Origin of the sequence: Binatus sp. (SeqCode) (assembly GCF_050013435.1) — a bacterium.
GTDB lineage: Bacteria > Desulfobacterota > Binatia > Binatales > Binataceae > Binatus.
In genome coordinates this window covers 1-57671 of sequence record NZ_JBEKFG010000004.1, presented here as the reverse complement: position 1 = coordinate 57671, position 57671 = coordinate 1, and the positions used below count along the sequence as shown (strand labels likewise).

Here is a 57671-nt window from a genome sequence, read left to right as displayed (position 1 = left end):
CACCGGATCGTTGGCGCCCAGCGGGTAGACCTCGCGCTCCTGGAGCGCGCGCAGCAGTTTGACCTGCAGCGCGAGCGGCAACTCGCCAATCTCGTCGAGCAGGACGGTGCCCTTGTCGGCGGCCTTGAGCAGGCCCACCTTGTCCGCCCCGGCGCCCGTGAATGCCCCGCGTTTGTAGCCGAACAGTTCGCTCTCGAGCAGGTTCTCGGGCAGCGCGCCGCAATTGATCGGCAGGAAGCGGTTGCTGGCCCGGTCGGAGCTGAAATGAATCGCGCGGGCGACCAGTTCCTTGCCGGTGCCGGACTCACCGGTGATCAACACGCTGGTGTCGGTGCGCGCGACTTTTTCCATGACGCGGAACACGCTTTCGATAGCGTCGCTTTTGCCGATGATGCTCTCGAAGCGATACTTCTCGCGCAGTTCCTGGCGCAGAAAACGGTTCTCCCTGAACAGCGCCTTGCCCTCGAGCGCGTTGCGCATCACCTTCTTCAGGTGATCGTTGGCAAACGGCTTGGTGATGTAATCGTAAGCGCCCTGGTGCAGCGCCTCGACGGCTGACTCGACGCTGGCGTAGGCGGTGACGATTATTCCCATCACCTCGGGGTCGAGTTCGCGCATCTTGCGCAGCAGATCGAGTCCGCTGCCGCCGCTGGTCAGGTTAAGGTCGAGAATCGCGAGATCGATTTTTTCTTTTTCGAAGATGTGCAGCGCGACCGCGGCGGCCGGCGCCTCCGTCACCTCGTAGCCTTCGCTGCGCGCCAGCTGAACGATGATCGAGCGCATCAAGGGTTCGTCCTCGACGATCAGCAGCCGGTACGGTCCGCGCTCCTGTGCGGTCCATGAAGCGTCGTTGTTCATCGCATTTCGATTCTCAAGACGCGGCCATGCTCGCTGCCTGCTCCGCGCGGACCGAATCCTCCGCGGCCGCCAGCGTGATGGTGATGGTGGTGCCGTGGCCGACCTCGCTGTCAACCCGAATGGTGCCCTGGTTGGACAGGATCATGCGCTGGCATAGCGACAGCCCCAGTCCGACGCCGGCGCCCGCGGGCTTGGTGGTGAAGAATGGATCGAACACGCGTTCCAGATATTCGCGCGGGATTCCGATCCCGTTGTCCACCACCTTGATAACCACCCGGCGCGATTTGTCCGCGCCCTGTCCGGCGCGCTGGTTCTCGGTGATCACCTTGATCACGCCGCCCTGGGCAGGGGAGGCGTCGGCGGCGTTGAACAGCAGATTGAGCAGCACCTGCTGAATTTCGTTGTCGTCGGCAAACGCGCGGCGCAGATCGGGATCAAGGATGGGTTCAACCTGGATGCCGCTGAAGCGGGTGTTGTAGCTGATCAGCCGCAGCGTCTCGCCGATCAGCCCGTTGACGTCCACCGGCTTGCGTTGCGCCGTGGTCGGTCGCGCGAAATTCACCAGGTCCTTGAGCGTGCTCGAGATGCGCGTGATCTGGGACAGGATGGTGTGCAGCGTGGTGCGCCGCTGGGGGTCGTTCTCGCCGGTCAGGATCGATTGAACCAGCGATGAAATCGACGCCAACGGGTTGTTCACCTCATGCGCCACGCCCGCCGCGAAGGTGCCCGCCGCCGCCAATCGCTCGGCCTTGATCAGCGAGTCGAGCATGTCGCGCCGTTGCGTCACGTCGCGCAAGATCATCTGGATGAATTCCTTCTTGCCATAGGTGATCAGCGCGATGTTTACGTCGAAGAAGAGCGGCCCGATCGGAAATTCCGAGCTCTGTGCCGATCCCTGGCGCAAAACCGTCTCCAGGCTGTCGATCACCCTTCCCCTTAGCTCCGGCGGTACGAAATCTGTGATCGGATATCCAATAATCTGCATCTTGTCATGGCCGTGGTCATACCAACCTCTGGCGGCTGCTGGCACCTCCGTTTGATGGAGCCGCAGGGCAGCCGCATTCAGCCCGGTCACGATCCAGGTATCCGCTTCGATCTCATACATTGGATCGGGCGCGTGGTCGATCGTGTTGCGGTACTTCTCTTCGGATTCGCGCAGCAACCGTTCGCGCGATTCGATGTAGAACTGCGAGACCATCAGGCGCCGCTCGTCGATTGCCGCGACCACCAGGTCGCGCACCAATTCCATCGCGGGACCGGTCATTGAGGATTTTACGTGATTGAGAATTATTTGCTTGAGCGCGATGTGGATAGTGTTGAACTGAGAGGGTTTGGCCCGCGCCAGCATCCCCTCCTGGCAATGCTTGCGCAGATAAACGTAGGTGCAAATGTCGTCGGGATCGCGCAGATGATCGCCCAGCCGGATCAGCGCATTGATCAAACTGGCTCTGCGCGCCTTTTCATCGTATTCAGCGCGGCTGTCGGTGATGGCGGCGATCGCCTCTACCCACTGGTCGACGATGCCGTCGAAGTGCCGGTCGATCAGGTCCGCCGCCTCGGCGCGTACCTGGATGCACTCGGGCGTGCGGCTCCAAATTGTCGGACCCCATAGGCGCGAGAGCGATTGCTCGATCTCAGCCAGCTGCAGCCTTATCGCCTGCAGTTCTTCGGGGGTGGCCTCAATTGGCGCGTCGGTCGTATCACGGTGTCGTTTGAACTTTGATGGCCTGCAGCATCCACAAGCAAGCAGTAGTTTCATTGCGGTAAAACCCGGTCGGAGGATTCCAACGTTGATGTGTCAACCAAATGACGTATAACATTCGCAAAATAACCAATCTAGCGTGTCGATTACGAGGAATCCTGCCTGATTTTGCAAAGGAGGCACCCTGCCTGATTTTGCACCCTGCGAATCGTTCGCTCCGAGTCCGTGCCCGAGGCGCAAATCGTACAGGGCTCATCCCAATTGGTTGGCGCGAGGTGGGCGTTTGCCGAAAAAGCCGCATAATCGCTGGGGTTTCCCGGTGGCATGGCTTTGGCACTTGGGTCCTTATCGAGAGGGCGCCTACATCAGATGCTTACCAATTCCGGTCCGGTCCAACGCGTCACCCCGCACGGTAAGTTCCTTGCCCGTGCCGGACAGAAGTTCTTTTTCAAGGCGATGCGCCTCGCCGACGTCAGCGCGACACTCGAGTTTGCTCACAAGCTCAAACTAAGAAAGCGACTCGACGACCTCAGAGCCTCGCACACCACCGGCCTGGTGCTGACCGAGGCGAATGCGCAGCCCTGCCTGGACATCGCGGCCCAGTCGGGACTGGTCGCGATGGTCGAGTTGAGAATCACGGCCGACGAGCTGACCAGCCGCCGCGGATGGAAATCCGTGGTCTCGCGGATCGCGCATACAACAAACATTTTCGCCACGCATCCGGCCCTGGCCGGTTACATCCTCAATTGCGAAATCGCCCCGGACGCGCTGCGCGCGGGCGGACTCGAAAACGCGCGGCGGCGCCTGCGCGGCGTGGTAAAGACGATCAAGGGACGCGCGCCTGACGCGATGGTCGGGATAAAGGTGCGGCCGGAAACGCGCGCCCTTTCAATCCTCGAAGAAGATTTTCTTTACGCGGAAATCCCGGCGCTCGAGCCGCTCGAGATTCGCGATTTCGTCGTCGCCTTGCACAACCTCGCGGAGGCGCGGCCGGTGGTGATCGAATTCAGACAGGCATCGCCGGGGCAGGACGAGGCGGTAGCAGTGGCGTTTGGCACGGGTGCGGCTGGCGTGGTTGCTCCTCCCGTTCCTGCTCCGGTTTCTCAAGACTGGCTTGGCGTGCGCATGATGCGCGCGTCGGATGTGATGCCGTTCGTGACGCTCAATGGCACCTGCCCGCCGCGGCCGCCGAAGACGCCGATGGTGTCGGTGGTGATTTGCGCGTACGACGCCGAGCGCACCATGCGCGATTGCCTGGAGTCGCTGCGCCGCCTCGACTACCCCAATTTCGAGGTGGTCATCGTCGATGACGGCTCGCGCGATCGCACCGCTGACATCTCGATGGACTTTCCGGAGTTCCGTCTCATTCGCCAGCCCAACAAGGGCCTCGGCGTCGCGCGCAACGTCGGGATGCATGCGGCGCGCGGCGAAATAATCGCCTACACCGATTCGGACTGCGTCGTCGATCCGCATTGGCTGACGCTGATGGTCCGCTTGATGATCGAAAACAACTTCGACGGATGCGGCGGACCGAACTACGCGCCGCACGAAGACGGCTGGATCGAAGCCAGTTGCGCCGCATCGCCGGGCGCCCCGTGCCACGTGCTGGTCGCCGAGGATCGCGCCGAGCATCTGGCAGGCTGCAACATGCTCTTCTCCAAGGCGGCGCTCGCGAAGATTGGCGGATTCGATCCGCAGTTCACGTCGGCGGGCGACGACGTTGACATTTGCTGGCGATTGCTCGACGCGGGCTTCAAGCTCGGCTTCTCGCCGGCCGCCTTCGTCTGGCACTTCCGGCGCAACACGGTCAAGGCTTACTACGGACAGCAGCGCGGCTATGGACGCGCCGAGGCGATGCTGTATCCGCGCTATCCCGAGCGCTTCAACGTGATGGGCCAAATCGCGTGGCGCGGCACGATTCCCGGCCTCGCGCGCACTATTCCGGGCGGCAGCCGCAAACGCGTGCTCTGGAATGCAACCGCAGGCGCGCAGACGATTTTCGATCCCGCACTTACCCTGGCCAGGGTTCTCCCGCAGACGCTCGAATGGACCGTGCTCTCGGCGATCGCGATTGCCGCGTCGATCGTGCTTGGGGTGTCGATCATTCCCGCGGCTGCGATGCTCGCGCTCGGGCCGATTTGGGCGCTCTACTATGCGTGGCATGCGCCGCTGGAAAAATCTCACCAAAGTTTTACCGCGCGACTTCTGATCGCGTATCTCGCTTACACGGGACCGATGGTGCGAACGATGACGCGCTACAAGACGCGGGCGAAAGCCCTGACCGGACTCGCGGGCGCCGACGGCGTGCGCCAACGCCCAACCATCAACTGGCTCAGGCGTTCGATCCGGCTGGACTATTGGAACGACGAAAGCATCACGCGTGACCGCCTGATGGACCGGATGCTGAAGCTGTTCGCGCGCAGCGGCCATGGCGCCGTCGTCGATGCGGGATGGAACGACTACGACCTCGAAGTGCGCCCCAATCCGTGGACCCGAATCGAACTCAAGACCGCCGACGAAGAGCACGAGGCGGGCAAGGTCACCAACCGCGTACTGGTGCGGATAAAGTCCACTCGAATCACCAAGCTGGCTCTGGCGGCGGGCGTGATCAGCGCGGCCGTCGCCGCGATCGCGGGACTGCCTGAGATCGCGCTTGGCCTGGGGGCGCTCACGATGGCCGGCGCGGTGTGCATAATTGCCGAGATGGTCGAGGCCGGACGCGTCGCGCATCGCGCGACCGAGCAATGCGCCACCGAACTGAATCTCGCGCCGCTCGGCGTGCTGATACGTCAGCCTTCGACTGCGGAAGCGACGGCCTCTGCACGCAAGCCCGCCCGCGCCCAACTAGCCTCGCGCGACCGCATCGCGGAATAGTTTTCTCCAGCCTCCATCCCTCGGCACCACTCCGACAGGAGAGCTGTGCGTAACCGGATGTTGGTGCTGAAGCGATACGCGCTGGCGCGCGAGATCCTTCGCTGCGCTCAGGATGACGGAAAAAAAGCAAGCGGCGCCCGTGTCATTCTGAGCGAAAGCTGCTGTAGCGAAGAATCTCGCCGGAAACTCCGGTGTCCGGCGTTAGTCGTGCCTCGCCCTGACAGGGCGAGGCCGACGCGAGTCATCGAGCGTCGGGAGCGGGTCCAAATTCCAAGTTCCTCTCGCGCCCCATTCCGTCTCACTCCGTCATCCCGACCGCCGCTTGGCTCCGGATTGCCTCGCTCTGCAAGGTTTTGCCGGTTTTGATCCACGATGCGCGGGGCCGCAGACTAATCCGATTATCGGGCCGTGACCTCTCTGGTGGCTCTTCGCGATTTAGCGTCGATGGCTTTGAGCAGGCGGTCCGACTCTACGAAGAGCAGCAGCAGGTCTGCCTGTGTGATCGGTCGCGCGTGCATTGTGCAAATCCGGATCGGGAAGAGACGATAAAATGCCTCCTGGACGCCCTCCTTTCGGAGAAACACTTCTCGAAAAGCACTATTCCAGTTATCGCGTCTGCATATGATTGTTACATAGTCTGTAAAGTCTGCGTAGAAAATCAAATCCTGTATGGGTTCGCCTCGCTCAAGGGCCACCGCTCGTTTACTTTCCCACGCTTTCCGCATCGGACCCGGAACCTGACGCTGTAACCACTGCTCTCCGAACCTGCTGACCATCTGCCGGTGGATGAAAGCTCTAAATCGGCTCTCGAGTTCAAACAACAGATCGTAGGCGAATCCCATCATAGATTCGTGATCCGTGAGAAGCTCTATCGTGACCGCGCCTTCAAGCTTGCGTACCGCCAGCGAGGGCGACCTGGGCCGGATCTCTGCCGCATCAAGAATCAGGTCGAATGCGGGCTGTGGGAAATTTGTGAGTTCGAGGTCAAAGCCTTGTCCCGCGTAGAAATCAACTCTTTCGAGAGCGTCTTCATAGACTGGTTGTGGAATTGTCACGTTCCGCCAGTCACCTAGAGACGATCGTAGGATACCCGTTAACTCAGATTCGAAGGGTTGGAAAGTCTTGAGGGCGTTTCCAATCCCGTTCAGATCAGACAAGGCTTTAAGCGAATTCAACGGAGATTCGATATTGATCCAAGCGACCTGAAAAGACTCCGCCGCCCGAAGGAAATTCATTTTTTCCGCAACGAACCTTGTGGCCTCGTGAGCAGCTTCGAGCATATTTCTAAGCGCGGCCATTTCTTCGATCGCTGGCATACGGAACCGAGCCGCGATTTGCTCAGAAATCAGTGCAAATCGTCCCATATCGCTAGCTATCGATCTATTGATCTGCTGAAAGGCTGTCGCCTGTTCAGCAAAAGATTTCGTAAGGGCAGCGAGAGGGGTTTTCAAAAGCGAACTACCCACTAGATCAGCCGCGCTAAACGACAGACGCGCCGCTTCGGTTGCCTTGGAAAGGAATTCCAGCTGACTTGAGCCTGCAATCCGGGTCATTTCTAGGAACGACTGCTGCTCGTACCAGAATCCCGAATATCGCTCGAACATTTGCGATTTTCTGAACAACTCCTCTTGCATTAATTCGATCGCTGTTTTGGTGCCCATGTCCTCCTCCACTACCTGCGCAGCCTCCGTGGCTATCGAACACTTACTGCACGTACATTCTTTTGAGAGTTATTCATTCTAGTGGTGATCCCAGCCGGAGTCGAACCCGCGTTCCCGACGTGAGAGAACGAAGGAGGCAGGTTCCCACGGAATCAAGCCGACTACCGGACGGCCGGCCGCCTCTCCCATGAAGTAACGGGCGGGGTAAGATCCGGGGTCCCTCGATTACGCAGACTTCGCTCGCGATGACAGAAAACACTACGGCCAACGACGACTATTTTTTCCCCCTTAACCACTTCTAACAGGGCGAAGCCCGGATCCGGGTTCCTTCGCTTCGCTCAGGATGACTCAAAAAAAGTCCTAGCAGGCCGTCAGGCCGCATCTTCTCCTTAACACTGGGTGCAGGGCTCAGCCCTGCTCACCCCTGCCAGTGCGTAGTCGTGAAAAGATGCGCTGCGCAGATTTTCACGACTTCTCACTGCGGGTGCAGGGGCCGCGCGCGACAACGGAGCGCGGCCTTAACATTGGGTGCAGGGGTCACCCCTGCCGGAACCCACGGTGGGTTTCGCTCTCCCTTAGCTTGGTGAGTGCGCGACTCAGTCTTCCAGAATCTTGTGGATCGATTCGAGGTCGCGGCGGACCTCATTGAGCACGCGGCGGGCTTGACCGTCGATTCCGGGAGATCGCGCCGGCGCGCGCTCCGATGACGCCGGGGACGGCTTCGCGATCGGCTTGCCGGTCATCAGCGCGTCGATGCCGAATTCCTTGATGTGCTTGTTGGCGCCTACGATCGTGAAGCCTTCGTCGTGCAGCAGGCGCTTGATGAGGCGCAGCACGTCGAGGTCCTTTTCATTGTAGAAGCGATGCTTGGTGCGGGTGTGCCTGGGTTTCAGAAATGGGAACTGGGTTTCCCAAAAACGCAGCACGTAGGTCTCGACGCCCAGCGCGCGCGCCGCTTCGCCGATCTTCAGCCCGCGCTCGGGGAACAAGGACATCGTGGCGCGCGCATCCGGCTTGGATTTTTGCCGGCGAACTGACGGCTGGCGTGGCATCGGCGTCATACCGCCGGCTTGGCGCCGTTGTTAACCCGCTCCTTCAATACCTGGCTGGGCTTGAAGGAGAGGACGCGGCGGGAGTCGATGGTAATCGGCTCGCCGGTCTGCGGGTTGCGCCCGCGGCGCGCATGTTTTTGATTGACGAGAAAGGTGCCGAAGCCGGAAATTTTCACTTTCTGACCGTGGCGCAATGAATCCCTGATGATCGCAAATACCGCTTCGACCACTTCACAGGCTTCCTTCTTCGAGGAGCCTACCCGCTCGTAGATCAGATCTACAAGATCGGCTTTAGTCATGCCCTGCGGCGTAACGATCCCCACCCGCTCGCGTTAGGCACGCTTAATTACCGCAACTCCGCCCCTAATCGCATCAGCGCCTGCTCGATCAACACGGCGTGAATGCGGTTAACCTCCTCATCGGTCAGCGTGCGATCCTTTGCACGGTAACGACAAGCCAACGCCACGCTCTTTTTCCCGGCGGCCACCGCCGTGCCCTCGTACACGTCGAACACCTCGACGCTTTCCAGCAGCGATGCGCCGCATTCCCAAATGGCTTTGATTACCATATCCGCCGGGAAATTTCGATCCAGCACCAACGCCAAATCGCGCCTGATCGCGGGATATTTTGGCGGCGGCTGGAAAGTTTTGCGCGGCGAGAAACCATAGGCAATGAGCCCACTCAAGTCAAGTTCATAGACCGCGCATGGATCGTCGAGGTCCAGCCGCATCGCCTCCGCGGGGTGCAACTCGCCAATCAAACCGATCGGCGCGTCGTCGAGCATAACGATAGCGCTGCGGCCGGGATGCAGGAATGGCGCATCGGCGCTCTCGAGAGCTTTGAACGCCACCCGCGGCGAAATTCCAATCGCTTCCAGGTACGTCTCGAGGATTCCCTTGATCGAAAAAAATCCCGCCGCGACGCTGTGCTCGCCGATCGCGGAGAGCGCGTAGGCTCCGTAGCTGACGGCGGCGAGATGATGTTGCTCGGTCGCGGCGTCGCCGTCCATGCGGAAGGTCTTGCCCATTTCAAATGCGTGAAAGGCGCGGGCCTCGCGGTTCAAGTTGAACCTGAGCGCGGTGACCAGCCCCGGTATCAGGCTCACCCGCAGTTCGCTGAGTTCCGCGGACAGCGGGTTGGTTACTTTGACGGGCCGGGCGGCGGCCACAATCCCCGAAAAGCGCGCGTTGTCGGCGGGCGCGATGAACGCGATAGTGGCGGCTTCGGTCAGGCCGCATCCCAGCATCACTTCGCGCGTGCCCTTCAAGAACTCGCGCTCGCGATTGACGGGAGCCAGCGCGGTGACGCGTTGCGGCAGCAGGGCCGGGATGTCCTCGAAGCCGCCGAGCCGCGCGACTTCCTCGATCAAGTCGGTCTGCTCGACCAGGTCGGAGCGGAACGACGGCGGCACCACCGCCAGCACACCCTTGGCGCGCGTGCTCACTTGCGCGCCCAGCGATTTGAGCCGGCTCCTGGCCACAGTCGGCGCTATCGCGGCGCCCAGCAACGATTCCATCGCGCCGAGGTCGAGCGCAATCTCGCGCGGCTCGGCTTTGCGCGGCTCGAAGTCGGCTATCGGCGACGCCTCGCGTCCGCGCGCGATCCTGCGGATCAATTCGGCGGCGCGAATCAGCGCGCCGACTTGTCCCGCTCGATCGACGCCGCGTTCGAAGCGGTAACTCGCCTCGCTGCGCAAACCCAGGCGCCGCGCCGTGCGCGCTATGGTCATCGGCTCGAAGTATGCGCTCTCGAGCAAAATAGTCCCGGTCGGATCGCCGACCTCGGAGTTGAGACCGCCCATCACGCCCGCGATTGCCAGCGGCTTGTCGCCGTCGGCGATCAGCAGATCGTTCGGATCGAGCGTGCGCGCGACGTTGTCGAGCGTGACGAACTCGCGCGTGTCGCCGGCGCGGCGCACGATGATCTTTCCGTCTGCGATTTTGCCGAAGTCGAACGCGTGCAAGGGCTGGCCGAGTTCGAGCATCACGTAGTTGGTCGCATCGACGACGTTGTTGAGCGCGCGCATCCCGCATAGTTCCAGCCGGCGCTTGAGCCACGCCGGCGAAGGACCGATCTTGATTCCGGTCATCGCGAGCGCGGCGTAACGAGGGCATAGATCGGGCGCGTCGATCGAAACCGAAACCGTGAAGCGCGCGCCGTCGGGCGAGCCGGCCGAATGCGCCGCGCGCAGCCGTGGTGCGCGCAGCCGGGCGGCGAACAAGGCCGCGACCTCGCGCGCCAGGCCCAGCACCGACAGGCAATCGCCCCGATTCGGCGTGATTTCGACATCGAGCACGGTATCGTCGAGGTGCAAATACGCGGCCACGTCGCCACCCAGCGGCGCATCGGCGCCGAGCGTCAGGATTCCAGCCTGATCCAGCGACAGGCCAAGCTCGCGCTCCGAGCAGAGCATGCCCTCGGAACGCACACCGCGAATGACGGCTGCCTCCAGCGGCGGCTGCTTGCCAAGCTGCGCGCCAACCAGAGCGAGCGGCGCCATCATGCCCGCCTTCACGTTGGGCGCGCCGCACACGACTTTGAATTGGCCTTTGGTGCCCGCGTCCACGTCGCAAAGATTCAGCCGGTCCGCGTTGGGATGCTTTTCGACGTTGAGCACCCTGGCGGCGAACACGCCCGCGAATCCGGGCGTGAGTTTTTCGACATTCTCGACCACCAGCCCCGCGTAACTGAGGCGCCGCGAGATTTCCTCGACCGGCGCGTCCACGCTGACGAAGTCGCGCATCCAACTGAGCGGAAGCTTCATCGCACACCTCCGCTCAGCGCCGGGAACTGGCTCAAAAAGCGCAGGTCGTTCTCGAAAAACAGACGCATGTCGTCAACCCCGAGCTTGAGCAGACCCGTGCGCTCGACGCCCATGCCGAAGGCGAAGCCCTGGTACTCGTCGGGATCGTACTGCACCGCGCGCATCACGTTGGGGTGGATCATTCCGCAGCCGAGCACTTCGGTCCATCCCGAATGCTTGCAGACCGGGCATCCGGCGCCGTCGCACAGGATGCAATGCATGTCGAGTTCGGCGCTCGGCTCGGTGAATGGAAAATAACTGGCGCGAAAGCGCACCGCCGTCGTGCCGAAGAACGCGCGCGCGAATTCGGTCAGCACGCCCTTGAGTTGCGCCATCGTGATGCGCCCGCGTTTATCGACCATGAAGCCCTCGATCTGCGTGAACATCGGCGAGGCGCGCACCGACAGGTCGTCGCGCCGATAGCATCGCCCGGGACAAACCACCGCCAGCGGCGGCCGCCGTTTCTCCATCACGCGGATCTGGCCGTTGGAGGTATGCGTTCGCAGCAGCATCCCGCCCTCGAGGTAGAAGGTGTCTTGCATGTCGCGCGCGGGATGATGCGGGGTGAAGTTGAGCGCCGCGAAGTTGTGGAAGTCGTCCTCGATATCCTGGGTCATCGCGACTTCGAAGCCCATCGACTCGAAAATTTGCAGCATTTTTTCGAGAATGTCGGTGATCGGATGGAGATGGCCGCGCGCGATGCGCATCCCGGGCAGCGTCACGTCGAGGCGTTTTTCATTGAGCGATTTGCTCAGCGCCGCGGCTTTGAGTTTCTCGCTCAGAGCCTCGATGCGCGCTTCGACTTCGCCCTTGATCTGATTGATGAGCTGGCCGATGGCGGGACGCTCCGCATTGGGGACTTCGCGCATCCCGCGCATGATTTCCGTAAGCTCGCCCGAGCGGCCGAGCACGCGCACCCGGACCGCGTCGATCTGCGCCTCGCCGGCGTCGTCGCCGAGTTCCGCCATCGCACGGCGCCTGATTTCCTCGAGTTGTTCTCTCATCGTGCTCTTCCCCGGCCGTCCAGCTCAGTCTCGCCATTCATCCGTGGTGCCATATTGCACCCACTGAAAAACCAAAAACAAAAAACCACGTGGGCGAACGACCCACATGGTTTCCTGGTGCGCGGCCCCTGGAACGGCGCGGCTCTATGCTGCTTGCAAGCCGAGCGCGCTCTTGGCGGTGCGCACCAGCTCGGTAAACAATCCGTCGCGCTCCTGCGCCAGCTTCGCGAGCATCTTGCGATCGACCTCGACGCCCGCTTTCTTGAGCCCGTTCATCAGGCTGCTGTACGAGATTCCGCTTTCGCGCGCCAGCGCATTGATACGCGCAATCCATAGCGTGCGGTAATCGCGCTTTTTCTGCTTGCGATCGCGATAGGCGTAGGTGAGGCCCTTCTCGAGGGTCGAGCGAGCCTGCCGGTAAAGTTTGCGCCCGCCGACGAAGCCGGAGGCGAGCTTGAGTTGACGCTTATGACGGCGGCGCGTCTTGGGTCCGCCTTTGGCGCGAGGCATCGGAGTGGTGAAATCCTTCCTTGGTAGATATCGGGTAAGTTAATTCTTAGTTGGCCGCGCTCAACCGTACGGCATCATTATCTTAATTTTTTCGGCGTCGGCCTTGCCCAGGATACCGGTCCTGCGCAGCCGCGCTTTCTGTTTCGGATTTTTGGCCGAGAACATATGGCGGGCATACGCGTGTTTGAACTTGACCTTGCCGCTCTTGGTCACGGAAAAGCGCTTGGCCGCGGTACGGCTGGTTCTGATTTTCGGCATACGATGGTCGCTTTGCTTCTTTCCTGAACTTTTTTCTATCGCGGCGTCAGCAGCACGGACATGTTGCGTCCTTCCATCCGGGGCGTGCCTTCCGCCTGCGCGATTTCCGTAACCTGCGCGATGATTCTCTCGATCAGCGCCCGTCCGAGTTCCGGATGGGTAATCGCGCGGCCGCGGAACGAAACGGTGAGCTTAACACGATGACCTTCACCGATAAAGCGCTTGATGTGATTAACTTTGAAGTCCACATCATGCTGCCCGGTCGCCGACCCCATCTTCACTTCCTTGATCATGCTGATGGTGTGCTTCTTGGAGTCGTGCGTCTTTTTCTTCTGCGAGTACCGGTACTTGTCGAAGTCGGTGACCCGGCACACCGGCGGCGTCGCTGTCGATGAGACCTCGACCAGGTCCAGGCCGCGGCTCTCCGCCACTTTGATCGCCTCGCGCAGCGGCAGGATTCCGACCTGGCTGCCGTCGGCGTCGATTACACGGACTTCTTGAGCGCGAATCAGGTTATTGACGCGAATCGCGGGCTCCCTTGAGGGCGGGGTTCTGAAATCTCTTCGGATATGACACCTCCTCCGGCTTGGTGGCCGGATGAACTTCCTAAGCCGGGATCGGCTCCTTCTTCAATAGCTCGACCAGCGCCGCCAGCGGCATCGCATTGCTCTTCTCGCCGCGCAGCAGCCGCACCGACACCGATCGATCGGCGGCCTCGCGCTCGCCGACCACAATCATATACGGCACCTTGGCCAGTTCGGCCTCGCGAACCTTGAAACCGAGCTTCTCGTTGCGGATGTCGCTGTGGGCGCGCAGTCCCTCGCGCCTGAGCAGCCCGGTGACTTCCTTGGCGTAGTCCTCGACCTTTTCGCTAAGCGACAGCACCCGCACCTGCTCCGGCGCGAGCCACAACGGCAGCACGCCGCCGGTATGCTCGATCAGCACGCCGATAAAGCGTTCGAGCGAGCCCAGGATCGCGCGATGAATCATCACCGGACGCTCTTCGGCGCCGGCGCGGTTGGTGTAGGTCAGGTCGAAGCGCTCGGGCATGTTGGGATCGAGCTGTATCGTCGCCACCTGCCACTTACGCTTGAGCGCGTCGGAAACGTAAATCTCGATCTTGGGGCCGTAGAAGGCGCCCTCCTTCGGATTTATCTCGTACGCGATTTCGTTGCGCTTCATCGCGTTGCCGAGCTTGGCCTCGCTCATCTGCCATTGCTCCGCGGTGCCGAGATGATGCTCGGGCATCGTCGCCAGCTTGAACTCGACGCGCTCGAAACCCAGCGCGGCGTAAACCTCGCGAACCATCTGCAGATTCAGCCCGATTTCGTCCTCGATCTGATCTTCCCGGCAGAAGATGTGCGCGTCGTCCTGCGACATCGCGCGCACCCGCATCAGGCCGTGCAGCGTGCCCGAGCGTTCGGCGCGATGCAGCCGGCTGAACTCCGCGATGCGCAGCGGAAGATCGCGGTACGAGCGCTTCTCGGCGCGGTACACGAAGGTATGGCCGGGGCAATTCATGGGCTTGAGCCCGTAGCCGTGATGCCATCCTTCGGGGCCGGTGTCGATAGTGTTCGTCGCGCTGTCGGGATCCGGCGAGAGAAACATATTCTCGCGGAAATTTTCCCAATGCCCCGACGTATTGAAAAGCTCATTCTTGAAAATCAGCGGCGTGACCACCTCGTCGTAGCCGTAGCGCCGGTACAGGCGGCGCATGTAGTCGACGAGCGCGTTGAAGATGATGACGCCCTTGGGCAGGTAGAACGGCGAGCCCGGCGAGATCGGATCGAAAATGTACAGGCCCATCTCGCGGCCCAGCTTGCGATGGTCGCGATGGCGGGCGAGCTCGACGAGTTTCAGATGCTCCTCGAGCGCCTCCTTGCTGGCGAACGCGGTGCCGTAGATGCGCGAGAGCATCGCGTTGTGCTCGTCGCCGCGCCAGTACGCGCCCGCCACGCTGGTGAGCTTGAACGCCTTGAGATAGCGGGTCGAGGGGACGTGCGGTCCGCGGCACAGATCCAACCAGTCGCCCTGGCTGTAGATCGATACGTGATCGTCGGGGATGCCCTGGATTATCTCGACCTTGTATTTCTCGCCCATCGCCGAGAACTTGCGGATCGCGTCCTCGCGCGACACTTCACTTCGCTGAATCTTGTGGTCGGCCTTCACCAACTCGCGCATTCTGGCTTCGATCTTCGGCAGATCCTCGACCGTGAACGGCGCGGCGGGCGCGAAGTCGTAGAAAAAGCCGTCCTCGATAACCGGGCCGATCGTCACCTGCGTCCCGGGATACAGCGATTGCACCGCCATCGCCATCAGATGCGCCGTAGAATGACGGATTGTCTCGAGACCCTCGGGCGAGTCCGCAATCACCGGCTCGACCGACGCGTCGTGCTCGAGCTTGTGCGTGAGATCGACCACCTTGCCGTCGATGCGCGCGGCCACCAGCTCGCGGCTTGGAATCCCGTCCAGTACGTCGCGAACGATAGTGCCAACCGGCACGACGCGGGATTCGCCGCCGACGGTTACGGTTACTTTGGAACTCATCAAGCGAAGATTCTAATCATTGCGGGAAACTGGCGGGGCGAAATTCGCGCGCGCGGCTGTGGGCACGGACCTGGTAGGCACGGGCGGGATTGAACCGCCGACCTCTTCCGTGTCAAGGAAGCGCTCTCCCACTGAGCTACGTGCCTTCACGGGCGAGGCGTGTTGAGTAGATACATCAAGCAAACGCTGACGGTAACCGATCTTGCGCTCGCGGGCAACCGAAAAACCGCGCGTCCCGATTCACCGTCCCGCGGCAGGCGACGATAGCGGCGGCATCTGCTAGCATTTCGCGCCGAGTATCGCATCCCGACGGATCGACGCCACGGCCACGAGAATGGAACGCGAACGCATAGTGCAGCTTTTCTTCTTCGGCTTTCTGGCCGTGATGGCCTACGAGCTGTACGAACTGCTGTTGCCGTTCCTGACCCCGCTGGTGTGGGGAATCCTGCTCGCATTCATGGCGCATCCCGCGCTGATCGAAGTCGAAAAGTACGTCAAGCGCCGATCGCTGTCGACGGCGATCATCAGCATTATCGTCGGGCTTGGCGTCATTCTGCCGGCAATCTGGGCCTCGGGCCGCCTCGTGGTCGAGGCGCAGACGCTTTACACGCAGGCCACGGAATTGGTCAATAGCGGGGGCGTGACGAAGCTGCACGACTGGGCGGTCCACACCGATCTCGGTGCATGGGTCTCCAAAAAAATGGGCGAACGCGGTTACAAGCTCGACGAGGAGCTGCCCAAGCTCACGCTGCAAGCGGCGCAGATGACCAGCAATTTCGTCGCCAGGAATGCGACCCAGGCCGCGAAAAACATCCTCTCGTTCATCATCGACTTCGGTATCGCGCTGCTCGCGTTCTTCTACATGCTGCGCGACGGCGACTATTACTACCGCGGCCTGCGCGACCTGACCCCGCTGCATGAAGACGACAAGAAAGCGATTTTCGACACCCTGCGCACCACGCTTTCGTCGGTGATGCGCGGGCTGATGCTGTCGGCGGTGCTGCAGGGCGTGACGATCGGCGTGGGCATGCTGATCTTCGGCGTGCCGTACTGGCTGTTCCTTGCGATCGCCTCGGCTGCCGCGGGACTGATGCCCATCGGCGGCACCGCGTTGGTATGGATTCCCGCCACACTCTACCTGGGCCTTGCCTCGGGATGGTCGGCGGCGGTCGGCCTGGTCATCTGGTGTTCGATCGCGCTCGCGGTGATCGACAATTTCATCAAGCCGCTGGCGATGAAGCACGGCACCGGCCTGCCCACTATCGCGCTGTTTCTCGGGATTCTCGGCGGACTCGAAGCGTACGGTCCGCTCGGCCTGTTCCTGGGCCCCGCGATCATGTCGGTGTTTGCGTCGCTGCTGCGCGTCTATAGAAAGGAATACTCGGGCAACCGCAAGGAAGCCGCCTGAGCGCCCGGCCCGCACCCAGCTCGTCCGGAGAAAAAATCAGTGAAATACGCAATCGTGACTGGAGGAGCGCGCGGACTCGGACTCGGGATCGTCAACGCGCTGCTTGAAGAAAAGGTGGTCGAGCAGGTCGCCGTCATCGATCGCGATCTGGCGCCGCCCCCCGCCGCGATCGCCGCCCAGGTTCAGGGCTTTGCCGCCGACGTCACTGACGAGAAGCAGGTGAATCGCGCGGTCGAGGAGATTGCCTCCCGCTTCGGCGCTCATCCTGACGTGCTATGCAACAACGCCGGCGGCGGTGATCGGGCATGGTTCGAGAGTGGCAATCAACCCGGGTGGGACAGCGTCGAGACCTGGCGCCGCTATGTCGATCTCAACCTGAACTCGGTCTATTTAGTCTCGCGTGAGGTTGCGCCGCGGATGACCAGTGGCGCCGCGATCTGCAACACCTCATCGGTTGCCGGCCTGCAAGCGTCTCCGATGCTAGCCGCATACGCCGCGGCCAAGGCTGGCGTGATCTCGTACACTAAAACCCTCGCACTCCAGCTTGGTCCGGCCGGAATTCGCGTCAATGCGGTCGCGCCGGGGCTCATCTACACCAAGGTATGGCAGGATTTGGGCGCAGTGCTCGGCGGCGGCGATGCGAACGCGCGCATGGTCTTCGACTCTGTTGTGCGCCAGCTCGTTCCGCTCGGCCGCGAACAGACCGCCGAGGATATCGGCCGCACGGTGGCGTGGCTCTGCTCCGACAAGGCGCTTAACGTGACCGGCCAGGTGATCGCCGTCGATGGCGGAATCCTGCTGGGGCAATCGCGCCTGGGCGAGGGCTAGCTCGCTGCCGGTTTCCTCTCTCTGTTAGGAGAGCTGTGCATAACCGGATGCTGGTGCTGAAGCGATACGCGCTGGCGCGCGAGATCCTTCGCTGCGCTCAGGATGACGGAAAAAAAGCAAGCGGCGCCCGTGTCATTCTAGAGCGAAGCGAAGAATCCCGGATCTTCTTCTTTGCCGTCGCCACGGCGAGGGGCCGCGCCCGCCAACGGCGGGCGGCCTTAATACTGGGTGCAGGGCTCAGCCCTGCCTGCGCAGATTTTCGCGTCTTCTTAACACCGGGTGCAGGGGTCACCCCCGCCGCCCACCGCGCAGGTGATTCTTCCTTCATGCCGCGCCCGCCAACGGCGGGCGGCCTTAGCACTCGACAGCCGGGCGGACAGCACAGACGCATCGCCGTCCGCGACGATTGGTCAGTCGCTCGCGATGCGCCTTCACTTCCTTTCCCGTTCGCCGCCGGAGCCGCCACCGCCCTCATGGTGCGATTCCTCATGATGCTCCGGATGAGGGGCATTTTCAGTGTGCCCGCGAGCGGCTTCATTAGGATGCTCGCCGCCCGGACGGGCGCCCCGCTCGGCGCCTCCCTCGTGTTCGGCACCGCGCATGTTGCCCGGGTGTTCGGAACCGCGCCGGACCTCGACGCCGTGTTCCTCGCCCCGCGCGCCGCCCGGGTGTTCGGTACCGCGCTGGACCTCGACGCCGTGTTCCTGGCCCCGCGCGCCGCCCCGGCCTGCTCCGGCGCTTAGCTGAGAACGACGCTCTGGATGCTCGTTTAAATAATTGTTGAAGCGGCCGTTCTCACGATTCCAGAATTCCCGGTCAGGATGGGCCCAGTCGCGCGGATGGTCGCGCCAATAATTCGACGTGAACCATCCGGGATGCGCGCCGTAATCGGCGCGCAGCCACCCGCCATATGGCTCACCCCATTCAGGATGGTTCGCATACATCCAATCGGGATGGTACCGATGCCACCACCAGTAGTCGTGATAGACGCCTTCGTAAGGAGCGCCCCAGGTCCAAAGCGGATACGATCCCCAGAACGGCGCCCAGAACCAGTCCGGATGATATTGGTGGTCGTACTGCCACCAATCGCGCCGCTCCACTACCCATTCAGGATGATACGCATACATCCACTGGGGATTATTGGTATGCCACCATCCCGGGTCGCGCCAAACGTGGCCGTCGTCGTAGGCGCCGAAGCGAGGCTGAGCCATCGCCGGCGCGGCCATCAGCGTGCAAGCTACGGCACACAACAATAGCCAACCCGCAACTTTCGATTTCATGCGCCAGCCTCCTTCCGATTGCCGTTTCTGATGCGCCCGCTTTCGCAATTTAAGCGAGACCGGACGTCGGTGCACTTGGCCAAATCTATAGTGAACTGCGTTGGCATTTGCAAAAGCCCCTCCGCGTCTCCTCTTTGTGTCATCCTGAGCGAAGCCGAAGGATCTCGCGCGCGCCAGCGCGTGTCTGGCCGACGTCGGACGCCGGATCCGGGTTCCTTCGCTTCGCTCAGAATGACTCAAAAAAAGTCCCAACAGACCGTGCAGGGCTGAGCCCTGCCACCGCGCAGGTGATTCTTCCTTCATGCCGCGCCCGGCCCCTGCTAAAATGTGCGGCCGGAGAGTCGCCCATGAGCGACATAGAACAAAAGGCGCTCTACATCGTTCGCCGTCTCATCGATTCCGGCTTTCGCGCCGTTTTCGCCGGCGGATGTGTGCGCGATCGAATTCTTGGCGTCGAGCCCAAGGATTACGACATTGCCACCGACGCGCGTCCCAATGTTGTGCAGAAACTGTTCGACCGCACCGTGGCGGTCGGGGCGAAGTTCGGCGTGATCGGAGTTGTGCTCGACGACCTCAAGCCGATCGAAGTCGCGACCTTTCGCGCCGATGCCGAATATACTGACGGACGCCGGCCCTCCTCGGTGCGCTTCGGCGCGATCGAGGAAGACGCAATCCGCCGCGACTTCACCATTGGCGGGATGTTTTACGATCCGATCGCCGATCGCCTGATCGATTTGGTCGGCGGAATGCGCGATTTGCGCGCCGGAATCATCCGCGCGATCGGAAATCCTTACGACCGCTTCGACGAGGATCATTTGCGCATCCTGCGCGCCGCCCGCTTCGCCGCGCGCCTGAACTTCAGCATCGATCCCGCGACCTGGGCCGCGATGAAACGCGCCGCGCCGACGATTATTGGAATTGCGGCCGAACGAATCGGCGAAGAAATCGTCATGATGATGACCGAGGGCGCCGCCGCGCGCGCGATGGACCTGATGATGGACAGCGGTCTGATGCAATTGATCCTGCCCGAAGTCGTCCCGATGCGCGGATGCGCGCAGCCCGAAAATTTCCATCCCGAGGGCGACGTGTACACCCACACGCGAATCGGCGTCGCGATGCTTGCCTCCGGATGCACCGAGACCGTCGCCTTCGGCATCCTGCTGCACGACATCGCCAAGCCGCAATCCCGTGCGGTCGCCGGCGACAAGGTCACGTTCTACGGGCACACCGAGGATGGCGCCGTCGTGGCGGCGAATATCATGGCGCGGCTCAAGCGCTCGCGCGCCGTGCAGGAGCGGGTCGCGTACCTGGTGAAGAATCATCTCAAGCTCTGCATGGCGCCGCGGATGCGCCCGGCGACGCTCAAGCGAATGCTCGCGGAAGACGGGTTTGACGAATTGATGGAAGTCGCGTTCATGGACGCGATGGCGTCGAGCTCCTGCCTGGGCTACTGGCATTTTTGCCGCCACGCCATGACGACGATGACCCCGGCCGAGATTCGTCCGCCGCGTTTAATCGGCGGCGAGGACCTCAAGCAGCTGGGATTCACCCCGGGGCCGCGCTTCAAGGAAATTTTGAAGGACGTCGAGGACCATCAACTCGACGGCGCGCTCGAAACCCGCGAAGCCGCGCTCGAATATGTGCGCGTCCATTACGGCGCAACCGCCGCCTAGGTGCTCCGCGCCAATGCCATAACCAGGCGCTTCGGCCGTACCCTCGCGCTCGACGCCGTCGATTTCGAAGCGCTCCCCGGCGAGATTCACGCGCTGGTCGGCGAAAACGGCGCCGGCAAGACTACCTTGATGAATGTCCTGGCCGGCTCGCTCGCCGCCGACCATGGCGAAGCCGTCCTCGATGGACGGCGGCTGCAGTCCGGCTCGCCGCGCGCGGCGCTGGCCGCCGGAATTGCGGCGGTGCATCAGAGCCCGATGCTGTTCGAGCGGATGACCTGGGAGGAAAATCTCGCTTTGGGCGGCTTCGACACCGGCGCCGGCGCGCTCGACCTCGACGCAGTCGCGGCGCGTGCGCGCTCGCTCGCCGCGAAACTCGGATTCGAAATGCCGCCGGCGGGCGCCACCGTCGAGAATCGTTCGGTTGCCGAGCGCGTTCGGCTCGAAGTGCTGCGCGCGCTCAGCTTCAATCCGCGGGTCCTGATTCTCGACGAACCGACCAGCGTGCTCGCACCTTCGGAACTGGCCGCATTCCTGGACTTGCTGCGCAGCCTGCGCGCCGACGGCCGAATCGTCGTGATGATTACCCACAAGCTTGCCGAAGCAATTGCCGTCGCCGATCGAATCACCGTGCTGCGCCGCGGCCGCGTGGTCGCCCGCACCACTCCGGCCGATACCAGCGAGGCGCAACTGGCCGGCCTTATGATTGGCGAAATCGTGACTCAGCCCGCTGCGTCCGCGGCGCCGCCGCCTTCGGGCGCTCCCGTGCTCCTAATCGAAAATCTGACCCTCGACGATCGTACCGGACGGCGGATTCTCGACCGGCTTTCGTTTCGCGTCGCCGCCGGCGAGATCGTGGGAATTGCCGGCGTTGACGGCAACGGCCAGACCGAGCTCGTCGAGGTGCTCGCGGGCGTGCGCCGTCCGAGCAGTGGTAAAGTCACGCTGCACGGCGGCTCGTCGGGCGCGATGGCGGTGATACCGCAAAATCGCGACCTCGACGGACTCATCCTCGACATGCGGCTGTGGGAAAACCTGATTCTCGCGCGTCCGCTCCGGGAGCAGGTTACTTCGCATGGATGGTTGAACGTTTCGCGCGCGATCGATCTATGCCGCCAGCTCATCGATCGTTTTCGGATTCGCGCGCCCGGTCCCGAAACGCTCGCCGGCGCGCTCTCGGGCGGCAACCGCCAGCGCCTGGAAGTGGCGCGCGCGATCGCGTCGCGGCCGCGGGTAATCGTCGCGCACAATATCTGCCGCGGCCTCGACCTCGCCGCGACCGCCGACGTCCATCGCGCGATTCTCGACTTCGCATCCGCCCCCAGTGGGGGCGCTGCGGTTCTGATTTCGAGCGACCTCGACGAGTTGCTCGCGATATGCGGGCGGCTGTTGATTATCAGCCGCGGAAAAATCCGCGAGACCAGCCCTGGCCAGCGCGATCCCGAGCGGCTGGGCCTGCTGATGGCCGGGGCGCGCGACTGATGCTGTCCTCGATTGCGAAACCATTCGCGGCGCTGGCGCTCGCCGCCGCGCTCATCTCGATCGTCCTCGCCGCGCTCGGCGCGTCTCCCATCGGCGTGTTCGCGGCGCTTGGCGAAGGCGCGTTCGGCAGCTGGTACGCGTGCGCGGATACCATTGTGAAATCCACACCGCTGGTCTTCACCGGGCTTGCGGTTTCGCTCGCTTTCTCGGGCGCGCTATGGAATATCGGCGCCGACGGACAGCTTACGATCGGCGCGATCGCGGCCGGCGCGATCGGTCCGCATCTCGGCAATTTTCCGCATGCGATCGCAATTGCGATCATTCTCGCCGCCGGCGCGCTTGGCGGCGCGGTTTGGGGCGCCGTGGCGGGATGGCTGCGCGCGCGGCGCGACGTAAACGAAGTTATCAGCACGATCATGCTCAACTTCGTCGCCGTGCAGGCGCTCAGTTGGGTCGTGCATGGTCCGCTGATGGAACCGTCGCGCGCGTATCCGACCAGCTCGCCAATCGCACGCGCCGCGCAGCTCGAGTTCTACTTCGCGCCGAGCCGCATCAACCTGGGCATGATCCTCGCAGTCGCGCTCGCCGCGGCGTGCTACCTGCTTTTGTTCCGTACCGGAGCCGGATTCGAGCTGCGCGCGATGGGCCGCAACCGTCGCGCCGCGACATTCTTCGCCATCCGAATCCCGGCGCTCACGTTGTGGGTGATGGCACTGTCGGGCGCTCTGGCCGGGCTGGGCGGCGCGGTGCAGATCTCCGCGATTTCGCATCGATTGTACGAGAAGCTCTCGCCCGGATGGGGTTTCGAGGCGATCGCGGTCGCATTGGTGGCGCGCCTCAATCCACTCGGCATCATTCCCGCCGCGATCCTGTTCGGCGCGCTCGACAACGGCTCGCAGGCGATGCAGCGGACCCAGGGTGTCTCGCCGGAGCTGGTGCAGGTTATCCAGGGCCTCGTCATCTTGATCATCCTCGCCTTCGACACCCCGGCCTGGAGCGGACTGCGCGAGAATATTTTCGGCGCGCCTCATGATGCGGCCGCGGCGGCGCCGCTTGCGGAGATGCCGGATGCTTGAAGCGTTCCTCACCTCGGCGATCACCATGGCGACGCCCATCCTGCTGGCCGCGCTGGGCGAGCTGCTCGTCGAGGAAAGTGGCGTCATCAATATCGGCATCGAAGGCGCGATGCTGGCGGGCGCGTTCGTCGCGCTGGCGATCGCATATTTCAGCGGCAGTACCGCGCTGGGTCTGGCGGGCGCGATCGCGGCGGGCGTCGCGATCAATGCGATCTTTGCGACGCTGGTGGTGAATCTCGCCGTCAACCAGGTCGTGACTGGAACCGCGGTCAGCATCCTCGCGCTGGGATTGACCGGCGTCTTCTATCGCAAGCTGTTCGGCGTGACCGGCAAGGCGTTCATGGTGGCGCCGATTGCGAAAATCCCGCTCGGTGCGCTGGCGCGAATCCCGCTCCTCGGTCCGGTGCTCTTCGATCACAACGGACTGGTCTACTTCACCTTCATTCTCGTGCCGACGCTCTGGTACGTGATCGCGCGCACGCGCTATGGCCTGCGACTTCGCGCTTGCGGTGAGCGCCCCGAAGCGGCGGACGCGCTCGGACTCGGCGTAATCGCCATCCGGTGGCAGGCGCTGATCGTGTCTGGCGCGCTGACCGGCCTGGCTGGCGCGTTTCTGACGCTCGCATACGCCAACACGTTCGTCGAAAATATCTCGGCCGGCCGCGGCTTCGTCGCGCTGTCCGTGGTCATCGTCGGGCGATGGAATTCGTGGGGCCTGGCGGCTGCGTCGGTGCTGTTCGGCGCCGCGATGGCGTTGCAATTCGGATTGCAGGCGCTCGGCACCGTCGTTCCCTACCAACTGTTTCTCGCGCTCCCGTATGCGCTGACGCTGGTGGTACTGGCAGGCTTTGGCGGACAGGCGGCCGCGCCGAGCGCGCTGGGGGAGCCGTACCGCCGACCATAAACTCAATTGAATGTGAAACCCACCGTGGGTTTCACACTTCCTTGGGCAGGGGTGATCCCTGCACCCGATACTAAGAAAAGATGCGGGACTTCGTCCGTGTTAGGAAGGGGTAAGGGGGTAAGAGAGATGTGCTCGATCTCAGGAGCGAGGGTGGAAGGGGTGAACTCGCAGATTTCTCAACTGCGCGCGATGATGTTAGGTTAGTTCGCGATGCCCACGCCTCTACTCGCACTTAGAGATGCGTCATTCCCGATGGCGGATTGCGCGGTTTGCGGCAAGCCGGTGCTGACCTACGTCGCGCTCGATGACGATGGCGCCGAACGCCGCGTCTGTGTGCATTGCGATACCGCCGTCGCCGACCATCTCAAGTGGGTCTCGCCCGGCGAACTCGAGCAGGCGGGTTATTATTTCGGCGCGCCGCCCGCCGACGGCGGCGAGAAGGGCGGCTGCAGCACGGGCTGCGGCAGTTGCGCCGTCAAGAAGCATTGAGCGCGCCGCTCTGGCGCAGCGCTTCATAAACCACGATCGACACCGCGTTGGAGAGATTGAGGCTGCGGACGCCCGCCTCGAAGATTGGAATCCGGTACGCACGGTCAATTCTTTCAAGCACGAAATCGCGGCCCAGGCCCGCCGTCTCGCAGCCGAAGAAAAGAAAATCGCCGCGCGCATAGTGCGCATCGAGATACGTCGCGCCGGCGTGAGTCGAGAAAAATTTCGTCTTCGATTCCGGCAAATCGCCATGCGTCGCGGCAAACTGCTCCCATCCTTCATACGTGCGCAAATCCACCAGCGGCCAGTAATCGAGGCCCGCGCGCTTGAGATAGCGATCCTCGAGCGAGAATCCGAGCGGGCCCACCAGGTGCAGCCGGGCCCTGATCGCAGCGGCCAGACGCGCGATCGATCCCGTGTTCTGCGGGATCTCGGGGCGAACCAAAACGATGTGTAGATTCGGCTCGGCCAGGTGCATCAGTCGCCCGGCGCTGGCGCGCTATTGAGGGGATACCGATAGCCCCTGAGATTGACGTAGAAACGTCCGGCGTCGTCGGATTCGAAGCGGTCACTGAGATGGTAGTAGGCGGAGCGAAGGAAGCGGGCGCGCGCATCGCCGCCCTTGACGCGCGCGTAGAGAACGTGGCCGGCGCCGATCTCCAGCGCGGTGGGATCGAGCGGCTCGCAGCTTTCGTCGTTCAGCACGATCACGAATCCGCCCAGCTCGTCGTCTTCGAGCGCCTTGACTACGTAGGGCGTGTCCTCGACCGTGATCGGCGCGCGTTCTTCAGCGACTTGCAGATAGTAACTGCCGTCGGGATTGCGCTTGATGCTCCGGCTGAAGAGCAGCGAGATACGCGGGTTGTCGATCCGCTCGTCGTCGCTGTACCAGTTGCCGTCGCGCCGAAACGAGATCTTCCCCGATTCGGCGGTATAGAATCCCGCTCGCGGCATCGTAACCTACTTCTCCAGTCCTTCAATCTTCACTTTTCACGACTGTCGAGGATGATCGTCACCGGGCCGTCATTGATGATTTCCACTTCCATCGTCGCACCGAACTCACCGTTCTCAACCTTAACACCGCGCATCCGCGCGAGCGAGAGAAAGTGCTCGTAGAGGCGGCGCGCTTCGTCGGGCGCGGCTGCTCCAGTGAACGACGGCCGGCGGCCTGAATTCGTGTCGGCGAGCAACGTGAATTGCGACACGACCAGGATTGCGCCACCGGCTTGGCCCAACGAGCGGTTCATCTTGCCGGCGTCGTCGGCGAATACGCGCATGCCGGCGATTCTATCTACCAGATGCGCCGCGTCGGCCTCGCTGTCGCCGCCGGCGACTCCCAGCAGCACGACGAATCCACGCGCAATTTTGCCCAGGATGCGCCCGTTGGCGCGCACCTCCGCGCGGCTGACGCGTTGAACAACTGCCCGCATACTGGCGTCATATAATAGTGATCGCTGCAAGGCGAAAGCCTTTGTGGTCTGGGCCGGCGGTCGCGTACTATAATTCGAGCCACAATGATTCCTGTCTTGTTCCACCTGGGCCCGCTGACCGTTTACAGCTTCGGGCTGATGATGGCGCTTGGATTCCTGGCGGCCGACTTCGTTATCCGCCTCGAATGCATCCGCCGCGGCCTCGATCCCGAATATTCCTCCTCGATCGTGATCACCGGAGCCGTGGCGGGGCTGGTCGGTTCGCGCATCTACGCGATCCTCGACGATCTGCCCACCTACCTGGCCGATCCCAAGTCGATGATCTTCTCGGGCTCGGGATTCGTGTTTTACGGCGGCTTGATCGGTGGAATCCTCGGCGCTTACTTCGTGTCGCGGTGGTATCGAATCGGATTCGCCGTAACGATGGACATGTGCGCGCTTGCTATGGCCGTCGGGCAGGCAATCGGGCGAATCGGATGCCAGCTTGCGGGCGACGGCGACTGGGGGCTGCCGTCCACGATGCCGTGGGCGATGGCTTATCCGCGCGCGATCGTCGGCTGGAACTCCGAGACCGTGCTGAAACTGGACGAGCATTACCGTCTCGTTTCCGGCTTCTTCCCCGGCGTCCGCGTGCATCCCGCACCGGTTTACGAAACGATTCTGTATCTCGGCGTGTTCGCGATATTGTGGTCGATGCGCAAAACGTATCATCCGGTTGGCCGGCTGATGTATTGGTACCTGCTGTTGGCGGGCGCCGCCCGCTTTCTCGTCGAGTTCGTGCGAATCAATCCGCGGGTCTTCCATGGTCTCAGTGAGGCGCAGCTGATTGCGTTCGCGATGATGGTCCTCGGCGGCGTCGCGCTGATTCTCACCAGGGAAAAAGACCAGGCGGAAGGCGGCCAGCAGCCCGGCGAAAAAAACCAGCCTCCTGCCATGAACGCGGCGCGGGCCTGAGCGCGATGGAGATCAAGGACAAAGTCCTCTACGTCGTCGCCGCCATCGTCGTGATGACCGGCATTACGCTCGTCGCGCTGAGCGGGCATCGCGGCGCACGCATCGATTCGATTTCGCCCGAAACGGCCGAGCAGTCCAGGACGACGGTGGCGGCCGGCAGTCGAGCGGCCGATTTCAAGCTCGAGACGCTCGACGGAACAACTGTCTCGCTCGAATCGCTGCGCGGCAAAGTCGTATTTCTCAACGTATGGGCGACGTGGTGCGGACCGTGCCGGGAAGAAATGCCCTCGATGCAGACGCTGTACGACGATTTCAAGGGCAACAAGGACTTCGTGATGCTCGCGGCCAGCCAGGACACCGGAGGGCGCGACGTGGTGGCGTCCTATGTCAAGAAGAACGGGTACCATTTCACAATACTGCTCGACCCCGAAAATAAGATCAGCGAGACGTACGAGGTGAGCGGGGTGCCCGAGACTTTCATAATCGATCGCAAGGGCCAGATTGTCGCGCACCATATGGGCGGATTCGACTGGTCGCGGCCGGATGTCAAGGACGCCTTGCAGCAACTCCTCGACTCAAAGCAGGGGTAAAGATGCTATTATATCGGTAACGAGGGGGGTGCCGCGGGCGTATGCATTAGAGCAGCGCATCTGCTTAAATTAAATGTACAAACTCACAATCACGAGTCCCGAGCGACACTAATTAAATGTCCATGATCAAAAGACATCGATGGTCCATCACGCTGGCGGTTTCCCTGGTTGCCTGTTTCCTTGTGCTGCAGGAGGTCGCCGTGCGCCGAGCCCAGGCGCTCTCCAACGACACCTACCAGGAGCTCGACACGTTCGCGAGCGTGCTCGCAATCGTGCAGAAAAACTACGTCGAACCGGTATCGACCAAAAAACTGATCGACGGCGCAATCAGCGGGATGCTGGCGTCGCTCGACCCGCATAGCGCCTACCTGACGCCCGACCTGTACCGCGATCTCGAAGTCGAGACGCGCGGCAGCTTCGGCGGACTCGGAATCGAAATAACCATCAAGAACGGCGCGCTCACCGTAGTTGCGCCGATCGAGGACACGCCGGCGTATCGCGCCGGACTCAAGGCCGGCGACCAGATCATCAAGATCGACGACGACTTCACCAAGGACATGTCGCTGACCGAGGCGGTCAAGCGGATGCGCGGGCCCAAGGGCAGCAAGATCAAGCTGACGCTGCATCGCAACAACGTGCCCGAGCTGTTCACGGTGACGCTCGCGCGCGACGTCATCAAGATTCAGTCGGTCAAGTCGAAGATGCTTGACGGCGGCTACGGATACATCCGCGTCACCACCTTCCAGGAGAACACGGGCGAGGGCGTCGAAAAAGCAATTGACGAGTTCGAAGCGAAGGAGCACGGCAAGCTCAAAGGAATCGTGTTCGACCTGCGCGACAATCCGGGCGGATTGCTGAACCAGGCGGTAAAGGTTTCGGACGATTTTCTCGACGGCGGCCTGATCGTTTACACGCAGGGGCGCGAGGAAAATCAGCAGCAGAAATACTTCTCGCACAAGAAGAAGGATTTCGCCGACTATCCGATGGTGGTGCTGGTCAACGGCGGCAGCGCCAGCGCCAGCGAGATCGTCGCCGGCGCTTTGCAGGATCAGAAGCGCGCCGTCATTCTCGGCACCCAGACCTTCGGCAAGGGCTCGGTGCAGACGATTCTGCCGCTCGACGACCATTCCGCGCTGCGGCTGACCACGGCGCGCTACTACACTCCCACCGGCCGCTCCATTCAGGCAGTGGGAATTACACCCGACGTCGATGTCGAGCTGCCCAAGGAAACGATCGCATCGCTAACCCAGCAGGGCGCCGAGTTCGACGAAAACCCGGAAATCCACGAGTCTGATCTGCCCCATCATTTCCAGAACGGGCAGAAGAAAAACGACAAGAATCCGGCCAATGGCGGGAGCGCGGCTCCTGCCCCCGGGAGCGAAAAGGGCGACAAGGGACCAGGCGCGAAGGGCGCCAAGGCCAAAGAGGAAAAGGACGTGCAACTCGATCGCGCGGTCGACATCCTCAAGCATTGGAACACGTTCAAGCTCCAGCTTGCCAAGGGCGAGTCGCAGCCGGCGGTATCCACGGCAGAGGGCGACACCGCCAAATCCAAGGGCGACTAGCCCGACGGCAAAAAAATTGATCGCAACGCGCCGGGCATCTTGATGTCCGGCGCGTTTTTTTTCACGCGGGCATCGGTTTGATGGTAGCCTCAATGGTCTGGGCGATCGCGCGTGGGACACCGACATCGATTCCTCATCACTGGTACCGGCGCTGGCGTGGGCAAGATCACTGTCGGATGCGCGCTGGGATTCGCATTGCGAGCGCGTGGGATGCGCGTGGGCGTAATGAAGCCGGTAGAAACCGGATGCGCGGAAATTGACGGCGCGCTGGCGCCCAGGGATGCGGATGCGTTGGCGCTGGCAGTTGGTTCCGTTGCGCCGCTCGAGTTGATTTGCCCGTATCGCTATCGCTCGACGCTTGCACCCGCCGATGCGGCCGCCATCGATCGACTGCCGCCACCCGACCTTGAGAATATCGCGCGATGCTTTGGCGAGATCGGCGCGGATAACGACGTCGTGCTCGTCGAAAGCGCGGGCGCAATCACTGCGCCGATTACCTGCGACAGCGATTTCGCCGATCTGGCCGCGATGCTCGGCCTCGAAGTTATCGTGGTGGCAGGCAACCGCTCCGGATGCGTGGACGCCACGATGCTCACGATTCAGCGCTGCGAGAGCCGGGGACTCAAAGTCGCAGGCTGCATCCTTTGCGATTGCGATCCCGCCGCCTCATCAGAGACCGAGGCCAACGAGGCGTCGCTGATGCGAATCGCCAAGGCTCCCTATCTGGGCCGGATGCGCCATCGCGAGCCCCTGGCGCGGGCAATCGTAGAAAAGCTCATCTAATGCGCCAGGTAGGTGCCTGCCGATTGGTTCTGATAAGCTAAACGGCAATGAACGGGCAGCTCGATCTTTCGATCCGCAGCCGCCGCTCGGGCCCGATCAGCGTATCGGACCTGGTGCGGATGGTGCGCGACGCGCTTGACGCCAATCTCGGCGAGCGCTGGGTGGTCGGCGAGATCTCGAACGCGCGGCTGGCCCCGTCCAATCATTTTTACTTCACGCTCAAGGACTCCCGCAGCGCGATCAACGTCGTGATGTTCAAGTCGGCGTTCAACCGGATGCGGTTCAAAGCCGCCGACGGGATGGAAGTGATTGTTCGCGGACGGGTGCAAATCTTCGAACAGCGCGGCGCGTTGCAGCTTTATGCCGAGGAAATGGAGCCGCGCGGCGTCGGCGCGTTGCAGGTCGCCTTCGAGCAGTTGAAGCGGCGCCTCGAGGCCGAAGGACTGTTCGATCGGGCGCGCAAACGCGCGATGCCGTACCTGCCGCACGGGATCGGAATCGTGACGGCGCGCGGCGGCGCGGGACTGCGCGACATGTTGCGCATCCTGTTCGATCGATTCCCGAACCTGCAGGTGATTTTCAGGCCCGCCAAGGTGCAGGGCGACGGCGCCGCCCAGGAGATCGCCGATGCGATCGCCGATCTCAATCGCGACGGCCGCGCCGAGGTGCTGATCGTTGGACGCGGCGGCGGCTCGCTCGAAGATTTGTGGGCGTTCAACGAAGAGATCGTCGCGCGGGCGATTTTCCAGTCGGCGATCCCGGTAATTTCCGCCGTAGGCCACGAAGTGGACTATACGATCGCCGATTTCGTCGCCGACCTGCGCGCGCCCACTCCCACTGCGGCCGCGCAGATGGTGGTGCCCAGCCAGCCAGAGTTGACCGAGCGGGTCGCATCGCTGGGCGCGTCGCTCGCCGGCGTGATGCAACGCGAACTGTCGGGCCGGCGCGAATCGATCGACGATCTGGCGGCGCGGATACGTCATCCCGGCGTCGCTATCGCCGGGGCGCGCGAACGCGTTGCCGGGATCGAGGGCGAACTGTCGGACGCGGTGTCTTCGCGAATCGCGGAGCGCCGGCGCACCGTCCGCGAATTGCGGCTGCGGCTTCGCAGTCCCGATGCGATGGTGCGCGAGATGCGCCTTGCGGCTTCCCGGCTCGGCAACAGTCTGGTTCATGGCACTGTGTCGGCGCTCGAAGGCCGGCGGCGCCAGCTCGGCGCGATGGCGGGCAGGCTCGACGCTTTGTCGCCGCTGAAAGTTCTCGACCGCGGCTACGCCGTGGTGATCAATAAGGCCAATTCACGCGCGGTGCTCGACGCGGCCACGGTAAAGCTGGACGATGAGCTCGATATCAGGCTGGCCAGGGGACGGCTGAGCGCGCGCGCGACCGGCCGGACAATTTAGAGTTTGGTTGCTGAACGATGGTCGCAAAAACGAAAAAATTCGAGGACGAGCTCAAGGATCTTGAAACGATCGTCAACCAGGTCGATTCGGGTGAGCTTACGCTCGAAGAATCTATCGGAGCCTTCGAACGCGGCGTCATGCTGGTGAAGGCGCTCAATGGGAAACTCGACGAAGTCGAGCGCAAGGTCGAACTGCTAACGCGGAGCGCCGGCGGCGAACTGCGCACGGCGCCCTTTGAAGCATCGTCTGAGGACGAGCACCACGCCGGCGCAAAGGACGACGACGAAACACCCTTCTAGCAATGGTCCCGGCGCCAAGCCCAAGCCCAAGCCGCGGCGCGCTGCGGCGCCGCTGGTCCGCTTCAGGCTCGACGCCGAAATGGCCCGCCGCGGTCTGGCCGACAGCCGCGAACTCGCCCAGCGCCTGATAATGGCCGGGCGCGTGCGCGTCAACTCGCGGCCCGCCTACAAAGCCGACCTCAAGGTCGATTCTGAAACTCCCATCGCGCTCATGGCCGGTGCGCCGCAGTTCGCCTCGCGCGGAGCGTACAAGCTGATCGCCGCGCTCGAGCATTTCGGCATCTCGGTCGATGGCAAGCTCACGATGGACGTGGGCGCATCGACCGGCGGCTTTACCGACGTGCTGCTGCGCCGCGGCGCCAAGGCCGTGATCGCGATGGATGTCGGCTACGGGCAGCTGGCGCTGAAGCTGCGCGAGGATCCACGCGTCACCGTGCTCGATCGCATGAACATCCGGCTCGCTTCGCCCGACGACTTGCCCCACGCGCCCGAGCTGGTGACGATCGACACCAGTTTTATCTCACTGCGGCTGGTGATTCCGGCGGTACTGGTGCTGGTCGCGCCGCGCGCCGAGATCGTCGCGCTGATCAAGCCGCAGTTCGAAGTCGGCAAGGGCAAGGTCGGCAAGGGCGGCATCGTCAGGGACGAAAAACTCCGGCGCGAAGCGGTCGCGGGAATCGTCGGGTTCGCGGAGAGTATCGGCCTCGACGTGGTCGGCACAATCGAATCGCCGATTGAAGGCGCGGCCGGAAATCGCGAATATCTCGCGCTGATGAAATTCCCCGGCCAATCCGGAAAATGACGCGCGCATGGGCGGTCGGGTTGGATATGGGTGGCACCAATATCCGGTGCGCAGCCGTGTCTGCCAGTGGCGGCGATGTGATCCTGATGGAGCACGGGCCTTCGCACGCATCGCGCCACGCCGCAGCCGTCGCTGAAAATATCGCCGCGCAGCTCACTCATCTATTGGACACCGCGCGCCGGCGCGGACTTGGATCGCCGCGAGCGATCGGAGTCGCGGTGCCCGGACCGCTGAACGTGTACTCGGGAACCGTGATGCAGGCGCCGCACGTCGCCGCATGGCGCGCATACCCGCTGCGTCGCAAGCTCGAAGCGCTGATCGGCCGCAACGTCGTCGTCGAGAACGACGCCAACGCGTGGGCGCTCGGCGAATGCTGGCGCGGCGCGGCGCGCGGGCGGCGCGACGTCGTGCTGCTGACGCTCGGCACCGGAGTCGGTGGCGGACTGATCGTCGGCGGCAAACTGGTTCACGGGCGAAGCGGGATGGCGGGCGAATTGGGGCATGTCACGGTCAATCCGGACGGTCCGCGATGCGACTGCGGAGCGAACGGATGCCTTGAGTCATACGCATCGGCGTCGGGGCTGCGCGGCCTGGTCGAACAGCGCCTGGGACTGTCGCCGGGTGCGCCGTTGCCCGCGCAAATCGTCGATTCGGAAGGAAATTTCTCGGTGCGCGGACTGTCGGCCCAGGCTCGCGGCGGCGACAGACTCGCGCTCGAGGCGTTCGCCACGGCCGGCCATTACCTCGGAATTGCGATTGCGTCTTTTCTTGACATATTCAATCCCGAGCTGGTTGTGATCGGGGGTGGCGTCGCCGGCGCGATGCCATACATGCGCAAAGCCATGATGGCGCAGGTGCGCGAGCGGGCCTTCACGGCGATCGTATCGCAGGCGAAGATCGTGCGTGCGGCACTGGGTCCGCGAGGCGGTGTGGGGGGGGCTGCCTACGCGGCGCTGCATCCAGCGACGCGATCGTAGCATGTTTGGCGCATCCTAGACCCTTGGCGGGATCTGATGGATACTGGAATGGGTTGGCAGGCAAAGGATCCATCATGAGCGCGCGACGGTTCAGTTCGACTTTATCCAGACTGGCCCTCGCGGCGACGTTTGTCGTTGCCGGCGGTGGACTTGCGTTCGCTCAATCCGATTTCAACGAGAGCACGATTCCGCCCTCTGCGCCGCCCTCGCGAGTCGTGAGTCCGCCGAGCGAGGCCGAACCGTCTGAGGCTCGCGACACGCAGCAGCCCGCCGACCAATCGGCGGCAAGCCCCGTCGTCAAGCCGAGTCATCCCGCGAACATCATTCCTTACACGGTTCGCCCGGGCGATTCGGTCGGCGCAATTGCGCAGATGTTCGGGATCACCGCCGATGAACTCGCCCACGCCAACCGGATTCATCCTGACGAGGAACTGCAGGTGGACGAGGTGTTGAAGGTTCCGCATCCTTTCACCACCGAGGTCAATACGCTCAAGTCACAGATCGAGACGTTGAGCGCGCAGCAGCAAACCGCGGAGCAGAAGGCCGATTCGGCGCAGGAGCAGGTCAAATCGCTGCAGGCGCAGGTCCAGGAGCTGACCGGCGACAACCAGGACTTGCAGCTTGGCGCCAAGCTGCTGCCGTGGTGGCGTGCAACCGCCATCAGCCTGGGATTCTTTGCGCTGTTCATGCTCGGCGCGACGCTGCTGACGCTGTTCGAATGGTGGCGGATGCGGCGCAGGTTCGTGACGCTGGCGGCGATGACCGACGCGCTCAGCCGGCTCGACTACAAGTACAAAGCGATGTTCGCGAAGGCGGAGTTGCGCTTGCAGCAGCTTTACGGCCGGCGCCGCGGCGCAATTACCGAAGGGCAGCCGCGGCCCAAGATGCCCGAGGAAATCGAAATCGAGCGGCTCAACGACGAACTCAAGCAAATTCTCGAGCTGCACCTGCAGCGTCTGGGCGCGCGATTGCCCGGGGCGCGGCGGCGCAAGGGATGGCGCGAGCTGTTCGGCGGGGGCGACGTCGGCTCGACGGTTGAAGCACGCTCGTATCGCCGCTAGTCTCGCGTTCACTAATTGTGGAGTTCGGGTCGACCGGGGGTGTTAGCCCCGATTCCGCAACCACAAGGGAGGGACCGCATGTCAGAGCCCACAACTCATTCGCCGGGAAAACGCTTCGACTACAACCTCTCCCCGCACGTGGAGACGACCGTTTCGCTCCAGGTGCGCGCCAGATCCACCTGCTATCTGCATGAACCAGGGGCGCCTGATCGGGAGTTCCGGCTCGACGCGGACGACGCTGGAATCGTGCGGTTTCATACTCGCCTGCCGCCAGGCGTGCGGCCGATCAAACTGGGGCTCACTTGCATCGACGAAGACGGCGCCGTGGAAGCTCATACGGTGCTTCTCACGTGCGATCCTTCGTCGCCGCCCACCGCGGCGCCCAAGCGGGAGCCGGTCGGGCGGAAGATCCCCGCGCTGACCGGCGCTGACCTGGCCCTCCCCAATTCGGAGTTGATCGCTCGAGGCTATCCGCCGCGGCCCGACCCGACGCGATCTCCGCGACGTCACGCACGATGGCTTCGCGCCGTCTCCCGCGATTTCGTGCTTGCGCCCCCTCGGAAGGTTGTGCGCGAGCGAGGCCCCTCAATCCCGGAGGGCCAAACGCTACGACTGGAAGAGGTCCAGCAAAAGCCGGTCTTTCCGGACGGCGGCCCGGCAAACTTCGGCATCGCAAACTCCGGCATATGGAGCGGCGCCCAGCTGACCAATCCGGCAAAGCAGTTCTACTATATCCAGGCGCAATGGCCCGTGCCGATGGTCTTTTATCAACCCACCGCGCCAAACCGAGCCGAAGCGGCGATGTGGCTGGGCTTGGACGCCAGCGGCAATGATCTTTACCAAGCAGGGACCAATTCCCAATGCTGGTCGAGCTGGACGATCATCGAGGGTCCTAATGATGAAAACACGGGCGACTTCGCCGACGCCGTCGAAGTACCGTTCAGCTTTTCCACCTACTACACGTGGATCGAGAGCCTGCCCTTCGCGGCTTGGTCGCTTCCAAACTTCCCGGTCTCGCCCGAGGACACCATCAGCCTCGATATTTTCGTCGCCGACGAGTACGGCGAGACCCATTTCGCTGCGGGGCCGGGCGATGGCACCTGGGGCGGGCTCGGCAACGGCAACACTTTCGTGTGGTTCGTGTTCGGCAACCAAGCGACCGGACAAATGCAGATGTTCACGCTTCCCGCGGCTGCTGTGACCCTGGGCGGTCTGAGCAGCCAGGGGTTCACCGGCCGCACGGCCGAGTTCATCCTGGAGCGGCCTCAGGCCAATGGCGTCCTGCCCTTGGCGCCGTTCGGGCTCGCCTTGATGTATGACTGCGCCTACGGCGATTCCCAGCAGGGCGACTCGGCGCAATTCCCGCTGACACCAGAATTTCCGCTGGCGCCGCCGAACTTCCCGAACCAGCCAGACAGAAGCGTCCTAACCTATCTGTGGATGGCGGGAACCGACTTGGCCGGCAATCCGCTTTTGCTGACCTACCCGCGCACGGCCGCGAGCCAAGACGGTTTGGTGCTGTTCTGGACCTGGCTCTCATATGGTCTGCATGTCGAAGCGCCGCAGATTCCACTCCCGGGCGTCGACGGATAGAGCCTGATCGATAACCTGGATCACGAGACCGCATCACGCCCAATCCTTCCCCACTTTGGTGCGGGCGGAAGGCCCGGATAGTCGCCGAGTAGGGAGTGCAAACTGCCGGTAGACCGTGCGTCCACGCTATTGATCAGGCGTCGACGCCATTAAAAATAGGATAAATATTTGCGCGAACGAAGACAGGACATTAAATGACTCGAAAAGCTCCCCAACGTTTGCGGTTATCATATCCCAGAGGCTCCAAAGCTTTCCCGGGCTGAATCCCTCGGCGGCAACTCGTGCTAGCGCCCTGCTCTTGCTACGGCAAGTATAATTTTGCCGAATTTTGGATCGCGCTCATAGCCGAGGCCACTCATCGAGTCCGAAAAGTCAGTCGATCATTGATGTTCGGCGAAGGTGCTGACCAAACAGATTACGCGCGCGCACGTCATGCAGCGCATTTTTCGACGCGCGGGAGCGCGACGGCCGCTCGGTTATTCTCACAGGAGAAACCGCGCCTATGCGTCGGGCCGTGTGCCATGTGACGAAATCAAATCGAGCCAAAGGAAATCGACTCGATCGACGTATGCGAGCGCATCAGCGGCGGGGGCGACGGCGGCGCGGCGGTTGAAGCACGTTGGTATCGCCGCCAGTCTCGCGTTCACTAATTGATGAAGGGCGTGATGCCGCGACTCCGAACGAACTTGCGCTAGCTCGATTCGTCCCGATGCGGATGAAGCGGCGTTGAGATGCGACTGGCGTTTCTGGCGCCCAGGATCGTCGAGGCGATCGCCACAGGCCGTCAGCCGCGGCTATTGGCATTCTCCGGTGCATTCGCGCTCGCGCGAATTAGATTTCGCAAGGGGACCGCCGGGACCAGTGCAGGTGTGTTTGATGCCGTTGAAGCACAGATTAGCGAAGAATACCGCCAGGATGATGTAGTAGGGATCGATCGGCGTGCGCAGCCGGTTATTCTCACGATCATTGAAAAGCACAATCGTCGCCGTGACGTACAGCACCGTCAGCCACATAGCCAGCACCACCGGACGCTCCGGCCCGCTGGCTCTCCATAGCCATACGCCGGAGACGAGCCAGATCAGCGGGAACCCGACCGCGAACGCCAACGGCACCGGCACGCGGTCTAGCGGAATTTCGCGGCTGGCGGGTGCCAAGATCAGTCGTTCATAAAACACGCGCCACCAAGGCATGCGATCCGCGATGGTTCCCACATAGCCGTACCACGTCGCGGGTCTGAGCTGAACGCGAAACGCCATCCAAACCTCGCGCAGATAGACCATAGGTCGGTGCCGCAATACCCACCGCGCGCCGATAGCGCGCTCCCGTGCGATGCCGACCCAGTCCAGGTGGTTGTAATTAGAAGCGCCGTTTTCCTTGAAGCGCCGGTCAAGCGCGGGTATGCCGGTGGCCGGGCCAGCCGCGCCGTAGTAATCCTTGGGCGGCTCCAGCTCGCTACCCAGCGAATAGGCAGGTAGCTTGCCAGCCGCCACGAGCCTATCCTGATCCATCAGCGCACTGGTCGTCATGCCCGCCAGGTTAATCCCGAACCAACTGCTAGTCGCGAATGTGCCAAACAGCAAGAAATTCTTGAGGTAGAGCGCCAGGATCGCGCCGCCTGTCCAGCCTATCGCGGGGCGCAGCCGCCTGAACTCCGGCGCGCAGTAATACAGCGCGCCGACCAGCGCGCCGAACCAGACTATCTGGTACGTCGTGTTGAGGAATACCAGCAGCCCGAACGAAACGATACATCCGACGCCCCATGGCTTGCGCTCCGTGACAAAAAAGCGGGCCAGGCAACAGGCGGCCAACGTCAGCAGGAACATAGTTGGCCACGAATTGAACAGCCAGTTCTCATAGACGATCTGTTCGGGACTCAGCATGAAAAGGATGGTCGCGGACAGGGCCAACGGCGTCGGCACGCGCAAGTCCAGCATGACCGACAAGATGCACAGGTTGATACCGAGGCCGAGCACCTTGAAGCAGAGCGCCGGTGCGTAGTCCGGCAAAAACTTCATCCATATGCCAAGCGCCAGATTCATAAGCGGCGGCTGCATATGCAGATACCATAGACTTTGTACGAGATGCTGTTTGAGCAGTATCGGCTCAAGCACCTGCATATCGCCAATGGAGTATCCCCAGAACGTGACGCCCAGCCAGAAGAAAACCAGGCGCGAGATCACATAACAGATGAGGATCAGGACGAGGGCTTTTCGGCGGCTCACGGTTTCTCTTCCTGCAATGGCGCGCGCTCGGCGAGTAACTTGTCGATAATTTCCTCGGCGACCACGCGATAGACTTTTGCCGTATGCATTACATGCGCCTCAAATTTGAGGTCGCATAGCCCGCGAGCCCCGCATGAAATGAGAGATGAGCCTTGACCCGCGACCGTTCTCGAAATGGCGGTCGAGGAATTCATCCGGAATTTCTATCTTCAATCCTGAATCGGATTAGCACCGACAGCGGGCGCTTCGCAAACGCAGAGTTCGAGCCCGGTTTTAAGTCCAAAGAGCTTTCCAGCGCGCCGCGACGGACCAGTTCTGCCTCGCGTTGGCATAAGACACCCGAAACTGACCCTTTTCCAAGCGAGTTTTCAGACACTTAGCCCTTTCCCTCCTGTCTCATCACCGAAATCCGCTCCGCTCTGCGCCGCGCCTTATCCCTGTGGCGGCGGCAGCAGCGGGGGGCGACGGCGGCGCGGCGGTTGAAGCACGTTGGTATCGCCGCTAGAATTGCATTTCGCCGATTGTGAAGCCCGGGTTTGCCGGTGGCCAGAATATTCAGGAGGATTTCATCATGAAGAAGCTCGCGCTGATGGCTTTGCTCGCAACCGTGATGGTTGCGCCATTTGGAATGTCCTCCACGACCGGCAGGCGTGCGTCGGATACACCCGAATGCTGCCAGAAGAAGGAGTCATGCTGCCCGAGCGCGTCGTGTTGCTCCGGCGGCAGCCACGGGATGGGAGCGCGCTGCTCGCTTCACATCGTCGGGCGTTGATCGCTTTGAGGGGGTGAATGATGAATCGACTCGCGAAATTCGGACTGGGACTCGTGGTTGCTATCGGAGTGGCGGGCGCAGCGACCGCGCCGCTGGTGCTGGCGGCTGACGGCGGCGAGAAATCGGTCACCGGCAATCTCGAAGACGCCTACTGTTACGGCACGATGGGTGCGAAGGGCGCGGGCCACAAGGCGTGCGCGATCAAATGCGCATCCAGCGGGACGCCGGTGGTACTTATCGAAAAAGGAACCGAGAAATCCTACATCGTGTTGCCAAACAAGAATGCGGCGCCGCTTCCCGACAGCGTTATCAAGCATATGGAAGACGAGGTGACGGTGACCGGCAAGGAATACAATAAGAACGGCACGGAATACATCGTCGTCGAGTCAGTGAAGTAGCCGCGGGCAGGCCTCGCCGTGCTAGAGCGCATCGCGCCGGGCGCATCGCAGCTGCAGAATATCCATCCCCTCCTGGTGCATTTTCCGATCGCGTTTCTCTATGGCGCGGCGCTGCTTTATTTCCTCGCGTCGATTAGCGGGAGCGAAGGGCTCAAATGGACCGCGCTCTGGATGCTGGTGCTGGGCGCGCTGGGCGCGGCGGCGTCGGTTGCCAGCGGTCTCTATGCGGCGCCCGGCCTGATGGTTTCGGTATCGGTCCGCCACGACCTGCTGCGGCATCATAAGCATCTGATGGTCGCGGCGTCGGTGGTGACGGGCGTGCTGACGGTGTGGGCGCTTTTGACGCGGCCGATGCCGGCGCGGGGACGGTACGTGTTTCTCGCCGGTCTGATCGCAGTCATGGGTTTGATAACGGCGGGCGCGGACCTCGGCGGCGAGATGGTTTACGGCTACAACGCCGGCGGTTCGGCCTGCCCGCAGCCGATCGATTTCAGGAAGTAGAAGGCCTTTGGGGCGCTCGTCCATGGGCGCGCGATAAACGCCGAATCGAGAATCGCCCGCACCTGGCGCAAATCACATGGCGGCGCCGATTCTTATCCTCATTCAGGTGCAGGGACCGGGGGCCCCTGCACCGTGGCGCTCAGGAACCGCCAGTCCCCGAAAGGTTGACGTTATGCGGGCTGGCCCCATCGCCGCCCGCGCTGACCCCAAGCGTGGCACTTTCCGATCCAGTCTGACTTGGCGCAAACGTCACCGTGTAGGTGCACGAAGTGCCGCCGCCCGCCAGAGACGCTGCGCAATTCCCGCCCGTCACCGAGAAGTCGGGATTACCGGTATCGGTGGTGATGCTTTTGCTCAGCGAAACCGCCGCGCCGCCGTTGTTGGTCACGGTGACCGTCTTGGCCGGTTTCTTGCCTTGCTTGACCGTGCCGAAGGAGAGACTCGACGGATTCACCTTGATCGGTATGAGTCCGGTTCCGCTCAGGCTGACCGCGGGCGGACCGCCATTGGGGTCTTGCGCAACCCCGATTGAAAGCGTGCCGCTCAAGGCGCCTTCGGTGTTGGGTGTAAATATCACCCCGTAGGTACAGCTCGACGCCGCCGCCAGCGACCCTGTGCAGGTGGTGGCGCTACTACTCGAGATCGAGAAGTCGGAGGGATTGGTACCGCCAAAGGTCGGGGTGGTGAGCGTGATCGGCGCCTCGGTGGCGAGGTTGGTCACCGTGATGGTCAGTGTCCTGGACGCGGTCTGAGCGACGTTGCCGAAGTTCAACTTCTTCGCGGAGATGGAATCCGGAATCGTTTCCGCCGTGGTGAATGAAACCGTGTATGGACCCAGCGGGTCGGGGCTGTCGGTAACCGTCATGGTCGCCGATTCCGTACCCGTCGCGGTTGGAGAGTAAGTGACAATCAGCGTACAGACCGCCTTGGAGCCCAGCGATGAGCTGCAGGTGCCGCCTGTGACCTGGAAGTCGCCAGCGTTGGCCCCGCTCATGCTTTCGCTGAGCGAAACCGAGGTGCTCTGATAGTTGTGCACCGTGATCGACTTGATCTTGCGGGAGCCGTCCTTCTCGCTGGGAAATGCGTAGCTGGTGGGCGAGACGGCCATCGTGGCCACGCCTGAGCCGCTGAGCGTGACGGTCTGTGGGCTGCCGGTGGCGTTGTCGTGGAGCATCAGCGTTGCGCCGGGCGCCCCGATCTCGTTGGGCGTGAATGTGACTGCGAGCGTGCACGACGACTTGGGCGCGACCGTCACGGGAATCGAACCGCATGTCCCTGTGCCGCTTAGGGTATATTCAGAGGCGGACGAGGTCGCACTCGAGATGACCAGCGAAGTGGTCTTGCCGGTGTTATGGACCGTCAGAGTCTTCGTAACCGAGTTGCTTATCGGAACCTTGCCGAATGAGAGCGAAGTAGGAGCTACCGTGATGGTAGGCGGCGCCGGCGTCGGCGTGGCGGTCGGCGTGGCGGTTGGTGATGGTGTACTCAGCGGCTCGTTGTATTCGAGCACCCGGTTGTTCGACGTGTCGGCGACGTAGAGGTGGCCGGCGGAGCCCAGCGCGGCGCCACTTGGATAGCACAGGCTACCCGCGCTGGCGCTCGCCGCACCGAGGTTGCAGTCGTTGTCAGTAAAAGCATCCTGCCCGATGACGGTATTGGCGGTGGTGTTGGGGGCGAGCGGCGTATTGTACTCGAGCACGCGGCTGTTGGACTGGTCGGCGACCCAGAGGTTGCCGGTTGAGTCCAGCGTAACCCCAGAGGGGGCGCACAGGTCGATGGCGGTGGAGGTGCCGCCGCCGGTGTCGTAATTGCACGAATCCGAGGCGAAGTCGCCGCCCTGTCCGAACACCAGATTGGCGGCGGCGCCATTGGTAAGCGGGGCGCTGTATTCGAGCACGCGGTTGTTGCCGTTGTCGGCGACGTAGAGGTCGGCGTTTGCGTCCACTGCGACCCCAGAGGGGGCGCATAGGTCGATGGCGGTGGAGGTGCCGCCGCCGGTGTCGTAATCGCACGAATCCGAGGCGAAGTTGCCGCCCTGCCCGATCACCAGATTGGCGGCGGCGCCATTGGTAAGCGGGGCGCTGTATTCGAGCACGCGGCTGTTGCCGTTGTCGGCGACGTAGAGGTCGCCGGCAGTATCAACTGCGACGCCATAGGGATAACACAGGTCGTTGGCGGTGGAGCTGCCATCGGTGGTGTCGTAATCGCACAAACCCGAGATGAAGCTGCCGCCCTGCCCGAACACCAAGCTGGCGGACCCTCCAGCGGAGGGGAACGAACCGGCGAATGGGGTGATGTATTCGAGCACGCGGTTGTTGCCGCCATCTGCCACGTAGAGGTTGCCGCTTGAGTCCACCGCAACCCCATATGGGTAGCACAGGCTGTCAGCGCCAAGTCCAATTACATCACCGGGTGCGGTGCCGTCGTTGCAGAGAATCGAGTAAGGGTCCGGCTGACCAATGACCAGGTCGGCCGCAGTGCCGTTGGTGAACGTCGCCACGTCGTTCCAGGCCAGCACCCTGGAGTTGGAGTAGTCGGCTACATAAAGGTGGTTTGGCGTTGCGCTTGTGTCGATCGCGACCGCGTATGGGCTGGAAAGGGAGTATAGGTCAACGAAGTTTGATTGCTTGTGGGAGAAGTCAGGCTGCCCCAGCACAGCATCGGCAGTGGCATTGGGCGCAAGCGGAGTATCGTATTCGAGCACGCGGTGGTTGTCGGTGTCGGCGACCAAGAGGTTGCCGGTAGGATCAACTGCGATGCCAAAGGGGCCGCACAGGTCGATGGCGCTGGGAACGAGGACGCCGGTGTCGTAATTGCAGGCACGCGAGGTGGAGCTGCCGCCCTGCCCAAACACCAAATTAGCGCTGGCACCGTTCGCAAGCGGGGCGTTGTATTCAAGCACCCGGTTGTTGTCCTCGTCGGCGACGTAGAGGTCTCCCGAGCCGTCCACCGCAACCCCATAGGGGAGGCAGAGGCTGCTCTCGGTCGCCGCGCCGCAGCCCGACGAAGTGAAGCTGCCACCCTGCCCGAACACGGCATTGGCGGCAGTGGCGCCGCTGATAACCGGGGTGTTGTATTCGAGGACGCGGTCATTCTGGCTGTCCGCGACGTAGAGGTCGCCGCTTGAGTCCACCGCAACCCCAACGGGATAGTTCAGGCTGTTCGCGCTCAGGCCGCCGTTATTCGCGGAATTCGAAGTAAAGCTGCCGCCCTGCCCGAACACCAGGTTGGCGGTGGTGTCGGCAAGCGGAGAGGTGTATCCGAGCACGCGGTGGTTGATCCAGTCGGCGACGTAGAGGTGGCCGTATGCGTCCACCGCAACCCCAGTGGGATAGTTGAGGCTGTTCGCGCTCAGCCCGCCATTATTGGCGGTATTCGAAGCAAAGCTGTCTGCCTGGCCGAACACCAGGCTGGCGGAGCCCCCAGCGGAGGGGAACGAACCGCCGAATGGCGTGTTGTATTCGAGCACGCGGTTGTTCTGTTTGTCGGCAACGTAGAGGTTGCCCGACCCGTCCACCGCAACCCCAGAAGGATCGCTGAGGCTGCTCGCGCTCACACCGCCATTGTTGGAGGCAAACGAGAAAAAGTCCGGCTGACCAATAACCAAGTCGGCCGAAGAACCATTGGTGAAAGCCGTCTCGTCCCTCCAGCCCAGCACCCTCGAGTTGGCGGTGTCTGCGATATAAAGGTGGCCACTGGCATCGACCGCAACCCCCTGAGGAGAAGAAAGTTTGTGCGCGTCGGGAGGATTGGCGGTGTTATATGTGAAGTTGCCCTGGCCGAGCACAATGTTGGCGTTGTCGCCCGTGACGGACGCAGTCGCCAGGGCGGCGGCGATGATCAGCAGGCACGGCGCTGTGAGTTTCCAAAGTGCAGATTTAGGCATTACGATTCCCCTGGGAAAGCGGCGGTTAACGCTGGGACTTGACCACATTCATGGCCACGCATGCGGTTCATCGCAAATCCATCCCTAAGCAGACAATAAATAAACCGACGTTTCTGAATACAACGACTTAGGCGAAAGTGTGCAAAATTAGGCCAAACAGTGTAGGAGCAACTCTTATGCCGTGAAATTGTGCTGAGAATCACTACGCCGGATGGCCGCGTAGCAGCCCCGATACATCCGCAATGGCACATTTCTGCAACAGTGCGCCCCGCGCAGCAGGGTGTCGGCCTAAGCTTTGAGATTTGGCGGGGGGGACGAGTGAGCTACGTGCCGGTGCCCGTCAAGGTCACCGCGTGCGGGCTGGTGGGGTCACCGCTGAGGTTCACCGCCATGCTGGCGCTCTCGGCCGATCCGCCGCCCGTGGGTCTAAACGTCACCGCGATCGTGCACGATGAGCCTGCCGTTTGCGTCGCGCCGCAGGTACCGCCGGTCACTTTGAAGTCGCCATTTGCGCCGGTGATAGTTGCGCCTAAGGCTAGCGGGGATCGCGGCAGGTCGCCGATCGTCACGGTCCTGGTCTTCGAGAGTCTCTTTTTTGTCAGCGTGCCATACCCAAGCGTGACCGGCGTGACCCTTGCCGGGATCGTCGGTCCGGTGCTGAGCGTGACGGTGTAGGGACTGAGCGGATCGGGACTGTCAGAGACCATCAGCGTCGCCGATTCCGTTCCCAGAGCGCCCGGGGTGAACGTCACGATTATCGCGCACTCCGTCCTGGCGGCCAGAGTCGCAGCGCAGGAACCGCCGGTAATCGAGAAATCGGCGGCGTTGATCCCGCCGATACTTTCGCTCAGCGCCACCGGCTGAGTTTGATGATTCGTCACACTGAAGGACTTCACCTGCTTAGCGCCGAACTTCACGCTCCCGAATACCAGGCTGCTCTTCGAGGTGGTCAGACCCGCAATGCCGGTGCCGCTGAGCGCCACGGTCTGGGGGTTCGTGGCGGCGTTATCGAAGACCTGTAGCGTTGCTTTGTGCGCGCCGGTCGCGTTGGGCGCGAATGCGACTGCGAGCGTGCACGACGCCTTGGGCGCGACCGTGACGGGAATCGGACCGCATGTCCCGGTGCCGCTCAGGGCATACTCAGAGTCGGACGATGTCGCGCTCGAGATGACCAGCGAATGGGTCTTGCCGGTGTTATGGACCGTCAGATTCTTGGCGACCGTCTGGCCCACGGCAACGTTGCCGAATGCGATCGAAGCAGTCACGGTCATGGAGGTCGTCGGGGTCGCAGTCGGCGTGGCAGTCGCAGTTTGAGTCGCAGTGGCGGTCACTGTTGGCGTTGCGGTTGCGGTCGCGGTCGCCGTCACTGTTGGCGTTGCGGTTTGCGTCGCGGTTGCGGTTGAAGTTGCGGTCGGGGTCGATGTCGCAGTCTGAGTCGCAGTGGCCGTCACTGTTGGCGTTGCAGTTGCGGTGGGCGTCGCTGTGACGGTCGGCGTTGCGGTTGCGGTTGAAGTTGCGGTGGGCGTCGCTGTGACGGTCGGCGTTGCGGTTGCGGTTGAAGTTGCGGTGGCCGTCGCTGTGACGGTCGGCGTTGCGGTCGCGGTTTGCGTTGCGGTGGCCGTAGGTGTCGCAGTGGGCGTCACGGTCGAAGTTGCGGTCTGAGTGGCCGTCGGCGTCGCTGTCGCGGTGGCGGTTGCGGTCGCGGTGCGCGTCGAGGTCGCCGTGACAGTGGGCGTCGCTGAGACGGTCGGCGTTGCGGTTGCGGTATGCGTCGCAGTGGACGTTGCTGTCGGCGTTGCGCTTGCGGTCGGGGTTGGGGTGGCTGCCGGCGATCCAAATGCCATCACCAGATTATACGCATTGACGGTGCCGATACCGGTCGCAAAGTCCCAGCCGACCCCGGCTGCGTACGCAGCCTCGAGCGCGGAATTGGATGTTGACAGGCCTCCGTATTTGCCCGACGGCGTGTAGCAGCTATGAGTGCCCGTGCAATCGACATCCATGTCGCCGAGCGTGACGTCATAAAAAATGCACGAAGGATTGGCGGCGTTCCCCGAAGTCGAATTGCAGGCCGAATTGCCGCCGGCACCGTACTCTGCCGCAGCGAGCGAATAGTAAGTTGGATTCGGCGTTCCCTGGCGGCTCCCGGTACGCTGATTGATGAGCGCCTGGACCCCCGCCATTATCGGCGAGGCAACTGACGTTCCACCGTATCCGGCCCAGGTGACAGGCGCTCCCGAGCACGAGACGCCCCCATTTTTCGTATCCGAATAACAGACCACGTAGTAGTGTCCCCACACGCCGTTGGCGGCGAACATCGCGACGTCGGGAATGTCTCTCACTCCATCGGCGGGATTGCCGAAAACCGATTGCCACGGGGGCTTGCTGTAACCGGCGCAGCTTCCGCTCACGACATCGCTGGTGGATGGCGCCCCGGAAGCGCAGCCGCTCGGTCCTCCGCTTCCCGACGCGGTGGTTATAAATGACTTTCCCGCCGAGCTGTTGCAGAACCCACTGGTTCCCAACGGCGATGAATAGCCTTCAAACGTGGAAAGCAATTCACTGGCGCAGGAGTCATTCCAGGGAATTTCCGGAACATAGGAGAGCGCCGATCCGTAGGTCGAGCTGTTCGTCGATGCCCAATAGCTACTTGTCGTGCCCGCGTAAGTATCGCCGAAATCGGTGCCGCCCACCGAGACGTTATACGGTGTCGAGGTAAATCCGCTCACTGCTATGCCGTGCGTCGCCACCGATAGGTCCGCGTCGGCGCTTGCCGCGCCCTCGTCGCCCGACGACACGAATACGGACACGCCCTCGGCCACCGCCTGCTTATAGAGTGCGTTGATGGACTTGTTCATGGTTGCGCCCAGCTCCGCCTCGGCCTCTCCGTAGCTGATGCTCACGATCGCCGGCGGCGTGTCGGATTCGCTGAGCAGATTAGCCAGCGCGATGAATCCGCCGAAGTTTGTCGTGTTCGCGCACGATGCCACCTCGATCGCCGCGTTGGGCGCCGCCGCGCTGGCCCACTGCACATCGATTGCCGCTTCGCCATCGTCGCCGTTGACTCCGGGATCAGAGCAGGTGCCACCGGTGCCGGTCGGATGGACCTGCGTGAAAGAGCCGCCGGTATAGGAACTGAGGCCAAGCGTCGAGCGGAAGTTATTCCAGTCCGTGTTGCCGGTGCAGGTCGTGGAGTTACAGTTAGCCGGGGTGTTGTTGTACGTATCGCTGTCTTCGACCACCACGATCGTCTGTCCGGTGCCCGTATATCCCGCGGCGAATAGCGGATTGAAGTCGTAGATGGTGGCCAGGTCCGCAGGCACGACCAAATCACAGGGGATGCTCAGGGGTCCGCAAACATAGCCGCCAGGAGTGTAGTTGCTGCGCGGCTTGTTCATCGGATGCGGCATGAAGTTGTTCAGCGACACGACTCCGACAACGGCTGGCGCCAGCGCGGCCGGGATGCCGGGATCGCTCATATTGGCAAAATGACTTTGACCCTTTACCGACAGCGAATGAATCTCGGTGTGGAAAGCGTCGAGTACCGATCCCGCAGTCCCCGAAAAATCGATCAGCATTGCGCTCGGATAAATGTAATTCACCCGGAACCCGTGCGCTCGAAGCCATCCGGCAATCGTGTCAATGTCCCGCGTGGTTGCGCCGAAACGCTGTCCTAACTCATTCGCGGTCAGCCAATGGTGGTAGTTTGGCGATTTGGGATCTTCGAGCTCGCCAAGCAATTGATCCAGTGCGCGCTCCCGTTGTGGCGAGCGGCGCAGCAGAAGCATCAGGTGGTCGAGCGGAAAATTGTCGGCCACCCGCCCGCGATCATTGGCGGCGGCAGCCTCGGGACGGATATTACCCGGGATCGAGACAACGTCATTGTCGTTAATCGGGTCGGTAATCTGAGCCGGCGCGGAGGTCGCTTCGGAAAGCGCCCGCGCTGAGATCGGGATGATGCCGACAGCCATCCCACCGATCGCCAGAACGATTGCTACGATCCAAATCCGCTTGCTCATAAATCAGATCCGCCGGTGCCTCAACAATACCAGAATAGGTGCAAGGACTGCGCCATTTTGCAGCACCCAGTATATATTCACGCGCGCTGCACGAACGAGTCGTTTTAAGTAGCAAAACGACACGCTAGTGTCGATTCGCGCTATGGGCCGGCGCGGGACGTTGGGGCGCGTTCTCCTTGTGCAGTGCGATTTTATTTCGCGTGCGATTCAGGATTCTGCCTTCGCGACGTGCAGTACAGTTCCGATTGCTTCCCGCTGAGTTATAGTTCATTCTCTTGTTGAACTATGTAGTTCGGTAGATGAACTTAGGAGACTCGCCATGAGTGACGACTGGCAAAAGACCATCTGCATCCTGTGCAGTGTCAACTGCGGAATCGAAGTGCAGCTCGACGGGCGTCATATCACCCGGGTACGCGGGAATCGCGAGCACGTCGCGTCGCGCGGGTACGCCTGCGAGAAGGCGCAGCGCATTGACTACTACCAGAACGGCAAGGATCGGCTGACCTCGCCGCTTCGGCGCCGCCCCGACGGCAGCTTCGAGGAAATCAGTTGGGACATCGCGATCCGCGAGGTCGCCGAGCGCTTCGCTCAGGTGCGCGACACTTATGGCGGCGCGAGCATTTTCTATTACGGCGGCGGCGGACAGGGCAATCATCTGTGCGGCAGCTACGGAGCATCGACGCGACACGCGCTCGGCTCGGTCTTCAGCTCCAACGCGTTGGCCCAGGAAAAGACCGGCGAGTTCTGGGTGGACCATAAGCTTTTTGGGACGGGCCTCAGCGGCAGCTACCAGCAGGCGGAGGTCGCGGTATTCGTCGGCAAGAACCCGTGGCAGTCCCATGGCTTTCAGCGCGCCCGTCCGATCCTCCGCGACATTGCGGCCGACCCGAACCGTGCGCTCATTGTGATCGATCCGCGTCGCACGGAAACGGCGGATATGGCGGATTATCATTTACGGGTACGTCCGGGGACCGACGCTTTCTGCCTCGCAGCGATTCTCGGGGTCCTCGTACAAGAGGATCTGATCGATCGAGGCTTCATTCGAGACCGCACTCAAAATAGCGATGAGCTGTTAGCGGCGCTAAACGACGTTCCGGTCGCGGATTTCTGCGGGCGCGCAGGCATCACCGAGGCTTTGGTTCGCGACGTGGCGCGCCGAATCGCCCGCGCTTCGAGCGTTTCGGTCAACGAAGACCTCGGCATCGAGCAGTCGCTCCACAGCACGCTCAACTCCTACCTCGAAAAACTTCTCTTCGTCCTGACCGGGAATATCGGGAAGCGCGGCGGCATGAATGCGGGGACAAGTCTGACCGGGATGTTCGGCGGCGTGCTTTCTTCCCGGACGAGTCCGGTCGGCGGTCATCGCATCATCGGCGGGATGATCCCGGCCAACGTTATCCCTGATGAAATCCTGACCGACCATCCCAAGCGTTTCCGCGCGATGCTGATTGAAAGCGAAAATCCCGCGCACTCGATTGCCGACAGCACCCGGATGCGCGAAGCATTGCGAGCGTTGGAATTCGTCGTCGTAATCGACGTTGCGATGACCGAGAGCGCGCGTGAGGCGCACTATGTCTTGCCGGCGTCGTCGCAGTACGAGAAGTGGGAAGCGACCTTCTTCGGCGCGGCTTTCCATACCGAGACGCAATTCGCGAACACGTTCACACTCCGCGCTCCGATTCTCGATCCGATCCCCGGAACGCTGGCTGAGGGGGAAATTCATCGCCGGCTGGTTCGCGCAATGGGCGCGATGACCGATGACGACGTCGCGCCTCTGCATGCGGCCGCGGCCAAAGGAAGGGCAGCCTATGCGAATGAGCTGATGCGAGTCGTTTCGGAGCGGCCTCATTTGGCGGAGCTAATGACCGTGCTTCTGTATGAGACGCTGGGACCGACGCTTGGAGCGGGTAACGAAAATGCCGCATCGGTCTGGGGTGTCGCGCACAATTTCGCGCGCAGGTATCCGGAGTCGATGCGCCGCGCCGGCTTCAGCGGCGAAGGCGGCGAGCTCGGCGAGGCCTTGTTCGACGCGATTTTAAGCAATCGTTCAGGAGTCGTGGTCAGCATCGATCCATATGAGGAAACCTGGCGAAGAATTCATGGAGATCGGATCAATCTTACAATCCCCGAGTTGATACCCGAACTGAAGTCACTGCGCGACGAGTATCCGTCAAGCGACCCGGAGTTCCCGTTCGTTCTCTCAGCAGGTCAGCGGCGCTCCTCCACCGCGAACACCATAGTCCGAGATCCGCAATGGCGCCCAAAGGATCCGGCGGGCGCGCTCTGGATGAACCCGGCGGACGGCTCGGCACTTGGAGTGCAAAGCGGTGGCCGCGTACGCATCATAACGAAGCGTGCGAGCGCCGAGAGTGTGGTCGTGCTGACCGATACGATGCTGCCCGGTCACGTCGCGCTGCCGAACGGGACGGGACTGTGGTACCCCGACCGCGAAGGCCAGGAATTTCAGAATGGCGTCGCGCCCAACGAGCTTACGACGACCGAGGATCGCGATTGGTTCGCGGGCACTCCATTCCACAAGCACGTGCCGGCGCGAATCGAGGTGGTAGCCTGATGCGGAGAACTCGCTTCGACCAGTGGCCGTGCCCAATCGCACGCACCGCCGACCTGGTTGGCGATTGGTGGACGCCGCTGGTGATGCGCGAGGCATTCGCGGGCCGCCGCCGCTTCGAGGATTTCCAACGCGCGCTCAAAGTTCCGCGCGCGGTGCTCGCCCGGCGGCTCGATCGATTGGTCGATGAAGGCCTGCTGAAAAAAGTTGCTTACGAAGAGCATCCGCCCCGCTACGAATACCGCCTGACGGACAAGGGTCGCGCGTTCTGGGACGTGCTGGCCGCGATGTGGCGATGGGGAAGCGATTGGCTGTGGGGCGAAAACGGTCCGCCGGTGATTCTGGTGGACAATGAAACCGGCCGCGAAGTCCGCCCGCTGGTAGTTGACGAGAACACCGGCAACCGGCTGGCAGGCCGCCGCCTGCGCCTGGGCCGCAAGCAGGATTCCAGCCCGCCTTCGTGATACTCGGTAATACGAGGCATCGAAGGTGGACGCTCCTCCCGACGACCGCTCGCAACCATTTCAGTGGCTCACGCGCTGGTTGACGCCCAGCCGATCCGCCGCGCTTCGCCAATATCGCTCGCGCGCCCGCATCTACGATCTGGAGCTCGCATTGTTCGAGCCGATTCGGCAACGCGCTATCGATCTGCTGCATCTGCAACCCGGCGACCGGGTTTTGGATGTGGGCTGCGGCACCGGGCTGAGTTTCTCGATGCTGGAGGGTCTGATCGGCCACGCAGGCTCGATCGTCGGAATCGAGCAGAGCCCCGAGATGCTCGAGCGGGCGCGCGCGCGGGCGGCCGAGAACGGCTGGAAGAACGTCACGCTCATCTCGGCGTCGGTCGAGGAAGCCGCTATGCCGCGGGCGGCCGACGCGGCGTTGTTTCATTTCACGCACGACATAATGCGCACGCCCAACGCGCTCGCCAACGTATGCCGCCATCTCAAGCCGGGCGCACGGATCGTGGCGTCCGGACTCAAGTGGGCGCCGATCCTGGCGATGCCGCTGAATATCGTGGTGTGGAACGCCGCGATGCGATCGACGAGCACGCTCGAGGGCCTCGGGCGTCCGTGGAGCCATCTCGAGCCGCTGGTGTCGGAGCTTAAGTTGGAGCAGATGCTGGGCGGCACCGTCTATATCGTCAGCGGCGTCGTCCCCGGATAAAGATAGGGCCGAGTCAGCAATGGATTAGACGATTACAATAACCAGTCGAGGTGTGCCGTGAAGATCGACCCCGTGACGCGCGAGTTTGTGCGATGGGTAAGCTGGATGCATTTGGGTTTCTACCGGATGTGGGGCGGCGCGACTCCTCTCAATCGCAATACGTTGATCCTGACAACCCGCGGCCGGAAGACCGGCCGGGAAATCTCGAAGCCGCTCCTTTACTATCAACAGAACGAGCGCGTTTTCGTCGTTGCATCGTATGGCGGAAATGACCGCCCGCCAGCATGGTACCTAAATCTAGTGGCGAATCCCGAAGTAAAGGTGGAAATCGGCTCATCGCGCGGCACTTACCGGGCTCGGACGCTTACCGCGGAGGAAAAGAAAAAGACCTGGCCCAAGCTCGTCGCGATCTACCCGACCTACAATGACTACCAGCAAAAGACCTCGCGCGATATTCCGCTCGTGGAGCTGGTGCCCGTGTGAAGAGATTGTCCTTGCCGGCTGAGCCGTAGCCCCGCGATCGTCTCGTGTAAGGGCTGGCCCGAATTTTCTGATAGTATGGCGATATGGCGTTGCGAGGGATCGAATCAGTCAATCCCGAGCACCCGGCTCGCGACGCCGCGATGTCATGAGACATACACTAGCTCTCGCGGCGTTTGTTTTTGCTGCGACCGCCGCGTTGGGATGCGGCGCTCAGCAACCGAGTCAATCGCAGTCGCAACCGCAGTCGACAGGCGCGTCTCAATCGGATTCGCAACTTGTAATCGCGCCCAAGGTGAGCGACGAGCCGGCGCATCCGTTGCCATTCAAGGGCCGGTTGGTCGCCGGCGACCCGACTGAACTTCCGCCAGCGGTTGCGATGTCCTTGTCGGGCAATTCAACCGTGACGTTCACCTATCGCGAGGAATTGACGCATGATGACTATCACGTCCCGCTGATCGTTTCCGCGCTGGACCCGGCCAACCTGGTCGGTGCTCCGCTGGGCGATATCGGGACGACCGCGTTTGCGTCTTTGTCGATCAGCGACGGCGACCGGATTCTCGGCGACTACACCGCCAAGGAGCACGTCTCGAAATCGTACAACATGTACTCGCATCCCACCCACAAGGAAGTGGACGACGCTGCTCGCGCCGCGGTCCGCAGCAGGATCGATCAAAAACTTTACAGCGATGAGGCCAGGCTGGCGGATGCGGCCGCCCGCACGGGCAAATCTCCAACTGCTCCCGTTGGCCAATGAATCGCCGGCTGCTGGTACTTTCGGCCGGCGTCGCCGGCATCTTCGCAATCGGATGCGCGGTCCAGGGCCAACCATTTGAAAAAATCCCGTCACCTCCAGGCAACGCGGTGATTTACGTGTACCGGCCTTACAGCTACGGGTCGTCGGCGCTTCGCCCCGCGGTTACATGCGGCGAGGACACGGCGCGGATCGGTCCGGGCGGCTATCATGCTTTCATCGTTCCCGCCGGAGACAAGGTCGTTTGCAGCATCCAGACCGACACCGCCGACGAAGTCGAATTCCAAACCGAGCGGCGCTCCTACTACGTAAGAGAGGAACTGGGATGGGGCCTCCTGACCGCAACGCCGCATCTCAATCCGGTTGACACTGATGTGGCGCAGACCGAGATCCAGAGTTGCGTGCTGGAGCCTCAGATCGGGAGCGCGAAATAATGCCGATCGAGGATGACGTCTCGGCGGTCCGCGCGAATCATCGTTTCGATGAAGCCCGTCTCGAACACTATCTGAGCGGGCGGATGCAAAATTTTCGCGGTCCGCTGGAAGTTCGGCAGTTCGTCGGCGGGCAATCCAATCCCACTTACCTGCTCGAGACTCCGGACGCGCGCTTCGTCATGCGCAAGAAACCGCCGGGGACGCTGCTCCAGTCGGCGCATCAGGTCGAGCGCGAATTTCGAATCATCAAGGCGCTGGCGGCAACGGATGTGCCGGTGCCGGGCGTGCACCTCCTGTGCGAGGACGCCGGCGTCATCGGCACCGCATTCTTCGTGATGGATTTTGTCCAGGGGCGCGTCATGCGCGATCCGCTGATGCCCGGCGCGAGCGCACACGAGCGCGGGGCCTGCTACGACTCGATGAACGAGGTGCTCGCGCGGTTGCACAAGGTTGACTTTCGCGCGGTGGGGCTTGGCGACTACGGCCGGCCGGATGCATACGTCGCGCGCCAGGTTGCGCGCTGGTCCAAGCAGTACGAAGCCTCGAAAATCGACGAGATCCCGGAGATGGATCGCCTGATCGAATGGCTTGGGCGCCATATCCCCGCGGCTGACGAGACGACGATCGCGCACGGCGACTATCGCATGGAGAACATCGTCTTCCATCCCGCCGAGCCGCGCGTGGCCGCGGTGCTGGACTGGGAGCTCTCGACGCTCGGGCATCCGCTGGGCGACCTGGCGTGGGCCTGCCGTGCCTACCATTGCCCGCCCGGCATCGACGGCGTGTTGAGTTTTCAAGGGATGGATCTGAAGGCGGCTGGAATTCCGAGCGAGGAGGAATTTGTCGCCGCATACAGCAGGCGCGCCGGCCGAACCAACGTCCCCGATCTGATGTTCTTTGTGGCGTTCTCGTTTTTTCGTGGAGCCGCGATCGCACAGGGAATCGCGATGCGCGCGAAGCTGGGCAACGCAAGCGGCGCCAATGCGGCCGAGCGCGGCGCCAGGGCGAGGCTGATGGCCGAGATTGGATGGGACGTAGCGCAGAATTGCGAGATCAAAACGAAATAGCGTCCGCCGCCATTACTAAGCTAAGTTGAATCCAGGAATCGCGAGATGACCACCAGGCTAAATCTTGCTCTCGTTGCGGCGACGATCCTCATCGGGCTTTTGATGAGCGCCGGTGGCGCCCAGGCTGGTCCGGCGCATGACTCAAAGGCGCGGCCGCCTGCGTTAACCGAATTCAGTAATCCGGAGATGGTGCAAATTCTTGGCTACGACGACAACAAGGGGAACAGCAATGACGCGATGGAGCCATTCATCAGCCGCGACGGGGACTTCCTGTTCTTCAACAACTCGAACGCCGCTCCCACGACCAACCTATTCTGGGCAACTCGCATCGATGACGTGACGTTTCAGTACCAGGGCGAGATCGGAGGTGAGGTCAACAGCAGCGGTCCGCTCGATGCGGTCGCGTCGATGGACTCGAACGGCAACTTTTACTTTATCACCACCCGAAGTTATAAAAGCACCGGCAGTCCGGGGTATTTGTCGACTATCTATTCCGGTCCGTTCGCGAGTGGCGCCGCAACGCCGGTGAATCCGGTTCCGGGCGTCGCCGCGCCGAAGATCGGGCTGGTCAACTTCGACGAAGAAATCAGCGCCGACGGCAATACGCTGTACTTTACACAAGGTGATTACGCCACCGGCAATCTGACGAGCACTACGATGATGGTCGCGACCCTTCAGGGCGGCAGCTTCGTCGTTGACCCGAACAGCGCCAAAATCATGAAGACGATCAACGACCAGTACTTGAATTACGCGGCGGACACGTCAGCTGACGAGCTCGAGTTTTTCTTCACGCGAACCAATCTCAAGATAGGTCCGGCCATATACATGGCTACCCGCAAGTCAACGTCGAAGCCGTTCGGCAAGCCGAAGAAAATACACGCGATCACGGGGTTTGCCGAGGCGCCCTCGATTTCGCCCGATGACCTTTCGCTTTACTACCATGTGAAGAATCCGAGCGGCGTATTCGTCATCAATCGAGTCACGCGCACTACGAAACCGTAACGCGGCTTGCGGGATCAGGCGCGCGTGTCGGCGGCCGGCGCCGTTGCCGGGCGGCCGATGGCCCGCCGCCACAACTTCGACCATCCAGCGCTGAGCCGATCCATGTACAGATAGATCACCGGCGTCGTGTAGAGCGTCAGGACCTGGCTCACGAGCAGTCCGCCGACGATCGCGATGCCAAGCGGGCGGCGCATCTCGGAGCCGGTGCCGGTGCCCAGCGCGAGCGGCAAGCCGCCGAGCAGCGCAGCCATCGTGGTCATCATGATCGGGCGAAAGCGCAGAACGCACGCTTCGTAGATCGCGTCGTGCGGCGACTTGCCTTCGCTGCGCTGAGCCTCGAGCGCGAAGTCGATCATCATGATCGCGTTTTTCTTGACGATGCCGATCAGCAAGATGATTCCGATCAGCGCAATCACGCTGAGATCGATGTGGAACAGGAGCAGCGCGAGCAGCGCGCCGACGCCGGCCGAGGGGAGCGTCGAGAGAATCGTGATCGGATGGATGTAACTTTCGTAGAGAATGCCGAGCACGATGTACACGGCGAAGAGCGCGAACAAGATGAGGAAGCCCTCGTTCTTGAGCGAGTCCTGGAACGCCTGCGCAGTGCCCTGGAATGTTCCGCGAATGCCGGCGGGCAGTTTAATTTCCGCCTCGGCCTGCGTGATCGCGTCAACCGCATCGCCAAGCGCGACGCCCGGCGCGAGATTGAACGAGATCGTCACGGAAGGGAATTGACCCTGGTGATTAACCGCGAGTGCGGTCGTGTCGGACGCGAAATGAGTGAAGGCGTTGAGCTTGACGAGCTGCCCGGTGCTGGACATCGCGTGGATCTGGTCGAGCGACTCGGGGTTCTGCCAGAACTGCGGCGCGACCTCCATCACGACATGGTACTGATTCAGCGGCGTGTACATCGTGGAGACTTGCCGCTGGCCGAACGCGTCGTAGAGCGTATCGTCGATCGCCTGCTGGGTGAGTCCCAGCCGCGAAGCGGTGTCGCGGTCAACGACGACGTTGGATTCAAGCCCGCTATTTTGCTGATCGCTGCTGACGTCGGTGAGAATGTGAACGGTGCGCAATTTCTTGAGCACTTTCGGCGCCCATTCGTTTAGCTCGTTGAGGTCGTCGCTCTGCAGCGTGAACTGGTATTGCGCGTTGCTGCTTCTGCCGCCGATTCGCAAATCCTGAACCGCCTGCATATAGAGATTGACGCCGGGGACGTGGGCGACCTCCTTGCGGATGCGCGCGATAACCAGGTCGGCGCTGAGCTTGCGCTCGCTCAACGGCTTGAGGCCGATATATATGTTCGCGGTATTGGTTGCGCCATTGCCGCCGGTGAATGCGATAACATTGTACACGGCCGGGTCGCTACGAATGGCGGCTATCAGTTCGGTAAGCCGATCCTTCATCGCCTGGAATGAAGTGTCCTGGTCGGCCTGCACCGCGCCCATCAGGCGTCCCGTATCCTGCTGCGGGAAGAATCCCTTGGGCACGACCCTGAACAGAAAAATGCTGAGCCCAAGCGTCGCGAGCGCAACCATCAGGGTAAACGGCTGATGGTCCAGAACCCACAACAGGCTGCTCTCGTAATGGTCAAGCATCCCCTTGAAAAATCGCTCGCTAGCCAGGTACCAGCGGTTATGTTTCTCCTGGCCGTGCGGCTTGAGCAGCATCGCGCTCATCATCGGCGTCGTGGTGAGCGAAATAACCAACGAAACGAGGACCGCAGCCGACAGAGTTACCGCGAACTCGCGGAACAGCCGGCCGACGATTCCGGCCATCAGCAAAATCGGGATAAAGACCGCGACCAGCGAGATGCTGATCGATATCACGGTGAAGCCGATGCCGGCAGCGCCCTTGATCGCGGCCTCCAGCGGCGGCATTCCCTGTTCGCGGTAGCGGGAAATGTTTTCGATGACGACAATCGCGTCGTCAACCACAAAGCCGGTGCAAATCGTAAGCGCCATCAGCGAGAGGTTGTCGAGGCTGTACCCGAGCAGGTACATGATGCCGAATGTTCCGACCAAGGAGAGCGGAACGACGACTCCCGGAATCAACGTGGCGCGCAGGTTACGCAGGAACAGGAACACCACCAGGATCACAAGTGCGATCGAGATGCACATCGTGATCCCGACGTCGTGCACCGAGGCGCGGATGGTGGTGGTACGGTCCAGGACTACGGAGAGGTTGATCGCGGGCGAGATCGAGGCGCGCAACTGGGGCAACGCCGCGTAGACTCGATCGACCGTATCGATGATGTTCGCGCCGGGCTGCCGGAAAACGACGACCAGGACGGCGCCCTTGCCGTCGACCATCCCGGCGGCGCGGACGTTCTCGACCGAGTCCCTTACCGTTGCGATATCGGAAAGCTGAACCGCAGAGCCATTGCGGTAGCGCACGATCAGCGGCTGGTAGTCCTCGGCCTTGAGCAGCTGATCGGTCGTGCTCAGCCCCCAGGTCTGGTTATCGTTGGCCACTTCGCCCTTGGGCCGGTTCGCATTGGCGGCGGCCAGCGCCGTTCGCACATCCTCGAGACCGAC

The 57671-nt window shown here is 62.2% G+C and carries 48 protein-coding genes and 1 tRNA gene (1 of these 49 running past the window's edge); 29 read left to right on the top strand and 20 right to left on the bottom strand.

Features of this window, described 5'->3' with window-relative positions; all coding sequences use genetic code 11:
* Together ABSB13_RS01485 and ABSB13_RS01480 are read right to left on the bottom strand one after the other, a co-directional pair.
* Window positions 1–858: the 5' portion of a sigma-54-dependent transcriptional regulator gene (locus ABSB13_RS01485; RefSeq protein WP_428104879.1), read on the bottom strand. Its footprint begins 567 nt before the window's first position; the window shows 858 of its 1425 coding nt (coding positions 1–858); it begins with the start codon at window positions 856–858; the stop codon falls past the left edge of the window.
* A 13-nt stretch (window positions 859–871) separates the two neighbouring features.
* Entirely contained in the window at window positions 872–2617 is a 1746-nt protein-coding gene (locus ABSB13_RS01480) for a two-component system sensor histidine kinase NtrB (RefSeq protein WP_428104877.1), read from the bottom strand.
* A 312-nt stretch (window positions 2618–2929) separates the two neighbouring features.
* On the opposite strand from ABSB13_RS01480, the gene ABSB13_RS01475 reads away from it, so the two are divergent.
* The gene (locus tag ABSB13_RS01475) at window positions 2930–5434 is read left to right on the top strand and encodes a glycosyltransferase family 2 protein (protein ID WP_428104875.1); all 2505 of its coding nucleotides are present in this window, start codon (window positions 2930–2932) and stop codon (window positions 5432–5434) included.
* 398 nt (window positions 5435–5832) lie between these two features.
* Here ABSB13_RS01475 and ABSB13_RS01470 read toward each other — a convergent pair whose 3' ends face one another.
* From ABSB13_RS01470 to ABSB13_RS01425, 10 genes are all read right to left on the bottom strand, one after another.
* Window positions 5833–7095 carry a hypothetical protein gene (locus ABSB13_RS01470; protein ID WP_428104873.1) on the bottom strand — a complete coding sequence of 421 codons (1263 nt, stop codon included), beginning with the start codon at window positions 7093–7095 and terminating at the stop codon, window positions 5833–5835.
* A 596-nt stretch (window positions 7096–7691) separates the two neighbouring features.
* Window positions 7692–8156: a MerR family transcriptional regulator gene (locus ABSB13_RS01465; protein WP_428104871.1), complete on the bottom strand. Its 465-nt coding sequence runs from the start codon at window positions 8154–8156 to the stop codon at window positions 7692–7694.
* Complete coding sequence (locus ABSB13_RS01460) at window positions 8153–8446, bottom strand: integration host factor subunit alpha (RefSeq protein WP_428104869.1); 294 nt, start codon at window positions 8444–8446, stop codon at window positions 8153–8155. Before ABSB13_RS01460 ends, ABSB13_RS01465 begins: the two co-directional genes overlap by 4 nt.
* Window positions 8447–8493: 47 nt before the next feature.
* Window positions 8494–10911 (bottom strand): phenylalanine--tRNA ligase subunit beta, encoded by a 2418-nt coding sequence (gene pheT, locus ABSB13_RS01455; RefSeq protein ID WP_428104867.1) that lies wholly within the window; start codon window positions 10909–10911, stop codon window positions 8494–8496.
* Window positions 10908–11954, bottom strand: a complete 1047-nt coding sequence (gene pheS, locus ABSB13_RS01450; RefSeq protein WP_428104866.1) for a phenylalanine--tRNA ligase subunit alpha — start codon at window positions 11952–11954, stop codon at window positions 10908–10910. The genes pheT and pheS overlap by 4 nt, the downstream gene beginning before the upstream one ends.
* 144 nt (window positions 11955–12098) lie before the next feature.
* On the bottom strand, window positions 12099–12464 hold the full coding sequence (gene rplT / locus ABSB13_RS01445) for a 50S ribosomal protein L20 (RefSeq protein ID WP_423945252.1): 366 nt from the start codon (window positions 12462–12464) through the stop codon (window positions 12099–12101).
* Window positions 12465–12524: 60 nt separating this feature from the next.
* Complete coding sequence (rpmI, locus tag ABSB13_RS01440) at window positions 12525–12722, bottom strand: 50S ribosomal protein L35 (protein ID WP_428104863.1); 198 nt, start codon at window positions 12720–12722, stop codon at window positions 12525–12527.
* A 35-nt stretch (window positions 12723–12757) separates the two neighbouring features.
* Window positions 12758–13249: a translation initiation factor IF-3 gene (gene infC / locus ABSB13_RS01435; RefSeq protein WP_428104928.1), complete on the bottom strand. Its 492-nt coding sequence runs from the start codon at window positions 13247–13249 to the stop codon at window positions 12758–12760.
* Between the two features lie 79 nt (window positions 13250–13328).
* Entirely contained in the window at window positions 13329–15269 is a 1941-nt protein-coding gene (gene thrS / locus ABSB13_RS01430) for a threonine--tRNA ligase (RefSeq protein WP_428104861.1), read from the bottom strand.
* 71 nt (window positions 15270–15340) lie between these two features.
* Window positions 15341–15415 (bottom strand) — tRNA-Val (locus ABSB13_RS01425).
* Between the two features lie 188 nt (window positions 15416–15603).
* On the opposite strand from ABSB13_RS01425, the gene ABSB13_RS01420 reads away from it, so the two are divergent.
* Both ABSB13_RS01420 and ABSB13_RS01415 read left to right on the top strand, forming a co-directional pair.
* A complete protein-coding gene (locus tag ABSB13_RS01420; protein WP_428104859.1) occupies window positions 15604–16677 on the top strand; it encodes an AI-2E family transporter in 1074 nt (357 codons plus the stop codon).
* Between the two features lie 39 nt (window positions 16678–16716).
* Window positions 16717–17505 carry an SDR family NAD(P)-dependent oxidoreductase gene (locus ABSB13_RS01415; protein ID WP_428104858.1) on the top strand — a complete coding sequence of 263 codons (789 nt, stop codon included), beginning with the start codon at window positions 16717–16719 and terminating at the stop codon, window positions 17503–17505.
* A 431-nt stretch (window positions 17506–17936) separates the two neighbouring features.
* Here the strand turns inward: ABSB13_RS01415 and ABSB13_RS01410 are convergent, their stop codons facing one another.
* Window positions 17937–18785, bottom strand: a complete 849-nt coding sequence (locus ABSB13_RS01410) for a hypothetical protein (protein WP_428104856.1) — start codon at window positions 18783–18785, stop codon at window positions 17937–17939.
* A 347-nt stretch (window positions 18786–19132) separates the two neighbouring features.
* On the opposite strand from ABSB13_RS01410, the gene ABSB13_RS01405 reads away from it, so the two are divergent.
* The 5 genes from ABSB13_RS01405 to ABSB13_RS01385 all read left to right on the top strand — a co-directional run bounded on the left by ABSB13_RS01405 (window position 19133) and on the right by ABSB13_RS01385 (window position 24406).
* The gene (locus ABSB13_RS01405) at window positions 19133–20458 is read left to right on the top strand and encodes a CCA tRNA nucleotidyltransferase (protein ID WP_428104854.1); all 1326 of its coding nucleotides are present in this window, start codon (window positions 19133–19135) and stop codon (window positions 20456–20458) included.
* On the top strand, window positions 20459–21937 hold the full coding sequence (locus ABSB13_RS01400) for an ABC transporter ATP-binding protein (protein ID WP_428104852.1): 1479 nt from the start codon (window positions 20459–20461) through the stop codon (window positions 21935–21937).
* Window positions 21937–23013, top strand: a complete 1077-nt coding sequence (locus ABSB13_RS01395; protein ID WP_428104850.1) for an ABC transporter permease — start codon at window positions 21937–21939, stop codon at window positions 23011–23013. Before ABSB13_RS01400 ends, ABSB13_RS01395 begins: the two co-directional genes overlap by 1 nt.
* Complete coding sequence (locus ABSB13_RS01390; protein WP_428104848.1) at window positions 23006–23917, top strand: ABC transporter permease; 912 nt, start codon at window positions 23006–23008, stop codon at window positions 23915–23917. Before ABSB13_RS01395 ends, ABSB13_RS01390 begins: the two co-directional genes overlap by 8 nt.
* Before the next feature lie 252 nt (window positions 23918–24169).
* Window positions 24170–24406 carry a hypothetical protein gene (locus ABSB13_RS01385; protein ID WP_428104847.1) on the top strand — a complete coding sequence of 79 codons (237 nt, stop codon included), beginning with the start codon at window positions 24170–24172 and terminating at the stop codon, window positions 24404–24406.
* On the opposite strand, the gene ABSB13_RS01380 is transcribed toward ABSB13_RS01385, so the two are convergent.
* From ABSB13_RS01380 to dtd, 3 genes are read right to left on the bottom strand one after another with little or no spacing between them, the layout of a single operon-like run.
* Window positions 24393–24884 (bottom strand): tRNA (cytidine(34)-2'-O)-methyltransferase, encoded by a 492-nt coding sequence (locus ABSB13_RS01380; RefSeq protein ID WP_428104845.1) that lies wholly within the window; start codon window positions 24882–24884, stop codon window positions 24393–24395. The two genes, ABSB13_RS01385 and ABSB13_RS01380, sit on opposite strands and share 14 nt — an antisense overlap.
* Window positions 24884–25360 (bottom strand): DUF1285 domain-containing protein, encoded by a 477-nt coding sequence (locus ABSB13_RS01375; RefSeq protein WP_428104843.1) that lies wholly within the window; start codon window positions 25358–25360, stop codon window positions 24884–24886. The genes ABSB13_RS01380 and ABSB13_RS01375 overlap by 1 nt, the downstream gene beginning before the upstream one ends.
* 29 nt (window positions 25361–25389) lie before the next feature.
* On the bottom strand, window positions 25390–25836 hold the full coding sequence (gene dtd, locus ABSB13_RS01370; protein WP_428104841.1) for a D-aminoacyl-tRNA deacylase: 447 nt from the start codon (window positions 25834–25836) through the stop codon (window positions 25390–25392).
* A gap of 84 nt (window positions 25837–25920) precedes the next feature.
* On the opposite strand from dtd, the gene ABSB13_RS01365 reads away from it, so the two are divergent.
* The 10 genes from ABSB13_RS01365 (at window position 25921) to ABSB13_RS01320 (ending at window position 35863) form a co-directional block, all read left to right on the top strand.
* A complete protein-coding gene (locus tag ABSB13_RS01365) occupies window positions 25921–26790 on the top strand; it encodes a prolipoprotein diacylglyceryl transferase (RefSeq protein ID WP_428104839.1) in 870 nt (289 codons plus the stop codon).
* Between the two features lie 5 nt (window positions 26791–26795).
* Entirely contained in the window at window positions 26796–27380 is a 585-nt protein-coding gene (locus ABSB13_RS01360; protein ID WP_428104838.1) for a TlpA disulfide reductase family protein, read from the top strand.
* A gap of 122 nt (window positions 27381–27502) precedes the next feature.
* Window positions 27503–28945 carry a S41 family peptidase gene (locus tag ABSB13_RS01355; protein WP_428104836.1) on the top strand — a complete coding sequence of 481 codons (1443 nt, stop codon included), beginning with the start codon at window positions 27503–27505 and terminating at the stop codon, window positions 28943–28945.
* A 111-nt stretch (window positions 28946–29056) separates the two neighbouring features.
* Window positions 29057–29728, top strand: coding sequence for a dethiobiotin synthase (gene bioD / locus ABSB13_RS01350; protein WP_428104834.1), 672 nt, complete (start codon window positions 29057–29059; stop codon window positions 29726–29728).
* Between the two features lie 47 nt (window positions 29729–29775).
* On the top strand, window positions 29776–31131 hold the full coding sequence (gene xseA / locus ABSB13_RS01345; RefSeq protein WP_428104832.1) for an exodeoxyribonuclease VII large subunit: 1356 nt from the start codon (window positions 29776–29778) through the stop codon (window positions 31129–31131).
* Between the two features lie 17 nt (window positions 31132–31148).
* A complete protein-coding gene (locus tag ABSB13_RS01340) occupies window positions 31149–31430 on the top strand; it encodes an exodeoxyribonuclease VII small subunit (protein ID WP_428104830.1) in 282 nt (93 codons plus the stop codon).
* A 52-nt stretch (window positions 31431–31482) separates the two neighbouring features.
* On the top strand, window positions 31483–32232 hold the full coding sequence (locus ABSB13_RS01335) for a TlyA family RNA methyltransferase (protein ID WP_428104926.1): 750 nt from the start codon (window positions 31483–31485) through the stop codon (window positions 32230–32232).
* Complete coding sequence (locus tag ABSB13_RS01330; RefSeq protein ID WP_428104829.1) at window positions 32229–33209, top strand: ROK family protein; 981 nt, start codon at window positions 32229–32231, stop codon at window positions 33207–33209. Before ABSB13_RS01335 ends, ABSB13_RS01330 begins: the two co-directional genes overlap by 4 nt.
* 74 nt (window positions 33210–33283) lie before the next feature.
* Window positions 33284–34270, top strand: coding sequence for a LysM peptidoglycan-binding domain-containing protein (locus tag ABSB13_RS01325; protein ID WP_428104827.1), 987 nt, complete (start codon window positions 33284–33286; stop codon window positions 34268–34270).
* 78 nt (window positions 34271–34348) lie between these two features.
* Window positions 34349–35863: a G1 family glutamic endopeptidase gene (locus ABSB13_RS01320; RefSeq protein ID WP_428104825.1), complete on the top strand. Its 1515-nt coding sequence runs from the start codon at window positions 34349–34351 to the stop codon at window positions 35861–35863.
* Between the two features lie 794 nt (window positions 35864–36657).
* On the opposite strand, the gene ABSB13_RS01315 is transcribed toward ABSB13_RS01320, so the two are convergent.
* Window positions 36658–38085 carry a hypothetical protein gene (locus tag ABSB13_RS01315; RefSeq protein WP_428104823.1) on the bottom strand — a complete coding sequence of 476 codons (1428 nt, stop codon included), beginning with the start codon at window positions 38083–38085 and terminating at the stop codon, window positions 36658–36660.
* A 571-nt stretch (window positions 38086–38656) separates the two neighbouring features.
* Between ABSB13_RS01315 and ABSB13_RS01310 the strand changes: the two genes are divergently transcribed.
* The 3 genes from ABSB13_RS01310 to ABSB13_RS01300 are packed head-to-tail and all read left to right on the top strand — an operon-like array spanning window position 38657 to window position 39756.
* Window positions 38657–38857 (top strand): hypothetical protein, encoded by a 201-nt coding sequence (locus tag ABSB13_RS01310; RefSeq protein ID WP_428104821.1) that lies wholly within the window; start codon window positions 38657–38659, stop codon window positions 38855–38857.
* A 17-nt stretch (window positions 38858–38874) separates the two neighbouring features.
* Window positions 38875–39255 (top strand): hypothetical protein, encoded by a 381-nt coding sequence (locus ABSB13_RS01305; protein WP_428104819.1) that lies wholly within the window; start codon window positions 38875–38877, stop codon window positions 39253–39255.
* A gap of 18 nt (window positions 39256–39273) precedes the next feature.
* A complete protein-coding gene (locus ABSB13_RS01300; RefSeq protein ID WP_428104817.1) occupies window positions 39274–39756 on the top strand; it encodes a DUF2231 domain-containing protein in 483 nt (160 codons plus the stop codon).
* A gap of 139 nt (window positions 39757–39895) precedes the next feature.
* Here ABSB13_RS01300 and ABSB13_RS01295 read toward each other — a convergent pair whose 3' ends face one another.
* Together ABSB13_RS01295 and ABSB13_RS01290 are read right to left on the bottom strand one after the other, a co-directional pair.
* Window positions 39896–43642 (bottom strand): choice-of-anchor D domain-containing protein, encoded by a 3747-nt coding sequence (locus ABSB13_RS01295; protein ID WP_428104815.1) that lies wholly within the window; start codon window positions 43640–43642, stop codon window positions 39896–39898.
* A gap of 323 nt (window positions 43643–43965) precedes the next feature.
* Window positions 43966–47661: a choice-of-anchor D domain-containing protein gene (locus ABSB13_RS01290; protein WP_428104813.1), complete on the bottom strand. Its 3696-nt coding sequence runs from the start codon at window positions 47659–47661 to the stop codon at window positions 43966–43968.
* Between the two features lie 319 nt (window positions 47662–47980).
* On the opposite strand from ABSB13_RS01290, the gene ABSB13_RS01285 reads away from it, so the two are divergent.
* The 8 genes from ABSB13_RS01285 to ABSB13_RS01250 all read left to right on the top strand — a co-directional run bounded on the left by ABSB13_RS01285 (window position 47981) and on the right by ABSB13_RS01250 (window position 55134).
* Window positions 47981–50233 carry a molybdopterin-dependent oxidoreductase gene (locus ABSB13_RS01285; protein WP_428104811.1) on the top strand — a complete coding sequence of 751 codons (2253 nt, stop codon included), beginning with the start codon at window positions 47981–47983 and terminating at the stop codon, window positions 50231–50233.
* A complete protein-coding gene (locus ABSB13_RS01280) occupies window positions 50233–50694 on the top strand; it encodes a winged helix-turn-helix transcriptional regulator (RefSeq protein ID WP_428104809.1) in 462 nt (153 codons plus the stop codon). The genes ABSB13_RS01285 and ABSB13_RS01280 overlap by 1 nt, the downstream gene beginning before the upstream one ends.
* A 25-nt stretch (window positions 50695–50719) precedes the next feature.
* Complete coding sequence (locus ABSB13_RS01275; protein WP_428104807.1) at window positions 50720–51397, top strand: class I SAM-dependent methyltransferase; 678 nt, start codon at window positions 50720–50722, stop codon at window positions 51395–51397.
* Between the two features lie 57 nt (window positions 51398–51454).
* Window positions 51455–51880, top strand: a complete 426-nt coding sequence (locus tag ABSB13_RS01270) for a nitroreductase family deazaflavin-dependent oxidoreductase (RefSeq protein WP_428104805.1) — start codon at window positions 51455–51457, stop codon at window positions 51878–51880.
* Window positions 51881–52172: 292 nt separating this feature from the next.
* Window positions 52173–52634: a hypothetical protein gene (locus ABSB13_RS01265; protein WP_428104803.1), complete on the top strand. Its 462-nt coding sequence runs from the start codon at window positions 52173–52175 to the stop codon at window positions 52632–52634.
* A complete protein-coding gene (locus ABSB13_RS01260) occupies window positions 52631–53065 on the top strand; it encodes a hypothetical protein (RefSeq protein ID WP_428104801.1) in 435 nt (144 codons plus the stop codon). Before ABSB13_RS01265 ends, ABSB13_RS01260 begins: the two co-directional genes overlap by 4 nt.
* Window positions 53065–54132, top strand: coding sequence for a phosphotransferase (locus tag ABSB13_RS01255; RefSeq protein WP_428104799.1), 1068 nt, complete (start codon window positions 53065–53067; stop codon window positions 54130–54132). The genes ABSB13_RS01260 and ABSB13_RS01255 overlap by 1 nt, the downstream gene beginning before the upstream one ends.
* A gap of 45 nt (window positions 54133–54177) precedes the next feature.
* Window positions 54178–55134: a hypothetical protein gene (locus ABSB13_RS01250; RefSeq protein WP_428104797.1), complete on the top strand. Its 957-nt coding sequence runs from the start codon at window positions 54178–54180 to the stop codon at window positions 55132–55134.
* 14 nt (window positions 55135–55148) lie between these two features.
* Here ABSB13_RS01250 and ABSB13_RS01245 read toward each other — a convergent pair.
* On the bottom strand, window positions 55149–57671 hold a 2523-nt coding region (locus ABSB13_RS01245; protein ID WP_428104795.1), incomplete at its 5' end, for an efflux RND transporter permease subunit.

What these genes read in the sequence shown, in the direction of transcription:
- ABSB13_RS01365 (WP_428104839.1), top strand. Translation starts at nt 25,921, where the DNA reads ATGATTCCTGTCTTGTTCCACCTGGGCCCGCTGACCGTTTACAGCTTC.
- pheT (WP_428104867.1), bottom strand. Translation starts at nt 10,911, where the DNA reads ATGAAGCTTCCGCTCAGTTGGATGCGCGACTTCGTCAGCGTGGACGCG.
- ABSB13_RS01360 (WP_428104838.1), top strand. Translation starts at nt 26,796, where the DNA reads ATGGAGATCAAGGACAAAGTCCTCTACGTCGTCGCCGCCATCGTCGTG.
- ABSB13_RS01330 (WP_428104829.1), top strand. Translation starts at nt 32,229, where the DNA reads ATGACGCGCGCATGGGCGGTCGGGTTGGATATGGGTGGCACCAATATC.
- ABSB13_RS01325 (WP_428104827.1), top strand. Translation starts at nt 33,284, where the DNA reads ATGAGCGCGCGACGGTTCAGTTCGACTTTATCCAGACTGGCCCTCGCG.
- ABSB13_RS01475 (WP_428104875.1), top strand. Translation starts at nt 2,930, where the DNA reads ATGCTTACCAATTCCGGTCCGGTCCAACGCGTCACCCCGCACGGTAAG.
- ABSB13_RS01375 (WP_428104843.1), bottom strand. Translation starts at nt 25,360, where the DNA reads ATGCCGCGAGCGGGATTCTATACCGCCGAATCGGGGAAGATCTCGTTT.
- ABSB13_RS01320 (WP_428104825.1), top strand. Translation starts at nt 34,349, where the DNA reads ATGTCAGAGCCCACAACTCATTCGCCGGGAAAACGCTTCGACTACAAC.
- ABSB13_RS01290 (WP_428104813.1), bottom strand. Translation starts at nt 47,661, where the DNA reads ATGAGCAAGCGGATTTGGATCGTAGCAATCGTTCTGGCGATCGGTGGG.
- ABSB13_RS01470 (WP_428104873.1), bottom strand. Translation starts at nt 7,095, where the DNA reads ATGGGCACCAAAACAGCGATCGAATTAATGCAAGAGGAGTTGTTCAGA.
- ABSB13_RS01305 (WP_428104819.1), top strand. Translation starts at nt 38,875, where the DNA reads ATGATGAATCGACTCGCGAAATTCGGACTGGGACTCGTGGTTGCTATC.
- ABSB13_RS01310 (WP_428104821.1), top strand. Translation starts at nt 38,657, where the DNA reads ATGAAGAAGCTCGCGCTGATGGCTTTGCTCGCAACCGTGATGGTTGCG.
- ABSB13_RS01340 (WP_428104830.1), top strand. Translation starts at nt 31,149, where the DNA reads ATGGTCGCAAAAACGAAAAAATTCGAGGACGAGCTCAAGGATCTTGAA.
- ABSB13_RS01295 (WP_428104815.1), bottom strand. Translation starts at nt 43,642, where the DNA reads ATGCCTAAATCTGCACTTTGGAAACTCACAGCGCCGTGCCTGCTGATC.
- ABSB13_RS01280 (WP_428104809.1), top strand. Translation starts at nt 50,233, where the DNA reads ATGCGGAGAACTCGCTTCGACCAGTGGCCGTGCCCAATCGCACGCACC.
- ABSB13_RS01355 (WP_428104836.1), top strand. Translation starts at nt 27,503, where the DNA reads ATGATCAAAAGACATCGATGGTCCATCACGCTGGCGGTTTCCCTGGTT.
- ABSB13_RS01405 (WP_428104854.1), top strand. Translation starts at nt 19,133, where the DNA reads ATGAGCGACATAGAACAAAAGGCGCTCTACATCGTTCGCCGTCTCATC.
- xseA (WP_428104832.1), top strand. Translation starts at nt 29,776, where the DNA reads ATGAACGGGCAGCTCGATCTTTCGATCCGCAGCCGCCGCTCGGGCCCG.
- thrS (WP_428104861.1), bottom strand. Translation starts at nt 15,269, where the DNA reads ATGAGTTCCAAAGTAACCGTAACCGTCGGCGGCGAATCCCGCGTCGTG.
- ABSB13_RS01465 (WP_428104871.1), bottom strand. Translation starts at nt 8,156, where the DNA reads ATGACGCCGATGCCACGCCAGCCGTCAGTTCGCCGGCAAAAATCCAAG.
- ABSB13_RS01390 (WP_428104848.1), top strand. Translation starts at nt 23,006, where the DNA reads ATGCTTGAAGCGTTCCTCACCTCGGCGATCACCATGGCGACGCCCATC.
- ABSB13_RS01255 (WP_428104799.1), top strand. Translation starts at nt 53,065, where the DNA reads ATGCCGATCGAGGATGACGTCTCGGCGGTCCGCGCGAATCATCGTTTC.
- rpmI (WP_428104863.1), bottom strand. Translation starts at nt 12,722, where the DNA reads ATGCCGAAAATCAGAACCAGCCGTACCGCGGCCAAGCGCTTTTCCGTG.
- ABSB13_RS01285 (WP_428104811.1), top strand. Translation starts at nt 47,981, where the DNA reads ATGAGTGACGACTGGCAAAAGACCATCTGCATCCTGTGCAGTGTCAAC.
- ABSB13_RS01260 (WP_428104801.1), top strand. Translation starts at nt 52,631, where the DNA reads ATGAATCGCCGGCTGCTGGTACTTTCGGCCGGCGTCGCCGGCATCTTC.
- ABSB13_RS01395 (WP_428104850.1), top strand. Translation starts at nt 21,937, where the DNA reads ATGCTGTCCTCGATTGCGAAACCATTCGCGGCGCTGGCGCTCGCCGCC.
- dtd (WP_428104841.1), bottom strand. Translation starts at nt 25,836, where the DNA reads ATGCGGGCAGTTGTTCAACGCGTCAGCCGCGCGGAGGTGCGCGCCAAC.
- ABSB13_RS01480 (WP_428104877.1), bottom strand. Translation starts at nt 2,617, where the DNA reads ATGAAACTACTGCTTGCTTGTGGATGCTGCAGGCCATCAAAGTTCAAA.
- ABSB13_RS01460 (WP_428104869.1), bottom strand. Translation starts at nt 8,446, where the DNA reads ATGACTAAAGCCGATCTTGTAGATCTGATCTACGAGCGGGTAGGCTCC.
- ABSB13_RS01385 (WP_428104847.1), top strand. Translation starts at nt 24,170, where the DNA reads ATGGCGGATTGCGCGGTTTGCGGCAAGCCGGTGCTGACCTACGTCGCG.
- ABSB13_RS01420 (WP_428104859.1), top strand. Translation starts at nt 15,604, where the DNA reads ATGGAACGCGAACGCATAGTGCAGCTTTTCTTCTTCGGCTTTCTGGCC.
- ABSB13_RS01380 (WP_428104845.1), bottom strand. Translation starts at nt 24,884, where the DNA reads ATGCACCTGGCCGAGCCGAATCTACACATCGTTTTGGTTCGCCCCGAG.
- pheS (WP_428104866.1), bottom strand. Translation starts at nt 11,954, where the DNA reads ATGAGAGAACAACTCGAGGAAATCAGGCGCCGTGCGATGGCGGAACTC.
- ABSB13_RS01250 (WP_428104797.1), top strand. Translation starts at nt 54,178, where the DNA reads ATGACCACCAGGCTAAATCTTGCTCTCGTTGCGGCGACGATCCTCATC.
- rplT (WP_423945252.1), bottom strand. Translation starts at nt 12,464, where the DNA reads ATGCCTCGCGCCAAAGGCGGACCCAAGACGCGCCGCCGTCATAAGCGT.
- ABSB13_RS01410 (WP_428104856.1), bottom strand. Translation starts at nt 18,785, where the DNA reads ATGAAATCGAAAGTTGCGGGTTGGCTATTGTTGTGTGCCGTAGCTTGC.